Origin of the sequence: Pseudomonas sp. MWU16-30323 (assembly GCF_020515595.1) — a bacterium.
Lineage (GTDB): Bacteria > Pseudomonadota > Gammaproteobacteria > Pseudomonadales > Pseudomonadaceae > Aquipseudomonas > Aquipseudomonas yamanorum.
In genome coordinates this window covers 282,737-340,407 of record NZ_JAIWYM010000001.1, presented here as the reverse complement: position 1 = coordinate 340,407, position 57,671 = coordinate 282,737, and the positions used below count along the sequence as shown (strand labels likewise).

The following is a 57,671-nucleotide window of genomic DNA, read 5'->3' as shown; positions in this document are numbered from 1 at the left end:
ACAGGCTGGCTTCATCACCCAGACGCTCGCCGTAAGGCGGGTTGCAGATCACCAGGCCTTTCTGGTTCTGGTCCGGGCGCGGCTCGAAGGTGCCGAGTTCGCCCTGGTAGATCTTGATCCAGTGGCTCAGGCCGGCGCGTTCGATGTTGTTACGCGCGGGTTGGATCAGGCGTGGGTCAGCTTCGTAACCCCGAATCCACAGCGGTGGCTTGGCCATGCCGATGGCCGCGCGTTCGCTGGCCTCGGTGTGAAGTTTCTTCCACAGCGCCGGAACGTGGCCGAGCCAGGCGGTGAAACCCCACAGCTCACGGTTCAGGTTGGGCGCCATGTCGGCGGCAATCATCGCGCCTTCCACCAGGAAGGTACCGACGCCGCACATCGGGTCCGTCAGCGCGCCGCCTTCGGCAGCGATGCGCGGCCAGCCGGAGCGAATCAGGATCGCCGCCGCCAGGTTCTCTTTCAACGGTGCGGCGCCCTGCTGCAGGCGGTAGCCGCGCTGGTGCAGGCTGTGGCCGGACAGGTCGAGGGAAAGAATCGCTTCGCCACGGTCCAAGCGCAGGTGAATGCGCAGGTCCGGGTTGATCTTGTCGATGGACGGACGTTCGCCGGTCGGGGTGCGCAGTTTATCGACAATCGCATCCTTGACCTTCAGCGCGCCGAAGTGGGTGTTGTCGATGCCCGAGCCGTGGCCGCTGAATTCAACGGCCAGGGTGCCGTCGGCGAGCATGTGGTCTTCCCACTCGATGTCCAGCACGCCGTGGTAGAGGTCTTCGGCGTCCTTCATCGGGAAGCGCTTGAGCACCAGCAACACGCGGTTGGCCAGGCGCGACCAGAGGCACAGGCGGTAGGCGGTCTCCATGTCGGCCATGCCGCGCACGGCCGAGGTGTGCTCGCGGGCTTCCTCAAGGCCAAGCCCGACGGCTTCCTCGATCAGCAGGCCTTCGAGGCCCTTGGGGCAAGTGAGGAAGAGTTCAAAACGGTCCGACATGGGGCATTCCAGGCTTTTCAGCAATAAGTGAACGGGCGACGCATCGCGCGTTCGGTTTTCAATCAAGCGCTTTTCTTGAAGAGCGCTCGTGTGGCACGAATGTGCCGTTCCACCCCGGCTACCAGCCTTTTGGGCCTTTATCGACGGGGCAGTTCAAGTATTTGATGCAACAAAAAGAAATATTCTGACCCTTCGTCGAATAATAACCGACTGCAACGGGAGGGTTTTCTCACTAAAGGATTAAACCCATCCTCTTTGAAGGGCACATCATAGCTGGGTTTGCCCAATAAAAGGGGCGAAAAGCCATCCCAGCTTATGGCTATAGCATCACAATCGTTACGTGCTTATGACAAAACGATCATTGAATCCATGTGACCTATTGGTTAGAACTCAACACAGGTTGGCGCCGTAACGACGCCGACACATTGGCTCGCCACGCCGGCAGCGAGCCCACCAACGGCAGAAAAACTCTGCCCGGCCTCGGACGAGGCCGAAGGATATCAAGACAGTCAACAAGTGAGGGAAACACCCTATGAGAAGACTTAAGCGTGATCCGTTGGAAAGAGCATTTTTACGCGGATATCAATATGGCGTTCATGGCAAATCCCGTGAGCTTTGCCCATTTACTCTACCGTCGGTACGCCAAGCCTGGATCAACGGCTGGCGAGAAGGACGCGGCGACAACTGGGACGGTATGACTGGCACTGCGGGAATCCACAGACTCAACGAACTTCACGCCGTCGGCTAATCAAGGGCATTTAATTCCGACACCAGCACGAATAAGCAACCACTTAACCACGCACGCCCCATCCGGGCGGCGGGCTTCGGCCCAGGGGCTCCTTCGAGGAGCCCTTTTTATTGCCCGCTATCAGCTTCGTGGCAGTGCCGCGATCGCGTCCACCGACTGGCGAATCAATGCCGGCCCCTTGTAGATAAAGCCGGAATACAACTGCACCAGGCTCGCCCCAGCGGCGATTTTCTCGGCCGCGTGCTTGCCTTCCGTGATGCCGCCCACGGCAATGATCGGCAAGCGCCCAGCCAGCTCGGCCGCCAGCACCTTGACGATGTGGGTGCTCTGGTCGCGCACCGGCGCACCGGACAGGCCACCCGCCTCGTCACCAAAGGCCAGGCCTTCGACACCGACGCGGCTCAGGGTAGTGTTGGTGGCAATCACCGCGTCCATTCCCGAATCCACCAGAGCCTGGGCCACCAGTACAGTCTCTTCGTCGCTCATGTCCGGGGCAATCTTGATTGCCAGGGGCACACGCTTGCCGTGGCGCACTGCCAGGTCTTCCTGGCGCTGGCGCAGGGCTTCGAGCAGTTGCTTGAGGGAGTCGCCAAACTGCAGGCTGCGCAGGCCCGGGGTGTTCGGCGAGCTGACGTTGACGGTGACGTAGCTGGCGTGGGCGTAGACCTTGTCCAGGCAAATCAGGTAGTCATCCACCGCACGCTCCACCGGCGTGTCGAAGTTCTTGCCGATGTTGATCCCCAGGATGCCGGTGTACTTCGCCGCCTGAACCCGCGACAGCAAGTTATCCACACCCAGGTTGTTGAAGCCCATGCGATTGATGATCGCCTCGGCTTCCGGCAGGCGGAAGATCCGCGGCTTCGGGTTGCCCGGCTGCGGCCGTGGGGTCACGGTGCCGATTTCGACAAAGCCGAAACCCAACTGCGCAAAACCGTCGATGGCCGCGCCGTTCTTGTCCAGGCCGGCAGCCAGGCCCACCGGGTTGGGGAAATCGAGCCCCATCACCGACACCGGCATTTTCGCCGGAGCCTTGCATACCAGACCATTGAGCCCCAGGCGGCCACCAGCACCGATCAAGTCCAAGGACAGATCGTGGGAGGTTTCCGGAGAGAGTTTGAACAACAGCTGGCGGGCCAGGGTATACATGGGCGGGATTGACTCGGATGGCGGCGAAAGGTGGCGGCGATTATAGCCGGGGTGAAGGGCTGCATGCGAGGCGTGCCGTCCAATCGTCAGTTACGGTGCGTCATCAGCTCCTCATAGCGAACCCAGACTTTTTGCGCATAGCGAAGACGCAGGGCCTCACGCTGAGGCCCGGGGCCGCCGCCGACATTGTAGGAACCGATCGCCGTCCAGTTGTAGCCGAACTGTTTGACAAAGTCGGCGAGGATCGACGCCCCCACCTCCACCGACAGGCAAGGCTCATCCAGCAAGCGTTGTTCGGTAATGCCCTCCTTGAGCAGGCGTGGCAGGTGGATGCTGTTGATCTGCATCAGCCCGATATCACGAGTGCCGTTGTTGTTGGCGTAATTCATGGCCTCGGCGCGATAGCCCGACTCCACTGCAGCGATGGCTTGCAGCAGCTCCGGTTCGATGTCATAGCGGCTGGCCGCCTCGGCCCAGCAATACGCCCGGGCTTCATTGCCGAAGCCGAGCGTGAGCATCAGCAGCAGCGCCCCCTTGCACCGGGCGCTGCTCATGCCTGCCTCCGACCGCAGGTGGAACAGACAGCGCCCACCGTCAGGCTGGTCATCCTGACCGCACAGGTCACCCGGTACCCCTTGCCGTATACCGTCTTGATCAGGCCCTTGCCGCCCTTCAAATATTTGCGCAGCGAACAGATGCAACGGGTCAGGGACTCTTCCGTGGCCTCGTTATGGGGCCATGCCTGTTCCAGCAAGTGGTCCTTGGTCACCAGCACTCCGGCCGAGGACAGCAACAGGCGCAACACCTGCCACTCCTTGGGCGGGAGTTGAATATCCGAGTCTTCACTGGTCAATCTGCCGTCGCCGTGCAACGTCCAGCGCTCAAAGACCATGGGGGCAGCCAGTACCCCATCGTTCACCACGGCCATTCGTACCTCCGCACCCGACTCACCTTCATTTCCAACACTGGTTTCCTGAAAGGTCGCGACTATAAAAAGCCCACTCGCTGTATAGGAGAGGAAAAAACCCCATAGGCACGGATTTTTTCAGACTGGGCACGTAGGACTTTTCGGCAGCGCCCCATCAAGGGGCACGACCAACATGCTTATCCGTCGGTCACGCGGGTAAATGCCTGCCTTACCTGCTCATACTGGGAGGGCGTCAACGGCGGCGCCTGCCCCGGCTCGGCAGCGGTATGCAGCACATTTCCGACAGCCGTCGCCTGAATCACAAACAGCCGCACACTATTGGCCATGGGCCCGTAGTAGCGTCCGAGCAAGGCTGTGCCGGTATCGCGCTGAAAATTCCCCACCAGCAATCGCCTGCCCGGAGCCACACGCACTACCGTGTTGATCCCCATCCGCTCCACCCCCGCCGAGGGCTTGTCGCCACTGGCAGCCTTGCCCATCTGGCGGCCATCCTCGACGGTAAGCAGCATCTCGATTTCATTCGCCTCGGCGAAGCGCGGTAGAACACTGACCTGCGTACCAAAGACCACCGGTTGCCATTCGCCGTGGTCTTCACCCGGCCGGGGCAGATAGAACGTCTGGTTGTCGTTGAAAACCGCGGGCACATTCTCCTGCGTGAGAATCACCGGCAACGTCGTGACCCTCGCTCGCCTGCGCAACTCCAATGCGGTGATCCGCTTCATGAATGCTTCGTCCTCGATGGGTGCCATGACCCGGGTAGCTGAAGGCTTGTCCGCCCCCTTGTGCATGGCCGAGCCGATCTTCTTGAGCTCATCGCGGTCCACATCCACCAGCCACATCGACACCTCCACCGCGCGCTTCGGTACGTCCAGTTCTGCCACCAGACCTTCGATAAAGCTCACCTGCGCGGGCTTGCCCTTGATCAGCAGGCTGTTGGTGTCCGGGTACGCCAGCACCGAGATATTCTTGTCGGCCAGTAATCCGGGTTGCCGCGGGGACGCACTCTCCTGCTCGACGGCCAGCAGTTTTTCGATCAGGGATGCCATGCCCGGCACCGTGACGGTTCTGTCGCCCATCTCGTACTCGCGGTCTGCAACGTGGGTGTTGAGCACCTGCACCACCCCGATCCGCTGCGCCCCCAGACGCAGTTCCGCACGCTGGCGGTCCATCAGTTGGGCCAGGCGCAGCACATGGTCGACATAGTTCGGCGGCCCGGACACATAGAACACCCGCGCCCCACTCGCACGCAGCGGGAAGCGCGCCTCTTCGAGCCCCGAACGACGCATGAACCCGCGCAGGAGGTCGACCGAGATATGCCGCAGGGTCACCACCGAGCTTTTCGCCTCGTCGGCGTCATAGAGGTAAAGCACCTGGCCATCGGTGTACCAGATCAGGCCTTGCTGCTGGGCGACCGACTCCAGCAGCGGTTGGGGCGAATCGAAATCGAACGCTCCGCTGATGCGCTTGCGAGCCGCCGCCTGACTGACAACGATCGGCTGCCCCAGCGGCAGGGACAGCGCGGTAAAAAAAGTGTGCAGGCTTTCATCACGGGCCTGGTACGACTCCCCGAACGCGCAGGGGCTGCCCAACAGCACCAGGCCGAAAAGCAGCGTCGAAAAACGGGAAAGGTTGATGAACATGCCTGCAAGGCCCGGGCTGAAAGAGCGGCCATACTGCGAGGCAGGCCAGTTTCAATCCTGATGGAAAGCTGATGCCCCGCCCATCCTGTGCGCTTCGTGGCATGTGCCTTGCTTTGCCTTGTCTATCGCAGCCCGCGCCAACGGCGGAACGGGCTCAAGGACACAGACGTCGTTACCCCGGGCCCTCACTGTGAGTGGCCCGACGGAACGGCGTTTTTTTATGAAAGGTACCTATTGATGAGTGATCCCCTGGCTTGGGTCAACGGCAGCGATGCCCCGGAAAAGAGCAGCCTCAACCTGGGCTTCATGGCCCTGAGCGATTGCGCCTCGGTGGTGGTCGCCGCCACCCAGGGCTTCGCGCAGCCCTATGGCCTGACGTTGAACCTCAAGCGTCAGTCGTCATGGGCCAGCCTGCGCGACAACCTGGTCAGCGGCGAACTGGACGCCGCCCACAGCCTGTACGGCCTGATCTACGCGGTGCACCTGGGCATCGGCGGCGTGGCGCCCGCCGACATGGCCGTGCTGATGGGCCTGAACCAGAATGGCCAGAGCATCAACCTCTCCCGTGGCCTGCAACAGTTGGGGGTGACCAGTCCTGAGGCGCTGGATCGTCGCGTGCACCAAAGCCGAACAAAACTCACCTTCGCCCAGACCTTTCCCACAGGCACTCACGCCATGTGGCTGTATTACTGGCTGGCGAGCCAAGGCATTCATCCACTGCAGGACCTGGACAGTGTGGTGGTGCCTCCGCCACAAATGGTTGCGCACCTGCAAGCCGGGCGTATCGATGGGTTCTGCGTTGGCGAGCCCTGGTGCGCGAGTGCGGTGAAGCAAAATCAAGGCTTCACCCTGGCGACAACCCAGGCGATCTGGCCAGACCATCCGGAGAAGGTCCTCGGTTGCACCCAGGCGTTTGTCGAGCAATACCCTAATACCGCCCGGGTGCTGGTGATGGCCATTCTGCAAGCCAGCCGATTTATCGAGGAGAGCGTTGAAAACCGCCGCTCCACCGCGCAACTGCTGAGCGCCCCGCAATACCTCGACGCGCCGCTGGACTGCATCGAACCGCGGCTGCTGGGCAACTACGACGACGGCCTCGGCAATCACTGGCAGGATCCCCACGCGCTGCGCTTTTATGGCCACGGCGAGGTCAACCTGCCCTACCTGTCTGATGGCATGTGGTTCATGACCCAGTTCCGCCGCTGGGGGTTGCTGCGGGAAGACCCGGATTACCTCGGTACTGCACGCCGCGTACAGCAACTGGATATCTATCGCCAGGCGGCCAGCGCCGTGGGGGTGCCTGCCGGTGGCGAGGCCATGCGCAGCAGCCAGTTGATCGACGGCAAGGTCTGGGACGGTTCGGACCCCGCCGGGTATGCCCGCAGCTTTCGCCTGCACGCCATGGCAGACGTTTCCAGTCGCCAGGCCTTGCGCTGACAGGAGGATCTTATGTTGCGAATCCTGTTGATCAACGACACGCCGCGCAAGGTTGGGCGGCTCAAGGCCGCGTTGACCGAGGCCGGGTTTGAAGTCATTGATGAGTCCGGGCTGACGATTGACCTGCCGGCGCGCGTAGAGGCGGTGCGTCCGGATGTGATTTTGATCGATACCGAGTCACCGGGGCGGGATGTGATGGAGCAGGTGGTGCTGGTCAGCCGGGACCAGCCGCGGCCGATTGTGATGTTTACCGATGAGCATGATCCGGGGGTGATGCGTCAGGCGATCAAGTCTGGGGTCAGTGCCTACATTGTCGAGGGGATTCAGGCACAGCGGTTGCAGCCGATTCTGGACGTGGCGATGGCACGGTTCGAGAGTGACCAAGCGCTGCGCGCGCAGTTGCAGGCGCGGGATCAGCAGTTGGCGGAGCGTAAGCGGATTGAGACGGCCAAGGGACTGTTGATGAAAATGAAGGGGTGTAATGAGGAAGAGGCCTACACGCTGATGCGGCGTCAGGCGATGAGTCGGCAGCAGAAGCTGATTCAGGTGGCGGAGCAGATTATTGCGATGAGTGAGTTGTTGGGGTGAGGGGTGGGTCGGGGTGTATATCCGTTATTTAGGTAACGGCTGCTATTGGTTCCGCCCTTACGGCGGCTCACTTTTGAAAAGCGCAAAAGTAAGCAAAACGCTCTTGCCCCACCACTCGGCACCTCGCCTAGGCTCGGTGTGCCCTCACTCCGGCTTTGGACCGTGGGCCGCCGCGATGGGCCATCCTTGGCCCAGCGCGGCTAACCCGGCGTCCTGCCGGGTTACCCACGCTCCAAAGCCTGCGTTCGGCCAGCGTGGTTTAACGGGGCGCCTAAGATCAAGATCAAGATCAAAAGCAAGAGCACAGCGGCCTCCCGGCCGGCTTGAGTGTTGAAGAGCAAAAGCCAAATCAAAATCTAAAGCGGGCACGGTCAAATGTGGGAGCTGGCTTGCCTGCGATAGCATCGACTCGGTGTGTCTGATGTACCGAGTTGTCTGCATCGCAGGCAAGCCAGCTCCCACAGAAAAGCAGCTTTGTGTTCGCTCTGGATCTTGCCTCTGCTTTTAACACTCAAGCCGGCCTGTAGGCCGCTGTGCTCTGCTTTTGATCTGCTTTTGATTTTGATCTGCGGGCCCCGTTAACCACGATGGCCGCAAGTAGGCACGGTGGAGCGGGTAAATCGGCAGGGATGCCGATTTAGCCGCGCCGGGCCATGGATGGCCCGTCGCGGCGGCCCGCGGAGCCGTGCCGGAGTGCGGGCATGCCGAGCCTAAGCGAGGCACCGAGTGGTGGGGCAAAGACCTTTTGGTTACTTTTGGGGCGTTTGCCAAAAGTGACCCGCTGTAAGAGCGGAACCCTAAGCGGCCGTTACCGCAGCAACGGATATGTACACAGTCAAAAACCACCCCAATGCCTGTTGGCCCACCTCTTGCTAAAGAATCCCCACAGGTAGCCAACGGCGGTTGCCCCTCCACGACAAAGACGTCGCACACCCGGTTTGCCCCAGCGAACCCGGTGGCGGCGTTTTTTCGTTTTGGCCCCATAGCCCGGGGCCGGTGGGGCGGCCACAGCCGCTCCATCACCAGGCCTTCTCATAAGACCCCTTTACCGCTGAGGTGCGTGATGAAATCAAGCTTCTGGAAATCCGGCCACACCCCAACCCTGTTTGCCGCATTCCTGTATTTCGACCTGAGTTTCATGGTCTGGTACCTGTTAGGCCCTCTGGCGGTGCAAATCGCCGCCGACCTGCACCTCACCACCCAACAACGCGGCCTGGTGGTCGCCACACCGATCCTCGCCGGCGCAGTGTTGCGCTTCCTGATGGGCATGCTGGCCGACAAGCTCTCGCCCAAGACCGCCGGCCTGATCGGCCAGGTGATTGTCATCGGTGCCTTGTTCGTCGCCTGGAAACTGGGGATTCACAGCTACGAGCAAGCCTTGCTGCTGGGCATGTTCCTCGGCATGGCCGGCGCCTCGTTCGCCGTCGCACTGCCCCTGGCGTCCCAGTGGTACCCCGCCGAACACCAGGGCAAGGCTATGGGCATCGCCGGCGCTGGCAACTCCGGGACGGTGTTCGCTGCCTTGCTGGCCCCCGTGCTGGCCGCCGCGTTTGGCTGGAGCAATGTGTTCGGCTTTGCGCTGATCCCCCTGATCCTGACCCTGATCGTCTTCGCCTGGCTCGCCCGCAATGCCCCACAACGGCCCAAAGCCAAGTCCATGGCCGATTACTTCAAGGCCCTGGGCGACCGCGACAGTTGGTGGTTCATGTTCTTCTACAGCGTGACCTTCGGCGGCTTTATCGGCCTGGCCAGCGCCCTGCCCGGCTACTTCAACGACCAATACGGCTTGAGCCCGGTCACCGCCGGTTACTACACCGCTGCCTGTGTGTTCGGCGGCAGCCTGATGCGGCCTTTGGGCGGCGCCCTGGCCGACCGTTTTGGCGGGATTCGCACCCTGCTCGGCATGTACGGCGTGGCCGCGATCTGCATCGCGGTGGTGGGGTTCAACCTGCCAAGTTCCTACGCCGCCCTGGCGCTTTTCGTCTGCACCATGCTCGGCTTGGGGGCCGGTAACGGCGCAGTGTTCCAACTGGTACCCCAGCGTTTCCATCGGGAGATCGGTGTCATGACCGGCCTGATCGGCATGGCCGGCGGCATCGGCGGTTTCGCCCTCGCGGCGGGCATGGGTGCGATCAAGCAAAGCACCGGCAGCTATCAGTTGGCGCTGTGGTTGTTCGCCAGCCTGGGCGTGCTGGCCTGGTTCGGCCTGTATGGCGTCAAGCGTCGCTGGAGAACCACGTGGGGCTCGGCAGCGGTGACGGCTGCCCGGGTCTGATGAGCCTGCAACTGAGCTTCGCCCAGGCCAGCGCCACCGGCCCACGGCAGGAAAACCAGGACGCCTTGCGCCTGGTCACGCCGGCCCCGGAGCTGGCCGCCAGCAAAGGCTACCTGTGCGCCATCGCCGACGGCGTCAGCCAATGCGCCGATGGCGGACTGGCCGCGCGCTCGACCTTGCAGGCCCTGGCCCTGGACTACTACGCCACGCCGCAAACCTGGGGCGTGGCCCAGGCGCTGGAACGCTTGCTGGTGGCACAGAATCGCTGGCTGCAAGCCAACGGTGGCGGCCAACCGTTGCTGACCACTCTCAGCGCCCTGGTGTTTCGCGGCCAGCGTTTCACCCTGGCCCATGTAGGTGATTGCCGGGTGTATCGCTGGCTCGATGGCAAGCTGCAACGCCTCAGCGAGGAACACGTGTGGGAGCAACCGGGCATGCAGCATGTGCTCAAGCGCGCCATGGGCCTGGATCAGCATCTGGTACTGGATTTCCTCGACGGCGAATTACGGGCAGGTGAGTGTTTTCTCCTGCTCAGCGACGGTGTGTGGGCGACCCTGGATGACAACCGCATCAGCGCAATCCTGCGGGAACAGTCGGACCTGAACCTCGCGGTCAACACCTTGGTCAGCACCGCGCATCTGGCGGGCAGCCAGGACAATGCCAGTGCCCTGCTGGTGCGCGTCGACCAGCTCGGCGCTGCCACCCTGGGTGATGCACTGGTGCAATTGCAGCAATGGCCGCTGCCGCCGCCCCTGAAAGTCGGGCAGCGCTTCGAAGGCTGGCAGGTGGAAGCCCTGCTGGGGCAAAGTCGCCAATCCCTGCTCTACCGGGTGCGCGATGCCCAGCAACAGGCGTGGCTGCTGAAGACCTTGCCGGTCAGCCATGACGATGACGTGTTCGCCGCCCAGGCATTGCTGTCGGAAGAGTGGTTCCTGCGTCGGGTCGCCGGCCGCGCGTTTCCTGAAGTCCATCCCGCCAGTGGTCGTCAGCATTTGTACTACGTGATGCGTGAATACGCCGGGCACACCCTGGCTGAACTGTTCAAGCACCAGGGCCCATTGCCCCTGGCGCAGTGGCAATCCCTGGCCGAGCGCCTGTTGCGTGCTATCGGGATGCTGCACCGCCGGCAGATCCTGCACCGCGACATCAAGCCGGAAAACCTGCTGCTGGGCGAGGACGGCGAATTGCGCGTGCTGGACTTCGGCCTGGCCTACTGCCCCGGGCTTTCCGAGGATCGCGCACACCTGCTGCCTGGCACGCCGAGCTTTATCGCCCCGGAAGCCTTCAACGGCGAACGCCCTACCCCGCAGCAGGATTTGTATAGCGTCGGGGTGACCTTGTATTACCTGCTCACCGGGCATTATCCCTACGGCGAAATCGAAGCATTCCAACGCCCCCGGTTCACCGCGCCGGTCAGCGCCAGCCGTTACCGCCCCGACCTCCCCGACTGGCTGCAACAAACCCTGGAGCGCGCCGTCGCCGCGCAACCCGAGCAACGTTATGAAACCGCCGAGGAGTGGCTGCTGGTAATGGAACAGGCGGATCGCCGCGAGTTGAGCATTCGGCCAAAACCGCTGCTGGAGCGCCAACCGTTGAAGGTCTGGCAGACGTTGGCCGTGCTGTCGTTGCTGATCAATCTGGTGCTGTTGTACTGGCTGTTGCACCATTAAGAGGCGAAATATCTCGAGACATAGGCGCCAGACCGAACACATCCGGCCAAACCGCCACTTGGCACAACCACTGCATTAGCTTTTCCATCAACACACATAGAGCCGCACCTTCAACGTCGAAGGTCGAGCTTCCCGAGAGAACGGGACCAGGACAAAGGCGTCCTCGCTACTTACCTAGCGGGGACGCCTTTTTTTGTTGCGCACGATTTGTCGAGCCACTGCGGAGAACGACATGAAGAAACTCAAACTGGTGATGATCGGCAACGGCATGGCCGGGGTTCGCACCCTTGAAGAATTGCTCAAGCTGAGCAGCGACCTGTACGACATCACCGTGTTCGGCGCCGAGCCCCACACCAATTACAACCGCATCCTGCTCTCGCCGGTGCTGGCGGGTGAGCAGACCTTCGAAGAGATCGTGCTCAACGATTTGAGCTGGTACCTCGATAACAACATCAAGTTGCTGCTCAATCGCAAAGTGGTGCAGATCGACCGGGTCAAACGCAAAGTCATCGCCGAAGACGGCAGCGAGGCCGAGTACGATCGCCTGCTGATCGCCACCGGGTCCACGCCGTTTATCCTGCCGATCCCCGGCAATACGTTGCAGGGTGTGATCGGCTACCGCGACATCGCCGACACCCAGGCCATGATCGACACCGCCAAGACCCACAAGCACGCCGTGGTGATCGGTGGCGGGCTGCTGGGGCTGGAGGCGGCCAACGGCCTGATGCTGCGCGGCATGCACGTGACCGTGGTGCATATCGGCGAGTGGCTGTTGGAGCGGCAACTGGACAAGACCAGCGGCCAGTTGCTGCAAACCGAACTGGAAAGCCGCGGCCTGGTGTTCCGCCTGCAGGAACAGACCCAGGCCTTGCATGATGCCGGCAACGGTCGCGTCGGCTCGGTGCAATTCAAGAATGGCGATGTAATCCCTGCCGACCTGGTGGTGATGGCTGCGGGCATCCGCCCCAACACTGAGCTGGCAGAAAAATCCGGCATCCCGTGCAACCGTGGGATTCTGGTCAACGATACCCTGCAAACCTACGACCCGCGCATCTATGCCATCGGCGAATGCGCCAGCCATCGCGGGATCGCCTATGGCCTGGTGGCACCGCTGTTCGAGCAGGCCAAGGTCTGCGCCAATCACCTCGCCCAGTTGGGTTTTGCGCGTTATCAGGGTTCGGTGACCTCCACCAAATTGAAAGTCACCGGCATCGACCTGTTCTCCGCCGGGGATTTCATGGGCGGCGAAGGCACGGAAACCATCACCCTTTCCGACCCGATTGGCGGCGTCTACAAGAAGCTGGTGATCAAGGACGACATCCTCGTCGGCGCCTGCCTGTACGGCGACACCGCTGACGGCGGTTGGTATTTCCGGCAGATCCGTGAGAACCACGCCATTGGCGAGATTCGTGATCACCTGATGTTCGGCGAAAACGCCATTGGCGATGTAGGTCATCAGGGCCAGGACAAGGCAATGAGCATGGCCGACAGCGCTGAAGTCTGCGGCTGCAACGGCGTGTGCAAGGGCACCATCGTCAAGGCCATTCAGGAACACGGGCTGTTCAGCGTCGACGACGTGAAGAAACACACCAAGGCCGCCAGCTCCTGCGGCTCCTGCGCCGGGCTGGTGGAACAGATCCTGATCAACACCGTAGGCGGCGCGGCCGACGTCAAACCGAAAAGCGAAAAAGCCATCTGCGGCTGCAGCGACCTCAACCACGGGCAAATCCGCCAGGCCATCCGCGACCAGCACCTGCTGACCATCGCCGGCACCATGAGCTACCTGAACTGGCGCACCCCGAACGGCTGCGCCACCTGCCGCCCGGCACTCAACTATTACCTGATTTCCACCTGGCCCGGCGAGGCGAAAGACGACCCGCAATCGCGCCTGATCAACGAGCGGGCCCACGCCAACATTCAGAAAGACGGCACCTACTCGGTAGTCCCGAGGATGTGGGGCGGTGTGACCAATCCGTCAGAACTGCGGCGCATCGCCGATGTGGCCGACAAGTACAACGTGCCGATGGTCAAGGTCACCGGCGGGCAGCGTATCGATTTGCTGGGCATCAAGAAGCAGGACTTGCCTGGCGTATGGAAGGATCTCGACATGCCGTCCGGCCATGCCTACGGCAAATCCATCCGCACCGTGAAGACCTGCGTCGGCAGCGAGTTCTGCCGCTTTGGTACACAGAACTCCACACAGCTGGGGATCGAGCTGGAGCATGACCTGTTCAATATGTGGTCGCCCCACAAGGTGAAACTGGCAGTGTCCGGCTGCCCACGCAACTGCTCGGAAGCGGGAATCAAGGACGTGGGAATTATCGGCGTCGACTCCGGCTGGGAGATGTACATCGGCGGTAACGGCGGGATCAAGACCGAGGTGGCCGAGTTCTTCGTGAAGCTGAAAACCGCCGAAGAAGTGCGCGAATACAACGGCGCTTTCCTACAGCTCTACCGGGAAGAAGCCTTCTACCTGGAGCGTACCGTGCACTACCTGCAACGGGTGGGCATGGAGCACATCAAGAAGGCCGTACTGGAAGACCCGGCGCGGCGCCAGGCGCTCAACGAACGCCTGCAATTCTCCCTGTCGTTCGAACAGGACCCGTGGAAAGAACGCCTGGAACAGCCACTGCTGAAAAAGGAATTCGACACCATCCCCGTCAAACTGCTGGAGGTGCCGGCATGAACTGGCTGGATATCTGCGCCCTCGAAGAAATCAATGCCCTGGGTTCGCGCATCATCACCGGGCCCAAAGGCGACATCGCGATTTTTCGTACCAGTGACGACGAAGTGTTCGCCCTCGACGACCGCTGCCCCCACAAGGGCGGCCCACTGTCCCAGGGTTTGATCTACGGCAAGCGCGTCGCCTGCCCGCTGCATAACTGGCAGATCGACCTGGAATCCGGTGAAGCCCAGGCACCAGACGTCGGCTGCGCCCACCACCACCCGGTCCGCGTGGAAAACGGCCGGGTGATGTTGGCGCTGCGGGACGCCGGTTGATGAACCGCCAGACCACCGCGTCCACCTGCTGCTACTGCGGAGTCGGCTGCGGCGTGCTGATCGAGCATGATGGCTCGCAGATCCTCGGCGTCAGTGGCGATCCGACCCATCCGGCCAACTTCGGCAAGCTGTGCAGCAAGGGTGCAAGCCTGCACCTTACTGGCGATCTTGCTGCCCGTGCGTTGTACCCGGAACTGCGGCTCGGCAAAGGCCTGGCCCGTACCCGCACCGACTGGGAAACCGCCCTGGAACACGCGGCCAATGTGTTCGCCGAAACCCTCGCCGAACACGGGCCGGACAGCGTAGCGTTCTATATCTCCGGTCAATTGCTGACCGAGGATTACTACAGCTTCAACAAGCTGGCGCGGGCGCTGGTGGGCACCAACAACATCGACAGCAACTCGCGGCTATGCATGTCGTCAGCAGTGGTTGGCTACAAGCGCAGCCTGGGGGCCGATGCGCCACCCTGCAGTTATGAGGACCTGGAGTCGAGCGACTGCGTGATGATCGTCGGCAGTAACATGGCCTACGCGCATCCGGTGTTGTTCCGACGCCTGGAGGAAGCCAAGGCCCGTCGGCCACAGATGAAGGTGGTGGTGATTGACCCCCGGCGCACCGATACCTGCGACTTGGCTGACCTGCATTTGGCGATTCTGCCGGGTACGGATGTCGCGCTGTTCCATGGGATCTTGCACCTGCTGTTGTGGGAGGACTGGATCGATCGCGACTTTATCCAGGCCCATACCGACGGTTTGGTGGAGCTCAAACGCCTGGTGCACGACTACACACCGCAAATGGTCACGCAGCTGTGCGGGATCAGTGTCGAGCAACTGCGCCAGTGCGCGGAATGGGTCGGCACCTCGACGAGCTTCCTGTCGTTGTGGTGCATGGGGCTGAATCAGTCCACCGCAGGCAGCGCAAAGAACAGTGCGCTGATTAACCTGCATTTGGCGACCGGCACCATCGGCCGTCCCGGCTGTGGACCTTTCTCCCTGACGGGTCAGCCGAATGCCATGGGCGGTCGGGAAACCGGCAGTTTGTCGAATTTGCTGCCAGGCCATCGTGAGGCAGCCAACCCTGAACATCGGGCAGAAGTGGCTGCGTATTGGGGTGTTGACCAACTGCCGGCCAACACCGGACTGACCGCTATCGAATTGTTTGAGCAAATACAGGCCGGCAAGATCAAGGCCCTGTGGATCGCCTGCACCAATCCCGCCCAATCCCTGCCCGACCAGAACACTGTGCGCCAGGCCCTGGAGGCGTGTCCGTTCGTGGTGCTACAGGAAGCCTTTCGTACAACCGAGACAGCGCGTTTCGCCGACCTGTTGTTGCCCGCAGCGAGCTGGGGCGAGAAAGAAGGCACGGTCACTAACTCTGAACGGCGCATTTCCCACGTCCGGCAGGCCATCGTCCCACCAGGAGAGGCACGGCCGGACTGGGCAATCACCGTGGATTTTGCCCAGCGCCTGGAGCGACGTCTTTGTCCCGGAAAACCGGGGCTTTTTGCCTTTGAGCAACCCGCGCAGATCTTTGATGAATACAAACTGCTGACCCGTGGGCGTGACTTGGACCTGTCGGGTATCAGTCACGCCCTGCTGGACCGGATGGGCCCGCAGCAATGGCCCTTCCCGGCCGATGCGGTGAGCGGAACACCACGGCTGTACACCGACGGAATTTTCCCTACGGAGACTGGCCGAGCGCACTTTGTCGCCGACCCTTATCGCGCCGCCAAGGAGCAGCGTGACGCGCGCTTCCCTCTGACCCTGATCACCGGACGCCTGCGGGACCAATGGCATGGGATGAGCCGCACCGGCACCGCTGCGCAACTATTCGGGCATGTCAGTGAAGCGTTGCTCAGCCTGCACCCGGACGAGCTGCGCCGGCATCGTTTGAAGGAAGGCGACCTGATCAGCCTGAAAAGTCGGCGCGGCAGCGTGATTGTCGCCGTCGGCAGTGATGACAGCGTGCGTCCCGGCCAGGCGTTCCTGCCGATGCACTGGGGCGACCGCTTTCTCAAAGGCGGCGTGAATGCACTCACCCAGCCGGCGTTCGATCCGTTGTCCAAGCAGCCGGAACTCAAACATAGCGGCGTGCGCCTGGAGGCGGTGCAACTGCCCTGGCACTTGTTTGCGCTGATCGAAGGCGATGTGCAGCAACACTTTGAAGCGTTGCGACCGCTGTGTGAGGGCTTTGCCTACGTCAGCCTGAGCCTGACCGGGCGCGAGCGGCCTGCCCTGCTGATTCGTGGGGCGCATCACGAGGCGCCGGCACTTGAACTGCTCAAGCAGATTGACCAGTTGCTGGGGCTGAATGACGGTCCGGTCATGGCCTACGACGACCCGCGGCGCTCCATTGGCAAGCGGGTAAAAATTGAAAAGGGCCGTATCACCGCAATCCGCCTGGCCGGCGAAACCCTGGCTCGCCACTGGTTGCAAAGCCTGTGGCTGGAAGGCCGCACCGATGACACGTTACGACGTTGGCTGCTGGCGCCATTGAGTGCGCCACCGGGGGGTGGTTCCACCAGCAACAAGACGTTGTGCAACTGCAAGAACGTCAGCGAAAACGCGGTCTGCGCCGGCATTGCCCGGGGCCTGGACCTGAATGGGCTGAAGCAGGAACTGGGTTGCGGCACGCAATGCGGCTCCTGTGTGCCGGAAATCAAACGGCTATTAGCGAGCGGCACGCAGCCAATCGCGATCACAGTGTGAGGGAAGCATATGAGCGCAAAAGTCTGGCTGGTGGGCGCAGGTCCCGGCGATCCGGAGCTGCTGACACTCAAGGCAGTGAGAGCCCTGCGGGAAGCCGATGTGGTGCTGATCGATGACCTGGTCAACCCGGCGCTACTGGAGCATTGCCCCACTGCACGGCTGATCACCGTGGGTAAGCGCGGCGGCTGTCGTTCCACGCCGCAGGCGTTTATCCATCGCCTGATGTTGCGCTATGCCCGACAAGGCAAATGCGTGGTGCGGCTCAAGGGCGGCGATCCGTGCATTTTCGGTCGCGGCGGCGAAGAAGCGGCGTGGCTCAGGCAGCAAGGGGTGGAAGTGGAGTTGGTCAACGGCATTACGGCGGGGCTGGCCGGGGCGACGAACTGTGATATCCCACTGACGTTGCGGGGTGTCAGCCGAGGCGTCACGCTGGTTACGGCCCACACTCAGGACGACAGCAGCCTCAATTGGCGGGCACTGGCCGAGGGCGGCACAACGCTGGTGATCTATATGGGCGTGGCGAAGCTGGGGGAGATTCGCCAGCAGTTGCTGGAAGGTGGCATGAGCGATGACATGCCGGTGGCGATGATTGAAAACGCCTCGTTGCCACATCAGCGTGAGTGCCGCAGCAGTCTTGCCTGGATGCAGGAAGATGCGCACGAATTTGCGCTCAAGAGCCCGGCAATCCTGGTGATTGGCCGGGTTGCCCAGGCGACACAAGCGGTTGAGGCCCTGGCCAGCGCCACCGCCTGAGGCAAATTGCAGGCGAAAAAAAGCCCGGCCTAAGCCGGGCTTTTTTCTACAACTCAGTAATTACTGAGCTGCTTGTGCTTCTACCGAGGCTTCTACGCGACGGTTGATAGCACGGCCAGCTTCAGTTGCGTTGTCAGCAACTGGGCGGGATTTGCCATAACCAACCGAGCTTACACGGTTAGGAGCAATACCGTCTTTGACCAGGACTTGCTTAACAGCGTCAGCACGACGCTGGGACAGCTTCTGGTTGTAAGCGTCAGGACCGACGGAGTCAGTGTGACCTTCAACAACGGTGGTGGTTTGTGGGTACTGTTTCATGAAGTCAGCGAGGTTTTTCACGTCGCCGTAGCTGTTAGGCTTAACAACCGACTTGTCGAAGTCGAACTTCACGTCCAGCTCAACACGAACAACCTGAGCAACCGGAGCTTCTGGCTCTGGAGTTGGCTCTGGAGCTGGTGCTGGGGTAGGAGCTGGAGCAGTTTTACCAGCGTTGCCGCCGAAGTTTACGCCCAGGCCAACCAGTGCGGAGTAGTCCCACTTGCCGTTGTCCAGTGCGTAGTCAGCTTCAACACCTGCACGTGCGAACAGGTTGTCGGTGAAGTAGTACTTCACACCAGCGCCAGCGATAGCCAGAGTCGACTGATCGCGACCGCTGTGACCATCAGCCTGTACGTTGGTACGGCTCTGGTGGCCGAAACCGCCCTCTACGTATGGACGCAGGGAGTCAACACCAGCTTGACCGAAGTGGTACTGGGCAGTAACGCTGCCGGTATCACCTTTGATCTTCTGGTTGCCAGTACCGTCGTTCGAACGGGTGTGGTTGGTGGTGTCGTAGTTCAGGTTGATCGACACGTCGTCGGTCAGGAAGTAACCGATGCTTGCGCCAGGATTGTAGCCGTCTTCGATGTGCTTGACGCTATCGTTGAACTGCTTTTTGTAGAACAGCTGGCCTTCAACTGCGCCTTGACCTTGTGCCAGAGCGCCGAAGGAAGTAGCAGCAATAAGAGTACCAATGGCCAAGCCCAAGGTGTTTTTCAGTTTCATCCGTTAAATCCCCATCTGGTGATTGTAAAGCAGTCCCACATACCGGGGGACAACTCGGCGACAAGTCTAACAGAACTTGCCTACACGTAAGAGATATTTGCCACGCACTAAGTTTCAGTACTGCCCGCAAATTTCTCACGTAATTTATCAAGAGCGCGTTTGTAACGCATTTTTGTAGCACTCAAACCCATATGCATGATGTCAGCGATTTCCTGAAATTCCAGCTCTGCGACAAATCGTAGCACCAGAATTTCCCGGTCAATCGGATTCACATGCACCAACCAGCGATCGAGCCCGCCCTTTTCTTCCGAGGTTGGCGTCTTCTCTTCAGACGCTTCCTCAAGGGGGTCCAGACTCAAAGCATCCATCAAGCGACGCTTTCGCCGTTCCTTCCGATACTGCGTGATGCACTCGTTGTACGTGATGCTGTAGAGCCATGTCTTGAACTTCGATTTGCCCTCGAAGTTCTTCAGGCCGTATAGCACCTTGAGCATCACTTCCTGACAGACATCATCCGCATCTCTATCGTTCCCTAAATACCTTGAACAAACGTTGAACAGAGTGCGTTGATACCTGCGCATCAATTCTTCATACGCGCGTGTTACGTGAAACAGCTCCGTGTGCGAGCGCGCGACCAACTCCTCATCAGAGAGCTCACGGGGGTCATAGCGCGTGGACAGCGTTTGGGCTTTATTCAAAACAAATCGTGCCGACAGTCAGGTCAATGTCCGCCACAGCCTGGATACCCAGGTTCGCGGCGGCGTACATTAGCAGGATTCGCCGGGTTAGCGGCTAGTCACATGCTGTTCCAGCAAGATCCGGTTTGAAAGCGACACCAGTTCGCCATCATCCGTCAGCACTGTCGTCTTGACCGTGCCGATCTCCTCGATCTGCCCTTCGACCTCGCCCACACGCACTTGTTGCCCAACCTGATATAGCTCACGCACATAGATTCCCGCAAGAATCTGCCCGGCAATTTCCCGGCTTCCCAACCCCATGGCCAGCGCAACGGCCAGACCAACGGTAATCAAAACAATCACAATCACGTGGTTCAGCAGGTCAGTTTTGACCTCCAACTGGCTGATCGCGACCGAAATACTGATGATAATTACCAGGCCCTGGGCAATTCGACCCAAGCCACTGGCGTAATCCAGCCCTACGCCTTCAGCCGCACCGCGCACCAGGCCGTTGGCCAGTTGTGCCAGCAAAACCCCTACCAGCAACACCAGCGCGCCACCGAATACCTTCGGCAAATACAGCGCCAGCATGTCGAGCGTAGCTGAAACTCGCTCAAGTCCAAGGGATTCAGCCGCAGAAACCAGAAAAATCAGCAAAACAAACCAATAAACGATCTTGCCGATCAATGTCGAGATCGGTACTTGCAACCCGGCACGCCCCAGAATCTTGGTCAGGCCGGTCCCCCCCATCAATCGATCAAGGCCCAGTTTAGCCAGCAATTTGGAGAGCAGGGTGTCGAGCAGCTTGGCCACGACGAAACCCAGCAGCACCACCACCAGTGCACCAAACAGGTTGGGAATGAAATTCGCCACCTTGGTCCACAATGCAGTCATTGCAGTTACCAGACTCTGAGTCCAGAGATCGAGTTCCATATTCATTCAGCCTTATCAGCAGTGCGAGCAAGAGGTTTACGACGGGAAACCGGTGAAACATGGGCCGAACCATTGTTCAAGGCCATCATCAACGCCGGCAACCAGCGACCAAGCAGACCGAACAGGTCCCCCGCCCCGACCTGGCGGTTGGCGGTTTTCAAAACGCGACCCAGGCAAGCATCGTCGTCCCGGTTGGACGGCGAGGCATTCAGCATGTCACGCAAAGACTGTTCGAACGGATCGTGCATAAAAGACCTCTCGCAAGTGATTTAAAAGACGAGGGTAAAATTCTTCGGGTCACATGACCTCTTTCCATGTTCAGGTCACATTCAGCTCAAACCCAACGTAACCGTCGAAACAACCACCACTGCCCAAGCGCCACCGAGACCATCATCAGGCAGGCAATCAGGAATCCGTAAGGGTTGGAAGCGAACGGAATCCCCCCCACATTGATCCCCAGCAAACCGGTGAGAAAACTCATCGGCAGGAAGATCCCGGTGATGATTCCGAAACGGTACATGGTGCGGTTCATGCGCAGGCTCAAACGCCGGTCTTCGGTCTCAAGCACAAGCCCCACGCGCTCCCGAGCCAATTCCAGCTCTTCCAGGTAACGGGTCAGGCTGTTGTTCAATTCGTTCCAGTAGTCAGCATCGTCGTCACAGAACCAGGGCAACTTGATCCGGGTCAACTGCGCAAAAATATCCCGCTGCGGCGACAGGAAACGTTTCAGCCCGGCGGCGCGCCGACGGATCTGCAAAACGCTGCCATGCTCCGGGGTATACCGTTCGTCGGCATCCAGTTTTTCTTCTTCGATATCGACGATTTCGGACAAGTCGCTGACCAGATCCTGAACCTTGTTGGTCAGGTACTGCGCCATATACAGGACCAGTTCCGAGGACGTCTTCGGCCCCTTACCGTCCGCCAGTTGCACCAGTAACTCGTCGGTGGCGCGCAACGGGCGCAAACGCAGGGAAATCACCCGCGCCGCCGAGGCAAAGATCCGCACCGAGACCATGTCTTCCGGTTCGGCGCCGGGATTGAGGTTCACCCCGCGTAAAAACAGCAGCAGCTCAGCGTCCGGCAGTGGCAACAGGCGCGGGCGGGTGTTCTCCTCCAGCAGCAGGTCACAGGCAAACTCGCTCAAGCCACTGGATTTGCGCAACCACGTCTGGGTCTGCGGGTGACTACGGTCCCAATGCAGCCACAGGCTTTCCTGAGGCTGCAGTTGCAGTTCATCAAGCTCTGTCCGGGCAATCGAACGCGCACCACCTTTACCGTCCAGCACCAGGGCATGCACCAGCCCCCACTGCGCGTTTTCTTCCTCGAACATCCTCACCCCTGTCGGCTACTGCTGTTTATTCAGGCATTTTCAGCGGGCTGGGGGAGACGATCACGCCGTTATTGTCGGCATACACGTACTCGCCCGGGCGGAAGGTCACGCCGGCGAAGGTCACCGCCACGTTCAAATCGCCGATACCGCGCTTGTCAGTCTTCATCGGATGGCTGGCCAGGGCCTGCACGCCCAGGTCGGTTTGGGCGATCACGTCGACATCACGGATGCAGCCGTAGATCACCAGCCCTTCCCAGCCGTTTTTCGCGGCTTTCTCGGCGATCATGTCGCCCAGCAACGCGCGGCGCAGGGAACCACCGCCATCGACCACCAGCACCTTGCCGGTGCCGTCGAGTTCGGCTTGTTCCTTGACCAGGGAATTGTCTTCAAAGCACTTGATGGTCACGATCTCGCCACCAAAGGAGTCTCGGCCGCCGAAATTGCTGAACATCGGCTCAACCACCTGCACCAGCTCCGGGTAGGCATCGCACAGGTCGGGGGTAAGGTAATGGTTCATCGAGAAACTCCTGTAGGTGAAAGAAGGTGTCAAACATCCCACTGTTTACTTACATCTGGAAACGCTTTGCCGTGAAGGTTCTTTAATCCGGGTCGAATAGTCGGGCCCATCGGACAGCAACGCAAGACCCACTGCGCGACTGAATATGACCAGAACCATCCAGCGCGTCATATCTTAGCCGCTACGGCAAACAAGCGAAACGCCCCTGATAGAGCCTTGCGCTCAAACTGCTGCGAGTTCCTGAGACTGCGCCTCCATCAAAGGTGTGAGCGGATCTTTCAACCAACGCCTCACTAACGGCCACACCTCAGCCTGGGCGGCCTTGCTGACAAGCATCTCGACATGCCCGAAATCCCCGCTGAACCCGTGCTGGCGCCCCAGGCACAAGTACTGGCGATGCTCGGAGCCCATCTGTTCGAAGAGCTTGCGACAGGCCCAGTCCGGGTCTTGGTGATCGCCGGCAGCGCTCACCACCAATAGCGGCACGTCGACGTCTGCCAGGCCTTTCCACCAGTCCTGCTTCCCTTCGCCAAAACGGCCGAACAGACCATTCCAGCGCATGGCTTCAATCAAAACCCCTGCCGGCTCGTCCTCTGGGCCGCGTTTCAGCCGGGAACCAGACAACTCGCCAAAACGTTTCAAGAGCAGGCGACCGGTCCATTCCACTGGTGGCAGTTTCAACGGCCAATGGGTGCGGCTGACCTGGCAGCCAAACAGCGCCACCGAGGCCACCGCCGGCGCGCCCAGATGCTGTCCACCCAGGGCGGCAGCCAAGGTCGTGCCACCCAGGGAATGCCCGATCCAATGGGGAATCTGCCCGCTTTGCTCACGCACAAACGCCGCAATGGCCGGCAAATCGTAGCGCGCATAGTCGGCGACGCGATTTTTGGCATAGGCCTGATTACGCCGGGACAGCCCATGGCCGCGCATTTCCGGGATCCAGACGTCGAACCCCTCGCGCGCCAGGTAGGCACCCAGGCCAATGCCCTTGGGCGAATACCAGAAGCGTCGGTTGGAGAAACTGCCGTGCAACAAAACCACCGGCACGCCCCGGTTTTCCGGGACATCAGCCAGGCCCAGGCGGGTCACGGCCAGCTCGACGGTGCCGTCGGGGCTGTTGCCGGGTTTGAGCCGATACACGTCTTCACTCAGGTCGCCACGACGCTCAGCGCTGATCAAGGCGACGGGAAACAGGTTGCTGCTGCTTTGCATAATGCTCTTGCACAAAAAAGGGCGGCGTCCGGAAGGAGTTCCGCCCTGTACAGAATGAGAAATGCCGGCCAACCGCAAGGTTGACCGGCACTTTGGGGTGCTGCGTTTTACGCCGGCGCTTGACCTTCAGCCAGGAAGAACCAGGTTTCCAGTACGGAATCAGGGTTCAGCGAGACGCTTTCGATGCCCTGTTCCATCAGCCATTTGGCCAGGTCCGGGTGATCGGAAGGGCCTTGGCCGCAGATCCCGATGTACTTGCCAGCCTTGTTGCACGCCTGGATGGCGTTGGCCAGCAGCTTCTTGACCGCAGGGTTACGCTCGTCGAACAGGTGAGCGATGATCCCCGAGTCGCGGTCCAGGCCCAGGGTCAGCTGGGTCAGGTCGTTGGAGCCGATGGAGAAGCCGTCGAAGAACTCCAGGAACTCTTCGGCCAGGATGGCGTTGGACGGCAGCTCGCACATCATGATGACGCGCAGGCCATTCTCGCCACGGGACAGGCCGTTCTCTGCCAGCAGGTCCACCACCTGGCTCGCTTCACCCAAGGTGCGCACGAATGGCACCATGATTTCGACGTTGGTCAGGCCCATCTCGTTGCGCACGCGCTTGAGGGCGCGGCATTCCAGCTCGAAGCAGTCGCGGAAGGCTTCGCTGATGTAGCGCGAGGCGCCACGGAAGCCCAGCATCGGGTTTTCTTCTTCCGGCTCGTAGAGCTTGCCGCCGATCAGGTTGGCGTATTCGTTGGACTTGAAGTCCGACAGCCGCACAATGACCTTTTTCGGGTAGAACGCCGCCGCCAGGGTACTGATGCCTTCCACCAGCTTCTCGACATAGAAGCCCACCGGGTCGTTGTAGCCGGCGATGCGCTTGTCGACGCTTTCCTTGATGTCCGGCGGCAGGCCGTCGTAGTTCAACAGCGCCTTGGGGTGCACGCCGATCATGCGGTTGATGATGAACTCCAGGCGGGCCAGGCCCACACCGGCGTTCGGCAATTGCGCGAAGTCGAAGGCGCGGTCCGGGTTGCCGACGTTCATCATGATCTTGAACGGCAGGTCCGGCATGGCGTCGATGGAGTTTTGCTTGATGTCGAAGCCCAGCTCACCTTCGAAGATAAAGCCGGTGTCGCCTTCCGCGCAGGATACCGTCACGCCCTGGCCGTCTTTCAACAGTTGGGTCGCGTTGCCGCAGCCCACCACTGCCGGAATCCCCAGCTCACGGGCGATGATCGCCGCGTGGCAGGTGCGCCCGCCACGGTTGGTGACGATGGCGCTGGCGCGTTTCATCACAGGTTCCCAGTCCGGGTCGGTCATGTCGGAGACCAGTACGTCGCCAGGCTGGACCTTGTCCATCTCGGACACGTCCTTGATGATCCGCACCTTGCCGGCGCCGATGCGCTGGCCGATGGCACGGCCTTCCACCAGCACGGTGCCGGTTTCTTTCAACAGGTAGCGTTCCATGACGTTGGCCGAAGTGCGGCTCTTCACGGTTTCAGGACGGGCCTGAACGATGTACAGCTTGCCGTCGTCGCCGTCTTTGGCCCATTCGATGTCCATCGGGCACTTGTAGTGCTTCTCGATGATCATCGCCTGCTTGGCCAGTTCGCTGACTTCGGCGTCAGTCAGGCAGAAACGCGCGCGTTCGGCCTTGTCGACATCAACGGTTTTCACCGAGCGACCGGCCTTGGCCTCGTCGCCGTAGATCATCTTGATCGCCTTGCTGCCCAGGTTGCGGCGCAGGATGGCCGGGCGGCCGGCTTCAAGGGTGTGTTTGTGGACGTAGAATTCGTCCGGGTTCACCGCGCCTTGTACGACGGTTTCGCCGAGGCCGTAGGCGCCGGTGATGAACACCACGTCGCGGAAGCCCGACTCAGTGTCCAGGGTGAACATCACGCCGGCCGTACCGGTTTCCGAACGCACCATGCGCTGCACACCGGCAGACAGGGCCACCAGCTTGTGGTCGAAACCCTGGTGTACGCGGTAGGAAATGGCGCGATCGTTAAAGAGGGAGGCGAACACTTCCTTGGCCGCGCGGATCACGTTTTCCACGCCGCGGATATTCAGGAAGGTTTCCTGCTGGCCGGCAAAGGAAGCGTCTGGCAGGTCTTCGGCGGTGGCCGAGGAGCGTACGGCGACGGCCATGTCCGGGTTACCGGCCGACAGCGTGGCAAACGCGGTGCGGATCTCGGCGTTGAGCTTCTCGGGGAACTCGGCTTCCATGATCCATTGACGGATCTGGGCGCCGGTCTTGGCCAGGGCGTTGACGTCATCGACGTCCAACGCATCGAGGGCGGCGTGGATCTGATCGTTGAGGCCGCTCAACTCGAGGAAATCACGGTAAGCCTGGGCGGTGGTGGCAAAACCACCTGGCACCGATACACCGGCGCCCGCAAGATTACTGATCATCTCGCCCAGGGATGCGTTCTTGCCCCCTACGTGCTCTACATCATGGACGCCGAGCTTATCGAGGGAAACTACGTACTCTACCAAGGTGATCTCTCCACTTTCTGTGTTGGAAAAGCTCAGGACGCCGGCGGCTCAGTAGGAGCAGTTACCGGCGTTTGTGGCCTGGACCTGGAAAATAAGTGAGAATGCGGCCCACTGCGGGACGGCAAAATCGCGCCTATCATATCCAAGATTCGTCATCAGCTTAAGGCCCAAGGCTCAAATGAAACGATCTGCTTTCTTTATCTCCGACGGCACCGGCATTACAGCCGAAACCCTGGGTCAAAGCCTGCTGGCGCAGTTCGAAAACATTACCTTCAGCAAATTCACGCGACCCTATATCGATAGCGTGGATAAAGCGCGGGCCATGGTACAACAAATCAATCTGGCCGCCGAAAAAGACGGATTTCGTCCGATCATTTTCGACACCATCGTCAATCAGGACATTCGTGAGATCCTTGCCACCTCCAATGGTTTCATGATCGACATCTTCTCTACCTTCCTGGCGCCGCTGGAACAAGAGTTAAGTGAACATTCGTCATACTCCGTCGGAAAATCTCACTCCATTGGCCATAACTCCAACTATATGGAGCGGATCGAAGCGGTGAACTTTGCCCTCGACAACGACGACGGCGCCCGCACCCACTACTACGACAAGGCTGATTTGATCCTGGTGGGCGTGTCCCGCTGCGGCAAGACGCCGACCTGCCTTTATATGGCCATGCAATTCGGGATTCGCGCGGCCAACTACCCGCTGACCGAAGACGACATGGAGCACCTGACACTGCCAAGCGCCCTGCGCGCGCACCAGCACAAGCTGTTCGGGCTGACCATTGACCCGGACCGGCTGACGGCGATCCGCAATGAGCGCAAGCCCAACAGCCGTTACTCCAGCTATGCGCAATGCGAATTTGAAGTGCGGGAAGTGGAAAACCTGTTCCGCCGGGAGAATATTGCGCACATCAATTCCACGCATTTTTCGGTGGAAGAGATTTCGGCGAAGATTCTGGTGGAGAAAGGGGTGGAGCGGCGGTTCAAGTAACTCCGCTCTCTGGCCAAGGTGCCTGTGTGGCGAAGGAGCTTCTGTGGCGAGGGAGCTTGCTCCCGCTCGACTGCGCAGCAGTTGCAAACCAGACGACGGGTATTTAGTGAATGGCCTTGGGGCTGCTTCGCAGCCCAGCGGGAGCAAGCTCCCTCGCCACGGGGGCCATGTTCACCACAAGTTGTTGGGTTCACAGGTGAAACCGCCCTCCCCCCTGCCCCAGCGCTGTCGCCAGCGCATCAAACCCATCCAGCAACAACTGATCATCCCCCGAGGTGTTGCAGATACTCGCCCGGATAAACTGCGGCACCGCCGTCTGCCCCACGGCAAACGCTTCGGCGGTCGCAATCAGGTAATTATTCTGCTTCAACTCCGCCTCGATTTCCGACGCGCGCCAAGGCTCCGGGACTTCGATCCAGAAGTGCGGGCTGTTCAGGTGAGTGCGGTACTCCAGCCCGATCAACAGCCCTTCAACCAACGCCTTGCGGCGGCTGATTTCCTGAATCTGCTGGTGCAGCAGGTGTTCTGCCGTGCCGTTCTCGATCCACTGCGTGGCCAGTTCCAGGGTGACCGGCGTGGCCATCCAGCAGGTGGAACGCAAGGCCGCAGAAATCCGGCTGACCAGCGCCGGCGGTGCGTGCACGTACCCAACGCGCAACCCCGCCGACACCGCCTTGCTCAGGCTGCTGATCAGAATCGTACGCTCCGGGGCGAAATGGCTCAGGGGTGGCGGGCGGTCTTCCACCAGCACACCGTGGGCCTCGTCCTCAAGAATCAGCAGGTTGTGTTCACGGCACACCTTGACCAATGCCTCACGGCGCGCGACCGACAGCACCGCTGTCGTGGGATTCTGGATGGTCGGCGTGCAGTACAACGCCGAAACCCGGTGATTGCGACAGACTTCATCCAGCGCCCCTGGCAGCAGCCCTTCTTCATCCATTTCCAGGCCGATCAGGCGTATCCCCAGCATGCGCGCGGCGGTGATCAGCCCCGGGTAGGTCAACTGTTCGGTGACCACCGTGTCGCCCGCCCGTAACAGTGCCATCAGTGCACACAGCAGCCCATGCTGGCCACCGTTCACGCAGATCACTTGCTCGGGAATCGGGTGGAAATCCCGCTGCACCAGCCATTGCGCACCCGCCGCCCGATAACGCGGCAGCCCGGCATCCGGGGTGTAGGCACTGATGTCCTGCAGGAACTTGGCGTTGTTCGCCAGCGTCTGGAAGCTCTGGGCCAGGAACGTGGTTTCCTGCCCCGGGATATGCATGTTGCGGCTCATATCAAAGTACTGCCGCGGCTCGTCGCTGAAGTTGCGAAAGCCTTCATCCCGTTGGCGCTCCATCCCACGCTTGCGCACGAAGGTGCCGTCACCCACCCGCGCCACCACCAGCCCCAGCCGTTCCAGCTCGCCGTAGGCGCGGCTGATGGTGCCGATGGTGACCCCCAGATTGTCGGAAAGCACCCGATGAGGCGGTAGCTTTCTTCCCGGTTCAATCAAGCCTTCAAGAATGCCCCGCTCCATGACATCGGACAGGCGCTTGTACTTCACGCCCTGCCCGTTGGAGAGTCCTTCTCGCATAATTGACACCATGTCAATATTTGTTTTGACAGCCATCTTTCGCCCTAATAGTGTGCTTTTACGGGTTCAATCACCGAATCAAGGCACTCAATATAGAGGTCAATTCGGTCTCATGGAAGCAATGTCACGATGCCAATGTCCGCCGTTCTCGAAAATGCTGAAAAAACAAAAACTCACAAGCAGTGGTTGGCTGGGCTGATTACCAGCGTCATGTTTCTGATCGTGTGTCTGAGCTGGGGCACCACCTGGCTGGGCATCAAGATCGCCGTGGAAAGCGTGCCGCCGCTGACCTCTGCCGGGCTGCGGTTCTTGATCGCGTTTCCGCTGTTCCTGTGTTTCGCCTGGGTGCGCCGCGAGCCGATTCTGTTTCCCCGGGAAAGCCGCTGGTTCTTCGTGTTTGTGACGCTGTCCTACTTCAGTGTTCCGTATTACCTGCTCAATTACGGCGAGATGCATGTCTCGTCCGGCCTCACCGCACTGCTGTTCAGTTGCATGCCGGTGTTTATCCTGATTTTCTCCGCGCTGTTCCTGCGTGAGCGCATCTACTTTTCACAGGTGGTCGGTATCGCCATCGGTTTCGGCAGCCTGTACATGATCATCAAGAGCCAGGGCCTGCACCTGGACCATGCCGAGTTCTTCGGGGTGCTGGCGATCCTGGCCGCCGCGATCATGCATGCCTTGTGCTACGTGATTACCAAGAAACAAGGCAGCGCCATCAGCGTGATCACCTACAACACCCTGCCCATCGGCATCGCCGGGCTGATGCTGTTTGTTGCCGGGCTTTTCTTTGAAACCCCGACCTTTGAAAACATCACCCTGCGCTCCTGGAGTGCGCTGTTCTACCTTGGCCTGGTGGCGTCGGTGGGCGGGTTTATCGTGTATTTCATGCTGCTCAAGCGCCTGAGCCCGATCATTCTGTCCTTCGTGTTCATCATCTTCCCGGTGTTCGCGGTGATCATCGGTGCCTGGTACGAAGGCGTGCAGATCTCCAAGGACCTGATGATGTATTCGGCGATCCTGCTGGCCGGTTTTGCCATTACCAAGCTGCCCATCGAAAAGCTCCTGGCGAAGAAAAACTGAGATGAAGGTCCTGAGCCCAACCGCCCTGGAGCAGATTTACGCCCACGCCGACCGCAGCTACCCCGAGGAATGCTGCGGTTTCGTTTTCGCCGATGGCAGCGTGCACCTGGGCAACAACATCCAGAACGAGCTGCACCGCAAGAACCCCGAGATGTATTCACGCAGCGCCGCCAACGGCTACACCTTTTCGGTGGCCGACACGCTGATGATGAACAAGGCGTTTCGCAGTGATAACCCGGTGGTGGTGATCTACCACTCCCACCCTGACGTCGGCGCATATTTCAGCGACGAAGACCAGGACAAGGCCCTCTTCATGGGCGAACCGATCTACTCCGTAAGTTACCTGGTGGTCGATGTTCGCCAGGGCAAGACCCAAGGCTCCAAGCTGTTTGCCTGGGATGGCAAGCGCTTCGCCCAAAACCCCTTCAACGACCTGCAAACGGAGTTGTGCATGAACGCTGTCTCTTTCCCCGACATCCTGGTCCGCGTGGCCAAGCTGCCAGCATCGACCCTCGAGGGTGCCGGATCGACATTGCGCGAAGTCATTGAAAACCTCTGCATTGAGCACCCGCAATTGCGGGCGCACCTGCTCTACGAGAATAACCAGCTCAAGGAACACTTCCTGTTCACCGCCGAAGAGGCACTGATCGACGCCAACGACCGGTTGCCCGAAAAGGCCAAAATCGAAGTGCTGCTGGCCACGTCCGGCGGCATGGACGTCGACCAACTGAGCAACGAGGAAGTGCAGCGGTACGTGCGCCACATCACCCTGCCCGGCGTCGGCCGCGAAGGCCAACTGAACCTGAAGAAAGCCAAGGTGCTGATCATCGGCACCGGCGGCCTCGGTTCGCCCATCAGCCTGTACCTGGCGGCGGCCGGCATCGGCACCCTGGGGCTGGTGGATTTCGACGTGGTGGAAAGCAGCAACCTGCAACGCCAGGTCGTCCATGGCAACAGCACCCTGGGCCTGCCCAAGGTGGAGTCGGCCAAGCAGCGTTTGCAGGACCTGAACAGCCACATCCAGATCAACACCTACGACACCGCCTTCAACACCGACAACGCCCTGGAACTGGTGGGCGCCTATGACCTGGTGATCGACGGCACCGACAATTTCGAAACCCGCTACCTGGTCAACGACGCTTGCGTGCAGTTGGGCAAGCCGTTGGTGTACGGCGCCATCTACCGCTTCGACGGGCAGATCAGCGTGCTCAACTACAAAGGCGGGCCGTGCTACCGCTGCCTGTTTCCCCAGGCCCCGCCGGCGGAACTGGCACCCAACTGCAGCGCCGGCGGCGTCATCGGCGTCTTGCCCGGGGTGGTCGGGATGATCCAGGCCACCGAGGCGATCAAGCTGTTGATCGGCATTGGCGACCCCCTGTCGGGCCGGCTGATGCGCTTTGATGCGCTGGCAATGAAGTTCAGCGAGATCCGCTTCAAGCGCCGCGCCGACTGCCCTTGCTGTTCCGAACTGCGCCACACCCAAACCCTCGCACCCGCTGCCTGCGCCGACGCCATGCCAAGCCAACCGTCCCTGGCCGAAGAGCGCTACATCAAGCCGCGGGTGCTCAAGCAACTGCTCGAACGACACAGCAAGGCCGACGTGCTGCTGGATGTGCGTGACGCCAGTGAGCTGGAAGTATGCAAATTGCCGGGGGTGGTGCACATCCCGCTGGCCGAGCTCGACAGCCAACTCGCCAACCTCAGCCGCGACAACACCCACTACCTCATCTGCTACGCCGGAACCCGCGCGGAGCAAGCCGCCAGCACGTTGCTGGCGGCCGGATTCGCCAACACCAAAGTACTGCAAGGCGGCATGAAACACTGGGTTCGCGACGTCGAACCCGACATGCCTTTGTACTGATCAGCGGCCATGGGCTCTTACTTGATGTTGCATAACTCGATACTCGACGCCATTGGCCAAACGCCCATCGTGCGCCTGGAACAGTTTTCCGAAGACCTTGGCATTGAGGTCTACGCCAAGCTGGAATCCCTCAACCCCGGTGGCAGCCACAAGGCGCGCATCGCCCTGGGGATGATCCTCGACGCCGAGCGCCGGGGCATTCTGATTCGCGGCTCCGGGCAAACCATCATCGAACCCAGCGGCGGCAACACCGGCATCGGTTTGGTGATGGCCGGCAACGTGCTGGGCTACAAGGTGGTGCTGGTGATCCCCGACAACTACAGCCCCGAGAAGCAGAAACTGCTGCGCCTGTACGGCGCCAAGGTGGTGCTGTCGGACAGCCGCCAGGGCAACAATTCCCACGGCGAAAAGTGCATGGAGCTGCAGTTGGAAAACCCCAGCTACGTGATGCTCAACCAGCAGCGCAACGGCGCCAACCCGCAGACCCACCGTGACACCACCGCCCGGGAAATCATCCGCGCCTTCGGCGAGCTGCGGGTGGACTACTTCGTCAGCGGCATCGGCACCGGCGGCCATATCACCGGCATCGGCGAAACCCTCAAGAGCACCTGGCCGGCAATCCGCGTCATGGGGGTGGAGCCGGAAGAATGTGACCTGCTCAGCGACCGCCACGCGCCGCACCATATCCAGGGCCTGTCCATCGGGTTGATCCCGAGCATTCTCAACGTCGCGATCATTGACGCAATGCTCAAGGTGTCGCGCCAGGAATGCCTCGACATGATCAAACGCATCATGCGCACCGATGCCATCAGCCTCGGGCTGTCGTCGGCCGCCAACATGGTAGCCATCGCCAAGCTGGCGCCGGAGCTGCCCACCGACACCGTTGTGCTGACCATGGTCTACGACAGTGCCGACAGCTATTTGCCCTGTTTTGAATAACAACTATTGCGGGGGTGCCTCCATGGGGGGCTTTATCGACATGCAACAGCTGCACGATGAGTTGCTCACCCACCTCATCACCACGCTTACGCCTGCGCAGTTGAAGCAGCTGGAGGCCCATCTCGCGCCGCTGATCCAGGCAGCGGCCCAGGCGGTGGCCGAAGACCTGATCGCCTACGCCTGGCGCGACCCGGCCTCCCGTGGCCGCGGTGAGCTGATCCTGGAGTCCTACGCCTCGTTCAAGGCCGTGCTGTACTACCGCCTGGCGCACCTGGTGTGGAATTTCCCGGACAAAAACAATGGCGTGTTTTCCACCATCGCCCTGAAGCTGAGCAACCAGGGCAAGATTCTGTCCGGCGCCGAAATTCACCCCGCCGCGCGGATCGGCCGGCGCTTTGTGCTGGACCACGGTTACGGCACGGTCATCGGCGAAACCTGCGAGATCGGCAACGACTGCTACATCCTCTGCGGCGTGACCCTCGGCGCCCGGGGCATCGCCAACAACCCGGACGGCAAGCGCCACCCGCGGCTGGGCAACAACGTGGAAGTCGGTTCCGGCGCGCGGGTACTCGGTTATGTGCTGATCGGCGACAACGTGTTTATCAGCCCTTCCTGCGTGATTACCCAGGACGTGCCGGCCGGTACCAAGGTCAAGGTGGTCAACCAGATCCAGCTCCAGAAAAACGACGAGTCGGACCACAGCAATTACCTCGGCGCATTTGCCCTCGATGAACGCCTGCATGTGGTGGGCGAGGTCGATGCGAGCCATAAAGTGACGGTGCTGGACGCCGACTTCCATCCCCTGCCCGGCCTGCTGCTGGAGCCGACGGTCAAGGAACGCCATCACCTGCAGTTCCGCCTGCGCCATATCGACACAACGGCCTACCCGCCGCGCCTGCCGCTGAACCTGAAAGTGACCGGGCCCGAATTTGAGATCACCCTGCTATCTCCCCCTGGTTTGAGCGCGATGGTTCGTCGCCTGCTGCAAGCCAGCCCACTGATCGTCGGAGGTTGAACATGTCTGTGCACACCATGGAAACCCTCGCGCTGTTCGACAGCGCGCCTTACCAGAATGCCTTCAGTGCGCGGGTGATTGCCGTCAGTGAGCAAGGAATCGCCCTGGAACACACGCTGTTCTACCCGACCGGCGGCGGGCAGCCGGGGGACACCGGCCACTTCATCCTGCCCGATGGCAGCCGTGTCGACATCACCGGCACCGTGCGCGACCCGGTGCTGCGCTCGATCATCTGGCACCAGGTGGAACACTGCCCCGAACAACTGGCGGCCGGGATGCAAGTGGACGCCAGCCTGGATTGGGAGCGCCGCTACCAGCACATGAAAATGCACACCTGCCTGCACCTCCTGTGCTCGATCATCGATGCCCCGGTGACCGGTTGCAGCATCGGCTCTGATAAAGGCCGCCTGGATTTCGACCTGCCGGAAATGACCCTCGACAAAGAGACCATCACCCGCGACCTCAATGCCTTGATCGAACAGGCTCACGCGGTAAAAACCCTGTCGATGCCCGCCTCGGAGTATTCCACCCTGCTGCAGATCACCCGCACCCAGGCGGTGGCGCCACCGGTGATCCAGGGCTCGGTACGGGTGATCGAGATTCCCGGTATCGACATCCAGCCCTGTGGCGGCACCCATGTGACCAATACCGAGGAAATCGGCCGGGTGTTCTGCGAAAAAATCGAGAAGAAGAGCAAGCACAACCGCCGGGTGATCCTGCGGTTCGAATAACGGCCGTGCGGCGGCTAGGGTGCCAACGCCCTAGACGCCGTTCGTACAGGAAACTGACAGCAAATTTATGTGCTTGTAACATTCAGAAACGTACAATCCCGCCAGCAACGCCTCGTTGCCCCTGACTCGCGAAAACAGCGCCCTTCCTTCTCGGTGGGTCATTCGTGCAGCAGCTAAGCTCACTCCCATCACGCCCCTGAACCTGAACGCTGCAGGACTGACTGCCTATGAACAGAGTGTTCCGCCACTATATCCCTGCGTCCACGTTGCGCTTGCTGCCCAACCGCTGGGACTTGGTCGCCCTGCCCCTGGTGATCGGCTTTTTACTGTTTTTCTCCATCACGGCCCGGGAAACCTGGGCGCCCATCGCCACCTTGCAAAGTGAAGTCATCTCCCTCGACCCGGCCAACCTGCCGGAATACGCGATGCGCACCACGATGCGCATGCTGGCGGCGATGGTTGCAGCGCTGGTGTTCACCCTGTTGTACGGCACCCTGGCCGCCAAAAGCCGGCGCGCCGAGAAACTGCTGGTGCCCGTGCTCGACATCCTGCAATCGGTACCGGTACTGGGCTACATCTCGTTTACGGTAACGTTCTTCCTGCTGCTGTTCCCCGGGCGCGTGCTCGGTGCGGAGTTCGCCGCAATCTTTGCGATTTTCACCAGCCAGGCCTGGAACATGACGTTCAGCTTCTACCAGTCGCTGCGCATGCTGCCCCATGACCTGGTGGAAGTGTCGACCAACCTGCGGCTGTCCGGTTGGCAGCGGTTCTGGAAGCTCGACGTGCCCTTCGCCATGCCGGGGCTGGTGTGGAACATGATGATGAGCATGTCCGGCGGCTGGTTTTTCGTGGTCGCCTCCGAGGCCATTACCGTCGGCGACAAGACCATCACCTTGCCGGGCGTAGGTTCGTACCTGGCCCTGGCGATTGCCCAGAAAGACCTGCACGCCGTGGGTTACGTGATCCTGGCGATGATTGTCGTCATCCTGATCTACGACCAGTTCCTGTTCCGCCCGCTGGTGGCCTGGGCCGATAAATTCCGCATGGAAACCACCGCCTCCCAGGGCGCCGCGCCGCAATCCTGGCTGCTGAACCTGATCCAGCGCACGCGCATCGTCCAGCGCATTCTGCGGCCTGTCACCCGCGCCATCAGCCGCATTGGCAACAAACGCTTCAGCCTGGCGGGCGGTGCACTCAAGGCATTGCCGGCAGAAACACCAAGGGCGTCAAAAGTGATCGACTGGGTGTGGGGCGCACTCATCGCCCTGCTGGCCGCCTATGCGCTGTATCACATCGTGCAGTACGTCGGCACCGAAGTGACCCTCGCCGAAGTCGGCCATGTATTTGTGCTGGGCCTGATCACTCTGTTGCGGGTGGCTGGCCTGATCCTGATCGCCTCGCTGATCTGGGTGCCGCTGGGCGTGATGATCGGCTTGCGCCCGGCCCTGGCGGAAAAAATCCAGCCGCTGGCGCAGTTTCTCGCGGCCTTCCCGGCGAACCTGCTGTTCCCGGTGTTCGTCATCGTGATCCTGCACTACAACCTCAACCCGGATATCTGGCTGAGCCCGCTGATTGTGCTGGGCACCCAGTGGTACATCCTGTTCAACGTGATCGCCGGCGCCAGCGCCTTCCCGAATGACTTCAAGGAAGCCGCCGCCAACTTCCGCATTCGCGGCTGGTTGTGGTGGCGCAAAGTGATGCTGCCGGGGATTTTCCCGTACTACGTCACCGGGGCCATTACCGCCTCGGGCGGTGCCTGGAACGCCAGTATCGTGTCCGAGTACGTGTCCTGGGGCCAGGACAATGTGGTCGCCCACGGGCTGGGCGCCTACATCGCACAGACCACCGCAGCCGGCGACTTCCCGAAGATCGCCCTGGGCGTGGTGGTGATGTCGATCTTCGTGGTGGCGTTCAACCGTGCGGTGTGGCGGCCGATGTACGCCATGGCTGAAAACAAACTTCGTCTGAATTGATGGGATTCGCTGTGATGACTACCTATACCGAGCACGCCGCCGACACCCCGGAAATCTACTCGTTGAAAAACGTGAACCGGGTGTTCGGCAAAGGTAAAGACGAGCTGCAAGTCCTCAGCGGCGTGGACTTGAGCCTGCACGAGGGCGAGATTGTCGGCATGCTTGGTCGCTCCGGCTCGGGCAAGTCGACCTTGCTGCGCATCATCGCGGGGCTGATCCAGCCGTCGTCGGGCGAAGTCCGCTACAACGGCGCGCCGCTCAACGGCCCGGCCGAAGGCGTGGCCATGGTGTTCCAGACCTTTGCACTGTTCCCGTGGCTGACCGTGCTGGAAAACGTCGAGGCCGGCCTGCAAGCCTTGCAGGTCGAGCGCAAGGAGTCCCGCAGGCGCGCCCTGGCGGCGATCGACCTGATCGGCCTGGACGGTTTTGAAAACGCCTACCCCCGTGAACTGTCCGGTGGCATGCGCCAGCGCGTGGGTTTCGCCCGCGGGCTGGTGGTGAACCCGACCCTGCTGCTGATGGACGAACCGTTCTCGGCGCTGGACGTGCTCACCGCTGAGACCTTGCGCACCGACCTGCTGGATCTGTGGAGCGGCAAGCAACTGCCGATCAAATCGATCCTGATCGTGACCCACAACATCGAAGAAGCAGTGCTGATGTGCGACCGCATCCTGGTGCTGTCGTCCAACCCTGGACGGGTGGTGGCCGAGATCAAGGTGCCGTTTGCCCACCCGCGCAACCGCCTGGACCCGACCTTCCGGCAAATGGTTGACGACATCTACGCCCTGATGACCGACCGCCGCAGCGCCGACGCGAGCAGAGGTTTGCCTGAGCTGAAAATGGGCAGCCTGCTGCCGGAAGTCTCCACCAACCTCATGGCCGGCTTGATCGAAACCCTGGCCGCCGAGCCCTACAACGGCCACGCCGGCCTGCCGACCGTCGCCGAGCGGCGCTTGCTGGAAGTCGACGATCTGTTCCCGGTGGCAGAGATGCTTGAGCATTTGGGTTTTGCCGAACTCAAGGGTGCCGACATCACCCTCACCGACGCCGGCAAACTGTTCGCCGACTACGGCACCCAGGAGCGTAAAACCCTGTTCGCCGAACATTTGATCCGCCACGTGCCATTGGCCGCGCGCATTCACCAGGTGTTGCTGGAGCGCAGCGGCCATCGGGCACCGCGGGTGCGCTTCGAGCAGGAACTGGAAGACTCGATGACGGAAGCCTTTGTGGAGAAAACCCTGGAAAGCGTGGTGGCGTGGGGGCGGTATGCAGAGATTTTCTCCTATGACGACCATACCGAGACGTTCAGCCTGGATGACGTCGAGGGCAGCATGTAGAAGCAATGCTGCCCTGACGGGTGGCTCAACTGTCTTGGGCTGCCCTGCCGCGGGCCTATGCTTTTTGCTCACCCAGCTTGTTTGTCAGTTCCTTTATCTGCTGTTGAAGCTGTGCGATCACCGTTTTGAATTCAGTCATCATCTGCTCAAACGCGGCGCGCAGTTGTTCATTTTCGCGGGTCAAGGTTTCAATGGTCGTTGGAGCTTTGGGCTGGGTCGACGCTACGGAAGAGTTATTGTCGGCCCCATGATTGCCCTCTTTCGGCGCCGTGTTGACGTTTTGAGCCGAGGAAGCATTGCGGTTTTCAGGCTTGCCGGTGTTGCTCAGCTTTCGAGTCAGATCGTTGATTTGCTGTTGAAGTTGATCAACCAGCGTATCGAACTGTTTGGTCAACGTGTCGATCTCCTGCCTAAGCTCTTTGTTGTCCTTGGCCAACGTTTCAGGAGTAGGAGAAGTATAGGGCGCAGGTGCTCGTGTATTTGCATTGGTCGGTGATGTTTGCGGCGGCGCTGCGCTGCGGCTTTCGCCCTTTGACGGCGCCTGAGTAGAGACGCGGGGGCTGGTGCCAGTCCCGGACTGAGTTGAAGCGTTGTATTGCTGAGTCAGGTGGGCTACTTCTTTTTGTAGTCGCTGGATGACCGGGGTAAACTTATCGACCAACTGTTTGATTTCACCTCGAAGCTTATCGTTTTCGCGGGCGAGCCGTGCCAGCTGCTCGGTGTCACCTTGCTTGGGTGTAGAGGGCGGTGTCGTATTGACCAACTGGCGATGTGCTGAAAACTCCCCACGCTCCTGCGAAGTGATTGGCTTGCGGGGCGTCGATGGGGGGTGGTCAGGTTGCGCCTCAGCGCTCTCCTCACGACGAATAGGCACCGGGGTTGGCGTCATTTCATAGCCGCGGGTATAAGGTGCAGTTTGCGGGTGGTTTACGCTACTCATAAAAGTACCTACTCAGGTTCAGGGTTCAAATGCACAGGTGCAACCCTGATTGGCACTGATAGGAAAAACGGTTCCTGAACAGTAGGATGCATCACCAGCAAAATGTTTCAGGATAAAAGGCGCCCCCGTGGGAGCGCCTTTTTCAGACTACGAACAGATCCACAAACCGCTGCACCGGTGTCGTCTCAAGCCGCGCCAGATCCTTGCATAAGGCAAAGATCTGGCCACTGCGCTGGGCAGTAAAGCGGGTCGCCAGGTTGGCCTTGAACTTGTCCTCCAGCAACGGAATGCCATCCGCCCGGCGGCGGCGATGGCCAATCGGGTATTCCACAGCCACCTGTTCGGTGCTGGACCCATCCTTGAAGAACACCTGCACCGCATTGGCGATGGAGCGTTTGTCAGCCTCCAGGTATTCGCGGCTGTAGCGCGGGTCTTCGACGATGACCATCTTCTCCCGCAACTCATCGATGATCGGATGGGCCGCGTGGAACTCATCTTCGTATTGCTCGGCCACCAGATTGCCAAACGCCAGCGGCACGGCGGTCATGTATTGCAGGCAATGGTCGCGGTCAGCCGCATTGGCCAGTGGTCCGACCTTGGAAATGATCCGGATCGCCGACTCGTGAGTGGTGATGACAATCCTGTCGATCTCATGCAGGCGATTCTTCACGTGCGGGTGCAAGGTGACCGCCGCTTCACAGGCGGTTTGTGCGTGGAACTCGGCGGGGAAGCTGATCTTGAACAGCACGTTCTCCATCACATACGTGCCGTAGGGCTGGGACAGGCTGAAGGCGCGCTTGTCCTCGGGCTTGAGCGCCAGGTCCTTGTTGGTGTGGCTGAACAGCACGTCATAAAAGCCCCACTGCGGCGCGCTCAACACGCCGGGAATGCCCATCTCGCCGCGCATGGCGATATCCGCCAGGCGCACCCCGCGACTCGACGCATCCCCCGCCGCCCACGACTTGCGCGAACCGGCGTTCGGCGCATGGCGATAAGCACGCAACGCCTGGCCATCGACAAACGCCTGGGACAAGGCCGACAGCAGTTGCTCACGGTTGGCGCCCATCAGTTTGGCGGTGACGGCAGTGGAGGCGACTTTCACCAGCAGCACATGGTCGAGGCCGACGCGGTTGAAGGAGTTTTCCAGAGCGATCACGCCCTGGATTTCGTGGGCCATGATCATCGCCTCCAGCACGGCCCGCACGGTCAGCGGCGCTTCGCCATTGGCCACGTGTTTTTGCGAGAGGTGATCGGCGACCGCGAGAATACCGCCGAGGTTATCCGAGGGATGCCCCCACTCGGCGGCGAGCCAGGTGTCGTTGTAGTCGAGCCAGCGCACGATGCAGCCGATGTCCCACGCGGCCTTGACCGGGTCCAGGCGGAACGAGGTGCCCGGCACCCGCGCGCCGAACGGCACCACCGTGCCTTCCACGATCGGCCCCAGGTGCTTGGTGCACTCCGGGAAACGCAGGGCCAGCAGGCCGCAACCGAGGGTGTCCATCAGGCAGTTGCGGGCGGTGTCCAGGGCATCGCGGGACTCGATCCTGAAGTCCAGGACGTAGTCGGCGATGTCCTGCAGGACCTGGTCGTAGTCGGGGCGGTTGTTCTGGTCGACGTTGGCGCTCATGGCAGTACTCCAAAGTGGGTTAGGTGTGGTCCATCCTCTGGGAACGATCGGTTAGAAAGCGTCGCCGGGGACGCGTACGAAACCTTCCATCAGCACCCGCGCACTGCGACTCATGATGGCCTTTTTCACCACCCATTCACCGTCGACCTGGCTGGCCTCGGCGCCTACCCGCAGCGTCCCGGACGGATGCCCGAACCGCACCGCATTGCGCTCCACGCCGCCTGCCGCCAAGTTCACCAGCGTGCCGGAAATCGCCGCCGCCGTGCCAATCGCCACCGCCGCCGTGCCCATCATTGCGTGGTGCAACTTGCCCATGGACAACGCCCGCACCAGCAGGTCCACATCACCCGCCTTGATCGCCTTGCCACTGGACGCTACGTAATCCGCGGGCCGGGCCACAAACGCCACCTTCGGCGTGTGCTGGCGCTGGGCCGCTTCGTCCAGGTGTTTGATCAAGCCCATGCGCAACGCGCCGTGAGCACGAATGGTTTCAAACATCGCCAGCGCTTTGGGGTCGCCATTGATCGCGCCCTGCAGCTCGGTGCCGGTGTACCCCAGGTCCTGGGCGTTGATGAAGATGGTGGGAATCCCGGCATTGATCAGCGTCGCCTTGAACGTGCCGACACCCGGCACTTCCAGGTCATCCACCAGGTTGCCGGTAGGGAACATCGAGCCACCGCCGCCCTCTTCTTCCGCCGCCGGGTCCATGAATTCCAGTTGCACCTCGGCGGCCGGGAAGGTCACGCCGTCGAGTTCAAAGTCACCGGTTTCCTGCACCGCACCGTCAGTGATCGGTACGTGAGCGATGATGGTCTTGCCGATATTCGCCTGCCACACCCGCACCACGGCCACGCCGTTGTGCGGAATGCGCGCGGCATCTACCAGGCCGGCGCTGATGGCGAACGAACCCACCGCCGCCGACAGGTTGCCGCAATTGCCGCTCCAGTCCACGAACGGTTTGTCGATGGACACCTGCCCGAACAGGTAGTCGACGTCGTGATCGGCGCGGGTGCTTTTGGCGAGGATCACGGTTTTGCTGGTGCTGGACGTCGCGCCGCCCATGCCGTCGATCTGCTTGTCGTACGGGTCGGGGCTGCCGATCACCCGCAACAACAACGCATCTCGCGCCGCACCCGGCGCCTGGGCGGACTCGGGCAAATCCTTGAGGTTGAAAAACACACCCTTGCTGGTACCGCCACGCATGTAGGTGGCGGGAATCTTGATCTGCGGTACGTGTGCCATGGTGGTCCTCATGGGCCGGGGCGCAAACCCCGGCCACAGTTGTCAGGCAGTAACAGCCGATTCCAGGAAGTCCTGGGCAAAGCGTTGCAACACGCCGCCCGCCTCGTAGATCGACACTTCTTCAGCCGTGTCCAGGCGGCAGGTCACCGGCACCTCGACACGCTCGCCATTCTTGCGGTTGATCAACAAGGTCAGCTGCGCACGCGGGGTGCGTTCGCCGATCACGTCGTAGGTTTCCGTGCCGTCGATCTTCAGGGTCTTGCGGTCGGTGCCCGGCAGAAACTCCAGCGGCAACACGCCCATGCCCACCAGGTTGGTACGGTGGATGCGCTCGAAACCTTCGGCGGCGATCGCTTCCACACCCGCCAGGCGTACGCCCTTGGCCGCCCAGTCCCGGGACGAACCCTGGCCGTAGTCGGCGCCGGCAATGATGATCAGCGGCTGCTTGCGCTCCATGTAGGTTTCGATGGCCTCCCACATGCGCGTGACCTTGCCTTCCGGCTCCAGGCGCGCCAGCGAACCCTGCTTGACCTTGCCGTCTTCAACCACCATTTCATTGAACAGTTTCGGGTTGGCGAAGGTGGCGCGCTGCGCGGTCAAGTGGTCGCCGCGGTGGGTCGCGTAGGAGTTGAAGTCGACTTCCGGCAGGCCCATTTTCGCCAGGTATTCACCGGCGGCGCTGTCGAGCATGATCGCGTTGGACGGCGACAGGTGATCGGTGGTGATGTTGTCCGGCAGCACCGCCAGCGGGCGCATGCCCTTGAGCGGACGCGCGCCGGCCAGGGCGCCTTCCCAGTACGGCGGACGGCGGATATAGGTGCTCTGCGGGCGCCAGTCGTACAGCGGCGTGACCTTCGGGCCGGTGTCTTCGTGGATCGCGAACATCGGGATGTAGACCTGGCGGAACTGCTCCGGCTTGACCGATGTCTTGACCACTGCATCGATTTCTTCGTCGCTCGGCCAGATGTCCTTCAGGCGGATTTCCTTGCCGTTGGCATCCAGGCCCAGCACGTCCTTCTCGATATCAAAACGGATGGTGCCGGCAATCGCATAGGCCACCACCAGCGGCGGCGAAGCGAGGAATGCTTGCTTGGCATACGGGTGGATACGGCCATCGAAGTTGCGGTTACCCGACAGCACGGCGGTGGCGTACAGGTCGCGGTCGATGATCTCTTGCTGGATCACCGGGTCGAGTGCGCCGGACATGCCGTTGCAGGTGGTGCACGCAAACGCCACCACGCCGAAACCCAACTGCTCCAGTTCGGTGGTCAGCCCGGCTTCGTCGAGGTACATGGCGACGGTTTTCGAACCCGGCGCCAGGGACGACTTGACCCACGGCTTGCGGGCCAGCCCGAGTTTGTTGGCATTGCGCGCCAGCAGGCCGGCGGCAATCACGTTGCGCGGGTTGCTGGTGTTGGTGCAACTGGTGATGGCAGCGATGATCACCGCGCCGTCGGGCATTTGCCCCGGCACGTCATCCCACTGGCCAGAGATGCCCTTGGCCGCCAGGTCGCTGGTGGCGACGCGGGCGTGGGGGTTGCTCGGGCCGGCCATGTTGCGCACCACCGAGGACAAATCGAAGCTCAGGCCACGCTCGTATTGCGCGCCCTTGAGGTCGTCCGCCCACAGGCCGGTGTGGCGAGCGTATTGCTCCACCAGGGTGACTTGTTCGTCTTCACGGCCAGTGAGCTTGAGGTAGGCGATGGTCTGTTGGTCGATGTAGAACATCGCCGCCGTGGCGCCGTATTCCGGGGCCATGTTGGAGATGGTGGCGCGGTCGCCCAGGGTCAGCGCCGAAGCGCCTTCGCCGAAGAACTCCAGCCACGCCCCCACGACCTTTTGCTTGCGCAGGAACTCGGTCAACGCCAGCACCATGTCGGTGGCGGTGATGCCCGGTTGCAGCTTGCCCGTCAGCTCCACACCGACGCTTTCCGGCAGGCGCATCCACGAGGCGCGGCCGAGCATCACGCTCTCCGCTTCGAGGCCGCCAACGCCGATGGCGATCACCCCCAGCGCGTCCACATGAGGCGTGTGGCTGTCGGTGCCGACGCAGGTATCCGGGAAGGCCACGCCGTCGCGCACCTGGATCACCGGGGACATTTTCTCCAGGTTGATCTGGTGCATGATGCCGTTGCCCGGCGGGATCACGTCGACGTTCTTGAAGGCCTTTTTGGTCCACTCGATAAAGTGGAAGCGGTCTTCGTTGCGACGGTCTTCAATGGCGCGGTTTTTCTCGAATGCCTGCGGGTCAGAACCACCCGCTTCGACGGCCAGGGAGTGGTCGACGATCAGTTGAGTGGGCACCACCGGGTTGACCTGGGCCGGGTCGCCGCCTTGCAGGGCGATGGCATCGCGCAGGCCGGCGAGGTCCACCAGGGCGGTCTGGCCGAGAATGTCGTGGCACACCACACGGGCCGGGAACCACGGGAAGTCGAGGTCGCGTTTGCGTTCGATCAGTTGGCTGAGGGAGGCGTTGAGGGTTGCGGGGTCGCAGCGACGCACCAGGTTTTCGGCGAGCACGCGGGAGGTGTACGGCAGTGTGGCGTAGGCGCCGGGGGTGATTGCATCGACCGCCGCGCGGGCATCAAAGAAATCGAGGCGGCTGCCGGGGAGCGGTTTGCGGTGTTCAGTGTTCATAGGCTCGGACTCGGTCACGGTAAGGTGTACAGCAAAAACCTGTGGCATGGGCCTGGATGAACACGGTCCCTGTGGGAGCCGGGCTTGCCCGCGATGCAGGCACCTCGGTGTGTCAGTTACACCGAGGTGATGCTATCGCAGGCAAGCCAGCTCCCACATTGAACCGGTTCCGATCCTGAAAACCGGCGCCTCAGATTCCCACCACTCAGCGACGTTCGATTGGCACGAACTTGCGCTGCGGGACGCCGATGTACTCGGCGCTCGGACGGATGATGCGATTGTTGGCACGCTGTTCAAATACATGCGCGGCCCATCCTGTCAGCCGCGAGCAGACGAAAATCGGCGTGAACAGCTTGGTCGGGATGCCCATGAAGTGGTACGCCGAGGCATGGTAGAAGTCGGCGTTGGGGAACAGTTTCTTCTGCTCCCACATGGTCTTGTCGATGGCTTCGGAAACCGGGAACAACACGGTGTCGCCCACCTCCTGCGCGAGTTTTTTCGACCAGCCTTTGATCACCTCGTTACGCGGGTCGCTGTCTTTATAGATCGCGTGACCGAAGCCCATGATCTTGTCCTTGCGCGCCAGCATGCCGAGGGTGCCTTCCACCGCTTCCTGGGCGGACGAGAAACGCTCGATCATCTCCATCGCCGCTTCGTTGGCCCCGCCGTGCAGCGGGCCGCGCAGGGAGCCGATGGCAGCGGTGACGCAGGAATACAGGTCCGACAGGGTCGACGCACACACGCGGGCGGTGAACGTCGAGGCGTTGAACTCGTGCTCGGCGTAGAGGATCAACGAGACGTTCATCACCTTGACGTGCAAGTCGCTGGGCTTCTTGTCGTGCAGCAGGTGCAGGAAGTGACCGCCGATGGACGGCTCGTCGGTCACGCAATTGATGCGCAGGCCATCGTGGCTGAAGCGGTACCAGTAGCACATGATCGCCGGGAACGCCGCCAGCAGGCGGTCGGTCACGTCGCGCTGCACAGAGAAGTCTTTCTCCGGCTCGATATTGCCCAGGAACGAACAACCGGTGCGCATCACGTCCATCGGGTGGGCGTCGGCGGGGATGCGTTCCAGCACTTCTTTCAGCGCCTGGGGCAGGTCACGCAGTTTGCCGAGCTTGGCGGTGTAGGCGGCCAGCTCGGCCTTGGTCGGCAGTTCGCCGTAGAGCAGCAGGTAGGCGACTTCTTCAAACTGCGCGTCGGCGGCGAGTTCGCGCACGTCGTAGCCGCGGTAGGTCAAGCCGGCACCGGCCTGGCCTACGGTGGACAGTGCGGTCTGCCCGGCAACCTGGCCACGCAGGCCGGCTCCACTGAGTACTTTTGCTTCGGCCATGGTTATCTCCAATCTTGTAGTTATTAGTGAGCGCTCGCGTTACTTCTTGGCGGCGAACAGCGCGTCGAGCTTCTGCTCGAAGGTGTGGTAGTCGATGCGATCGTAAAGCTCCATGCGGGTTTGCATGGTGTCGATCACGTTCTGCTGGGTGCCGTCGCGACGGATCGCGGTGTAGACGTTTTCGGCGGCCTTGTTCATGGCGCGGAAGGCCGAGAGCGGGTACAGGACGATGGAAACATCCGCAGATTTCAGTTGATCGACTGTGTAGAGAGGTGTCGCACCGAATTCGGTGATGTTAGCCAGGATCGGCGCCTTCACCCGGGAGGCGAACAGTTTGTACATTTCAAGCTCAGTGATGGCCTCCGGGAACACCATGTCGGCGCCGGCCTCGATGCAGGCGGCGGCACGTTCCAGGGCGGATTCCAGACCTTCCACGGCCAGTGCGTCGGTGCGGGCCATGATCACGAAGCTGTCATCGGTGCGCGCATCCACGGCGGCCTTGATGCGGTCGACCATCTCCTGCTGGGACACGATTTCTTTATTCGGACGATGACCGCAACGCTTGGCGCCCACCTGGTCTTCAATATGGATCGCCGCCGCGCCGAACTTGATCATCGACTTGACGGTGCGCGCGACGTTGAATGCGGAGGAGCCAAAACCGGTGTCCACGTCCACCAACAGCGGCAGGTCGCACACGTCAGTGATGCGGCGCACGTCGGTCAGCACGTCATCCAGGCCGGTGATGCCCAGGTCCGGTACGCCGAGGGAGCCGGCCGCCACCCCGCCACCCGACAGGTAGATCGCCTTGAAACCGGCACGCTTGGCCAGCAGCGCGTGGTTGGCGTTGATCGCGCCGACCACCTGCAATGGGTGTTCGCTGGCCACGGCGTCACGGAAACGCTGGCCTGGAGTAGTGTTGTTATTGGAACTCATGACTCACCTCGTGATTGGGGAGCGCCGTCCGGGAAGTGACGGGCAATGTTGCGTTTGGAAGCGCCGATATGACGGCGCATCAACAACTCGGCCAGTTCACCGTCGCGATCGGCAATCGCGTCAAGAATGCGGTGATGCTCGGCAAAGGCCTGGCGTGGACGATTGGGGGTGGCGGAGAACTGGATGCGGTACATGCGCACCAGCTGATACAGCTCGCCGCACAACATTTGGGTCAGGGTGCGGTTACCGGCGCCTTGAATTATCCGGTAATGAAAGTCGAAGTCGCCTTCCTGCTGGTAATAGCCGACACCGGCCTGGAAGGCCGCATCGCGTTCGTGGGTGTGCAGCACCTGGCGCAACTCTTCGATCTCGGCGTCGGTCATGCGCTCGGCGGCCAGGCGACAGGCCATGCCTTCCAGGGATTCGCGGATTTCGTAGAGTTCGATCAGCTCTTCATGGCTCAAGGACACCACTCGTGCGCCCACGTGGGGGATGCGCACCAGCAGGCGCTGGCCTTCCAAACGGTGGATCGCCTCGCGCAGCGGGCCACGGCTGATGCCATAGGTGCGTGCCAGTTCCGGCTCGGAGATCTTGCTGCCGGGGGCGATCTCGCCCTTGACGATGGCGGCCTGGATACGCCGGAAGACGTTCTCGGACATGGTCTGGGAATCGTCTTGGGCCATCACTGGGGTCTCCAGTTGATCCAGCATATTGTCGACACCTTTAAAAGCAATGCGGCAAAAACTAGCCAATCAGCCCAAGATAGTCAAAGAATAAATACACATTGTCGACAATCGTCTAATAACCCGCCTTGCACTCTATCAGGGCATGGCCGGCTGCCAGCGCTGGCGCAAGAAAACCTTCATGTTAGAATGCCGGCCACTTTTGCCTCACATCCCTGGATGAAAAGGCGCACGAGGGAGCTTGCGCAGCAATGCCAGTCGCCTTGAATTGAACATCGCACTGCACCGCGTCAGGATTTATGAGACTCAAGCCCTTCCCCCTTTTGCTTCTACTGCTTATGCCGGGCCTTGGCGTTGCTGCCGAGAAGACCGTGTATGGGCTCAATGAATACGCCAAGTTGGCCGGCATCGACCTGGAAGTGGCCGCCAAACTCGACACCGGCGCCAAGACTGCGTCCTTGAGCGCCCGCGACATCAAGCGTTTCAAGCGCAACGGTGAATCCTGGGTGCGCTTCTACCTGGCCATCGACACCGCACATTCCCACCCCATCGAGCGTCCCCTGGCCCGCGTGAGCAAGATCAAGCGCCGCGCCGGTGACTACGACCCCGATGAGGACAAGAACTACACCGCCCGTCCAGTGATTGCCCTGGACATCTGCATGGGCACCGCTTTACGCAGTATCGAAGTGAACTTGACTGACCGCAGCGCCTTCCAATACCCGCTGCTGATCGGCTCCGAAGCGCTGAAACGCTTTGATGCGCTGGTCGACCCCAGTCTTAAATACGCGGCGGGCAAACCTGCCTGCGCCACCGACGCTCATACCGCTGAGTAATTTGAATGCGCTCTCTTAATCTGCACCTGAAAATCCTGATCGCCGTTTTGGTGGTATTGGGCATTTCGGTCACCGCCTATCAGATTTTCGTGCTGGGGATACCCGTCACCGAGGACGCCACCGACGACCTGTGGAACATCGACGCCAAGGTCGAGTTCGTCGCCAACGCCAAGGACCCGGTGAAAATCCAGATGTTCGTGCCGCCCCTGAGCCGCGACTTCGTCAGCCTGAATGAAAGCTTCATCTCGAATAACTACGGCGTCAGCGTCAATCGCCTCGACGGCAACCGCAAGGTCACCTGGTCGGCCCGCCGGGCCAAGGGCAACCAGACCCTCTACTACCGCCTGGTGCTGACCAAGCGCTACAGCGGTGAAAAGGTCAAGATCAAGGGCCCGACCTTCCGCGACAGCATCGCCGTCGAAGGCCCGGAAAAGATCGCCGCCGAAGCCCTGCTGGCGCCGATCCGCCAGCACTCGGCCGACGTCGAGACCTTTATCAGCGAAGCCATCAAGCGCACCAACAACCTCAACGACGACAACGTGAAGCTGCTGCTGGCGGGCGACCCGTCGACGCCGCACAAGGCCAAGATCGTCGAGCTGCTGCTGTCCATCGCCCACGTGCCGGTGGAAAAGGTCCACACCATCCGCCTGGTGGCCGACCAGCCGCAAACCCCGGAACTCTGGCTACGCAGCTTCAATGGCAATGACTGGCTGTACTTCAACCCCGACACCGGCGAGCAAGGCCTGCCAGCCGACCGCCTGCTGTGGTGGACCGGCGATGAAAACCTGATCACCGTCGATGGCGGCAAAAAGGCCATGGTGACCTTCAGCCTCAACAACAGCGAAATGAACGCGATTCGCCTGGCCAAGCTGACGGACGAAAACACCGACGCCAACTTCCTCGAATACTCGCTGTACGGCCTGCCGCTGCAAACCCAACAGACCTTCATGATCATGGTGATGATCCCGATTGGCGTGCTGGTGATCCTGATCCTGCGCAACCTGATCGGCCTGCAGACCCTCGGCACCTTTACCCCGGTACTGATTGCCCTGGCGTTCCGCGAGACACAACTGGGCTTCGGGATTGTGTTGTTCACCATTATTACGGCGCTGGGGCTGTCGCTGCGGTCTTACCTGGAACACTTGAAGCTGCAGATGCTGCCGAGGCTCTCGGTGGTGCTGACCTTCGTGGTGGTGCTGATCGCGGCCATCAGCCTGTTCAGCCACAAGCTGGGCCTGGAGCGCGGGCTGTCGGTGGCGCTGTTCCCGATGGTGATCCTGACCATGACCATCGAACGCCTGTCGATCACCTGGGAAGAACGTGGCGGCGGCCATGCGATGAAAGTCGCGATCGGCACGCTGTTCGCCGCATCCCTGGCCCACATCATCATGAGCGTGCCGGAGCTGATCTACTTCGTGTTCACCTTCCCGGCGATCCTGTTGATCCTGGTGGGCTTCATGCTGGCCATGGGTCGTTATCGCGGCTACCGCCTGACCGAACTGGTACGTTTCAAGGCCTTCCTCAAGGCTGATTCGTAATGTTCGGCTTCTGGAAGACCTGGAAGGCCCTGGAAGCGCGGGGGATCATGGGCATCAACCGGCGTAATGCCGACTACGTGCTCAAGTACAACAAGCGCAGCCTGTACCCGATCGTCGATGACAAGATCATCACCAAGGAACGGGCCATGGCCGCCGGCATCCACGTGCCGGAAATGTACGGGGTCATTTCCACCGAGAAGGAAATCGACAAGCTCGACGAGATCATCGGCGGGCGCAGCGACTTCGTGATCAAACCGGCCCAGGGTGCCGGCGGTGACGGCATCCTGGTGATCGCCGACCGTTTTGAAGGGCGCTATCGCACGGTCTCCGGCAAGATCATCAGCCATGAAGAGATCGAGCATCAGATTTCCAGCATCCTCACCGGCCTGTATTCCCTCGGTGGCCACCGTGACCGGGCGCTGATCGAATACCGGGTGGTGCCCGACCAGATCTTCAAAAGCATCAGCTACGAAGGTGTGCCGGACATCCGCATCATTGTGCTGATGGGCTACCCGGTGATGGCCATGCTGCGCTTGCCGACCCGTCAGTCCGGCGGCAAGGCCAACCTGCACCAGGGCGCGATTGGCGTGGGTGTCGACCTGGCCACCGGCCTGACCCTGCGCGGCACCTGGCTGAACAGCATCATTACCAAGCACCCGGACACCACCAACGCGGTGGATGGCGTGCAACTGCCCAACTGGGACGGCTTCATGAAGCTCGCCGCCGGCTGCTACGAGCTGTGTGGGTTGGGTTACATCGGCGTGGACATGGTGCTGGACCAGGAAAAGGGTCCATTGATCCTGGAGCTTAACGCTCGCCCGGGGCTGAACATACAGATCGCCAACGACTGCGGCCTGACCTTGCGCACCCATGCGGTGGAGGCCCGATTGGAAGAGCTGAAGGCCGCAGGCGTGACGGAAACGCCGGAAGAGCGGGTGAAGTTTGTGCAGGAGATGTTTGGGCATATTCCGGCGGTCGAGGGATAAACCCAGTGACCTGTTCCGTACACCCGCTGCCCTACCGGGCCAACCCTGCCGAATACTTTGCAGCCATCCGCCATGCCCCCGGCGCGGTGCTGCTGGACAGCGGCCGACCGGCTGCCGAGCGCGGCCGTTATGACCTGCTGAGCGCCTGGCCCGAGACGACACTGACGGTACTGCCGGACGAAAGCGGCAGCGATTTCCTGCACCGCTTGCGAGAAAACCTGAGGTTGCTGGGTGAAGCCACGATTCCCGCGCCCTACGCACTGCCGTTTGCCGGTGGCCTGATCGGTTACCTGAGCTATGACTTCGGTCGCCATCTTGAACAACTGCCGCACCTGGCCGTGGACGACCTGCACCTGCCGGATGCGCGCTTTGGCCTGTACGCCTGGGCCTTGATCAGCGATCACCAGGCGCAGACCAGCCAACTGGTGTTCCACCCCAACCTGGCGGAAAGCGAACGGCAACGCCTGATCACCTTGTTCGGCGAGCCGGCCATCAGCCCATCGGCCACGTTCAAGCTGCAAGGCCCGATGGCCCCGGACGTGACAGCCGACACCTACAAACACGCCCTCGCCCGCATCCAGGACTACATCCAGGCCGGTGACTGCTACCAGGTCAACTTTGCCCAACGCTTCCGCGCCCCGTGCGTCGGCGATCCGTGGGTGGCCTACTGCGCTTTGCGGGACGCCTGCCCGACGCCGTTTTCCGGGTTCCAGAGCCTGCCGGACGAGGGCGCAGTGCTCAGTTTGTCACCGGAGCGCTTCGTCAAAATCAGCCAGCGCCAAGTGGAAACCCGCCCGATCAAGGGCACCCGGCCACGGGGTGCGACGCCTGCGGAAGATGCAGCCAACGCCGCCGAACTGCTGGCCAGCCCCAAGGATCGTGCCGAGAACCTGATGATCGTCGACCTGCTGCGCAACGACCTGGGCCGCACCTGCCGTACCGGCTCGGTGAAAGTCCCGGAGTTGTTCAGCCTGGAAAGCTATCCCAACGTGCATCATCTGGTCAGCAGCGTGACCGGCGAATTGGCCGACGATAAAGACGCCCTGGACCTGATCGCCGGCAGCTTCCCCGGTGGCTCCATCACCGGCGCACCGAAGATCCGCGCGATGCAGATCATCGACGAGCTGGAGCCAACCCGGCGCGGGTTGTACTGCGGTTCGTTGTTATACCTGGACGTGCGCGGCGAGATGGACAGCTCTATCGCGATCCGCAGCCTGTTGGTCAAGGATGGGCAGGTGTGCTGCTGGGGCGGCGGCGGGATTGTCGCGGACTCGGAGTGGCAGGCGGAGTACCAGGAGTCGATGACCAAGGTGCGGGTGTTGTTACAAACCTTGGAAAGCCTGTAGCACGCAGCCCCTCCCTGGCTCTGCGACGCGGAGCCAAGCAGCAGAAAAAACCTGAATCAGTACTGAAGTGGACGGAGCTGAAGTCGGACGATAGCGTCCGGCTTCAACCGTCCACCAGCCGTCTGTGAAGGATCACATGAAACGACTGCCTACTTGTCAGGAAAGATTTCCGAGATTGCATCTGCCCTTAACCGCACCTATCAGCTCCCAAATTGGGAGGTTGCAGCGATGCGGATAATCGCTCTGTCTGCCTTGCGAATATTCTGGGAAAGCCAACCCGGTTACAGGGATGCCAAAACGCCGCTGGTCGAGCTGTATCGCCATAATGCGGAGACCGTGTGATGAACATCAAACCTATTCATTCCCAGGAAGACCTGACGGCTGCGCTCGCGCGCGTCGAGCAGCTTTGGGAAGCGGAAATCGGCTCGCCTGAGGGTGACGAGCTGGAAATTCTCGCAATACTTATCGAAAAGTACGAAGCAGAGCATTACCCAATGCCGCCTTCGGATCCCGTAGAAGCAATTAAATTTCGAATGGAGCAACTAGGCCTGACCGCCCGTGACCTGGAGCCTTTCATAGGTCCGAGCGGGCGGGTTTCTGAAGTGCTGAACCACAAGCGCAAACTGAGCTTGTCGATGATCAAACGCCTGCATGAAGGCTTGCGCATTCCTTATGAGAGTCTGCTGGCAGGGGCCTAGGCTGTGCAGTGGCCACACCGGCCCCATCGCGGGCAAGCCCGGCTCCCACAGGGGAGCGCGGTCAACATGTGGGAGCTGGCTTGCCTGCGATGAGGCGTCAGCCACGCCAAATAACTTACAGGCTCAACTGCCGATTCGACGCCTTGATGAACTCTTTCTTCAAGTCCTCAAACGAATGCACCGCCGGGAACTGCGGGAACTCGCGGATCACGTTCTCCGGCGCGTGGAACAGAATCCCGCGGTCGGCTTCACCCAGCATGGTGGTGTCGTTGTAGGAATCACCGGCGGCAATCACTCGGTAGTACAAGGTCTTGAAGGCCAGCACCGACTGACGCTTCGGATCTTTCTGGCGCAGTTGGTAGCTCACCACCCGGTCGTTCTCGTCGGTGATCAACCGATGGCACAGTAAGGTCGGGAAGCCCAGTTGACGCATCAGTGGCTGGGAGAACTCATAGAAGGTGTCCGACAGGATCACCACCTGGAAGCGCTCGCGCAGCCAGTTGACGAACTCGATGGCGCCGTCCAGGGGCTTGAGGGTGGCGATCACTTCCTGGATGTCCGAGAGCTTCAGCCCGTGTTCATCAAGAATACGCAGGCGCTGTTTCATCAGCACGTCGTAGTCGGGAATGTCCCGGGTGGTGGCCCGCAAGGATTCAATACCGGTTTTTTCGGCGAAGGCGATCCAGATTTCCGGGACCAGTACGCCTTCCAGGTCGAGACAGGCAATTTCCACAAGACACTCCCATTTAACGTTATTGAGTTGAGCGAGCAAAAGGACTGCCGAACTCTAGCGATTCATGCTGGCCGCCGCAACGCAGCCGGGATTTTGTTACCATCGCCCCCCTATAGAGCGCTAAGCGCCATTGACCTGTAGGAACCGTCCTGATGAACCAAGCCTTCGACGTCGCTGAACTCGCCGCGACTTATGCCAACAAATCCGCCCAGGACATTCTCAAGCTGGCGTTCAGCCAGTTTGGCGACGACCTGTGGATCTCTTTCAGCGGTGCCGAGGACGTGGTGCTGGTCGACATGGCCTGGAAGCTGAACAAGAACGTCAAGGTGTTCAGCCTCGACACCGGCCGCCTGCACCCGGAGACCTACCGGTTTATCGAGCAGGTGCGTGAGTTCTACAAGATCGAAATCGAACTGATCTCGCCGGACCAGAGCAAGCTGGAACCCTTCGTCAAGGAAAAGGGCCTGTTCAGTTTCTATAAGGACGGCCATGGCGAGTGCTGTGGCGTACGCAAGATCGAACCGCTGCGCCGCAAGCTTTCCGGCGTAAGCGCCTGGGCCACCGGCCAGCGCCGCGACCAGAGCCCCGGCACCCGCAGCCAGGTGGCTGCGCTGGAAATTGATACGGCCTTCTCCACCCCGGAACGCACCCTGTACAAGTTCAACCCGCTGGCGCAGATGACCAGCGAGGAAGTCTGGGGTTACATCCGCATGCTCGAGCTGCCGTACAACAGCCTGCACGAGCGCGGCTTTATCAGCATCGGCTGTGAGCCCTGCACCCGCCCGGTATTGCCGAACCAGCACGAACGCGAAGGCCGTTGGTGGTGGGAAGAAGCAACCCAGAAAGAATGCGGGTTGCACGCCGGGAACATCATCAGCAAGGCGTAACACCTGGGTCGAAAAACCTGTACACAGAAATGTCACCATCGGTGCCATTTTTGTGTGCACTTATAAAATCCTGCACCGAAAAGTTACATCCTCCCGCGTCACACCTTTTCTTAAATCCCCGCCCCTCTCTGCGCTACAAAATAAATAGCTGTTCAAGCGGTCAATTTATATCGCTTTAAATTCAGCGATTTATTTCCAATCGCTCTGAAAACCAACTTATCCGATAATTTTTCCGGCGAAAATCTGGCACGCATGTGGCTTAAGGCAAAACACACTTTGTATACAATCAACAAAAAAGATACATACACTTTGACATCAGCCGCTCCCCTGCTGATGTCCAGGAGCCTGCCGGAATGCGTACAAGCCTCTCCAATAACATCGCACTGGATCTGCCCTCCTCCCCCCTGAACCCCGAGGCCGTGAGCCCCGGCCCGCTGGTCCTCAGCCCGCGCCTGCACAACAAGGACCTGGCGCCCACCAAGGCCGAAGGCCGGCGCTGGGGCCGCTACAGCATCTTTGCCTTGTGGACCAACGATGTGCACAACATCGCCAACTATTCCTTCGCCATCGGCCTGTATGCGCTGGGCCTGGGCGGCTGGCAGATTCTACTGTCCCTGGGGATCGGCGCGGCGCTGGTGTACTTCTTCATGAACCTGTCCGGCTATATGGGGCAGAAGACAGGCGTGCCGTTTCCGGTGATCAGTCGCATCAGTTTCGGCATCCATGGCGCGCAGATTCCGGCACTGATTCGTGCGGTGATCGCGATTGCCTGGTTCGGGATTCAGACCTACCTGGCCTCGGTGGTTTTCCGCGTGCTGCTGACGGCGGTTCATCCCGGTTTTGCCGACTACGACCACAACTCGATCCTCGGCCTGTCGACCCTCGGCTGGGCGTGTTTTGTGACGATCTGGTTTGTGCAGCTCGCGATCCTCGCCTATGGCATGGAGATGGTGCGCCGCTATGAAGCCTTCGCCGGGCCGGTGATTTTGCTGACGGTGGCATCACTCGCCGGCTGGATGTATTTCCAGGCCGGCGGCCAGATCGCCTGGTCGATTCGCGAGCCACTCACCGGCGGCGAGATGTGGCGCAATATCTTCGCCGGCGGCGCGCTGTGGCTGGCGATCTACGGCACACTGATCCTGAATTTCTGCGACTTCGCCCGCTCCTCGCCCTGCCGCAAGACCATCATGGTCGGCAACTTCTGGGGCCTGCCGGTGAATATCCTGGTGTTCGCCGCCATCACCGTGCTGCTGTGCGGCGGGCAGTTCCACCTCAATGGCCGGGTGATCGAGAGCCCCACCGAAATCATCGCGGCGATTCCGAATACGTTCTTTCTGGTGCTGGGCTGCCTGGCGTTCCTGATTGTGACCGTGGCGGTGAACATCATGGCCAACTTCGTCGCTCCCGCCTTTGTGCTGAGCAACCTGGCGCCCAAGTACCTGAACTTCCGCCGTGCCGGGCTGATCAGCGCGACCGTAGCGGTGTTGATCCTGCCGTGGAACCTCTACAACAGCCCACTGGTGATCGTGTATTTCCTCTCAGGGCTCGGCGCTCTGCTGGGGCCGTTGTACGGGGTGATCATGGTCGACTACTGGTTGATCCGCAAAAGCCAGGTGGACGTGCCGCAGTTGTATAGCGAAGACCCGAAGGGCGCTTATTACTACAGCCGCGGGGTCAATTTGCGGGCGGTGGCGGCGTTTATTCCTGCGGCGGTGATCGCCATTCTCCTCGCCCTGCTGCCCGGTTTCGCCCACGTCTCGCCCTTCTCCTGGCTGATTGGCGCCGGTATTGCAGGGCTGCTGTACCTGCTGTTCGCCAAGCGCCAGCCGTATTACGCCGATGTGAGCGGCGAAAGCATTGCAGTCGATAACGTCAGTCATTAAGTAAGGACATTCCATGCGCATCCTTGTGGTCAACGTCAACACCACCGAGTCCATCACCGAAGCCATCGCCAAGCAGGCACGGGCGGTGGCGTCCCCCGGCACCGAGATCGTCGGGCTGACCCCGTTTTTCGGCGCCGAATCGGTGGAAGGCAATTTCGAAAGCTACCTGGCAGCCATCGCGGTGATGGACCGGGTGATGGCCTACGACCAGCCGTTCGATGCGGTGATCCAGGCCGGCTACGGCGAACATGGCCGCGAAGGCTTGCAGGAGTTACTCAACGTGCCGGTGGTGGACATCACTGAAGCGGCGGCCAGCACCGCGATGTTCCTCGGGCATGCCTATTCGGTGGTGACCACCCTGGACCGCACGGTGCCGCTGATCGAGGACCGGCTGAAACTGGCGGGTTTGTATCAGCGCTGTGCGTCGGTGCGGGCCAGCGGCATGGCAGTGCTGGAGCTGGAAGAAGACCCGCTGAAGGCCATGGAGGCCATCGTGCGCCAGGCTGAATTGGCGATCAGCGAAGACAAGGCCGAGGTGATCTGCCTGGGCTGCGGCGGCATGGCCGGGCTGGATGAGCAGATTCGCTACCGCACGGGTGTGCCGGTGGTGGACGGTGTGACCTCGGCGGTCACCATTGCTGAAGGGCTGGTGCGGTTGGGGCTGTCGACCTCGAAAATCCGCACGTATGCGACGCCAAGGCCGAAAAAAGTGATTGGCTGGCCCGGAAAGTTCGGACACTGAAGCTCCCACACTTTGATTCCCACAAGGATCAAATGGCACTGAACCGCCGCCCCAGCTCGCGTTCGACAAACTGCTCCAGAATGAAATCCACAAACGCCCGGGTCTTGCCGGGCAGCAGCTTGTGTTCGGGGTAGTACAGCGAGATGTTGCCGTCGTCGACGTACCAGTCGGGCAGCACGCGCACCAACTGGCCACTGTCGAGGAACGGCACCGCCATCGGCATGCTGACCAGCGCGATCCCCAGGCCCTGGGCGCTGGCGCAGCAAGCGGCGCCGGAGTCGCTCATGGTCATGCGCGGCTTGAGCACCAGCGGGCGCTGCTCGCGGTTGCGATGGGTGAGTTGCCAGGAGCGCACGCGCCCGGTTTGCGGTGAACGGATCAGAATGCCGTTGCAGAGCGACAAATCCTCGGGCGCGAGCACCGGCTTGCGTTTGGCGAGGTACTCGGGTGAGGCCAGCAGGATCCGATGCGCCGGGGCCAACTTGCGCGCGACCACGCCCTGGGGCAGCTCAAAACCACCGCCGATCGCGGCATCGAAGCCTTGGCCTATCAGGTCCACCTGGCGGTTATCAAAATGCCAGTCGGGGCTGATATCCGGAAAACGCTGCAAAAACTCACTCAGCAACGGCACCACATAGCGGGTACCGAACACAGTGCCCATGCTCACTTTAAGCGTGCCTACGGGCCGCCCTTCGGCGCTGGCCAGGTTGGCCACGGCGTTTTGAATAGTGGTGAGGCTGCCGCTGACCTCTTCCAGAAATAGCTTGCCTGCTTCGGTCAGGGTCAGGCGCCGGGTGCTGCGCTGAAAAAGCCGCACACCCAGGCGCGCTTCCAGCTTGGCCACGCTTTTACCCACGGCCGCCGGGGTCAGGCTCAGGTGCCGGGCGGCTTCGGCAAAGCTGCCACCCTCGGCGCTGCGCACAAAGCATTCGATACTGCCAAAGCTTTCCATATCGACCACTCTAAACTTTTGGTTTACACAGACTATAGCAATCACGGTCTACCGAGGACGCCATACGAGGTCGATACTCGACTCCAACC

At 61.0% G+C, this 57,671-nt stretch carries 48 protein-coding genes and 1 pseudogene (1 of these 49 cut by a window edge); 26 read left to right on the top strand and 23 right to left on the bottom strand.

Annotation, left to right across the window (positions count from 1 at the left end; genetic code table 11):
- Positions 1-988: the start of a bifunctional 23S rRNA (guanine(2069)-N(7))-methyltransferase RlmK/23S rRNA (guanine(2445)-N(2))-methyltransferase RlmL gene (rlmKL, locus tag LIY45_RS01615; protein WP_226475093.1), read on the bottom strand. 1,277 nt of this gene lie to the left of the window's left edge; only the first 988 of its 2,265 coding nucleotides appear in the window; its start codon is at positions 986-988; its stop codon lies beyond the left edge, outside the window.
- 532 nt (positions 989-1,520) lie between these two features.
- Here rlmKL and LIY45_RS01610 point away from each other — a divergent pair.
- The gene (locus tag LIY45_RS01610) at positions 1,521-1,736 is read left to right on the top strand and encodes a ribosome modulation factor (protein ID WP_002553055.1); all 216 of its coding nucleotides are present in this window, start codon (positions 1,521-1,523) and stop codon (positions 1,734-1,736) included.
- A 120-nt stretch (positions 1,737-1,856) separates the two neighbouring features.
- Here LIY45_RS01610 and LIY45_RS01605 read toward each other — a convergent pair whose 3' ends face one another.
- From LIY45_RS01605 to sctC, 4 genes are all read right to left on the bottom strand, one after another.
- Positions 1,857-2,882 carry a quinone-dependent dihydroorotate dehydrogenase gene (locus LIY45_RS01605; protein WP_226475092.1) on the bottom strand — a complete coding sequence of 342 codons (1,026 nt, stop codon included), beginning with the start codon at positions 2,880-2,882 and terminating at the stop codon, positions 1,857-1,859.
- Between the two features lie 86 nt (positions 2,883-2,968).
- Positions 2,969-3,436 carry a transglycosylase SLT domain-containing protein gene (locus LIY45_RS01600; RefSeq protein WP_226475091.1) on the bottom strand — a complete coding sequence of 156 codons (468 nt, stop codon included), beginning with the start codon at positions 3,434-3,436 and terminating at the stop codon, positions 2,969-2,971.
- Complete coding sequence (locus LIY45_RS01595; RefSeq protein WP_226475090.1) at positions 3,433-3,810, bottom strand: winged helix-turn-helix domain-containing protein; 378 nt, start codon at positions 3,808-3,810, stop codon at positions 3,433-3,435. The genes LIY45_RS01600 and LIY45_RS01595 overlap by 4 nt, the downstream gene beginning before the upstream one ends.
- 176 nt (positions 3,811-3,986) lie before the next feature.
- A complete protein-coding gene (sctC, locus tag LIY45_RS01590; protein ID WP_226475089.1) occupies positions 3,987-5,450 on the bottom strand; it encodes a type III secretion system outer membrane ring subunit SctC in 1,464 nt (487 codons plus the stop codon).
- Positions 5,451-5,687: 237 nt separating this feature from the next.
- Between sctC and LIY45_RS01585 the strand changes: the two genes are divergently transcribed.
- The 8 genes from LIY45_RS01585 (at position 5,688) to cobA (ending at position 17,881) form a co-directional block, all read left to right on the top strand.
- Entirely contained in the window at positions 5,688-6,887 is a 1,200-nt protein-coding gene (locus LIY45_RS01585) for a CmpA/NrtA family ABC transporter substrate-binding protein (RefSeq protein WP_226475088.1), read from the top strand.
- Between the two features lie 12 nt (positions 6,888-6,899).
- Positions 6,900-7,475 (top strand): ANTAR domain-containing response regulator, encoded by a 576-nt coding sequence (locus LIY45_RS01580; RefSeq protein ID WP_003219125.1) that lies wholly within the window; start codon positions 6,900-6,902, stop codon positions 7,473-7,475.
- 1,063 nt (positions 7,476-8,538) lie between these two features.
- Positions 8,539-9,750 carry a nitrate/nitrite transporter gene (locus LIY45_RS01575; RefSeq protein ID WP_226475087.1) on the top strand — a complete coding sequence of 404 codons (1,212 nt, stop codon included), beginning with the start codon at positions 8,539-8,541 and terminating at the stop codon, positions 9,748-9,750.
- Complete coding sequence (locus LIY45_RS01570) at positions 9,750-11,420, top strand: bifunctional protein-serine/threonine kinase/phosphatase (RefSeq protein ID WP_226475263.1); 1,671 nt, start codon at positions 9,750-9,752, stop codon at positions 11,418-11,420. Before LIY45_RS01575 ends, LIY45_RS01570 begins: the two co-directional genes overlap by 1 nt.
- Before the next feature lie 232 nt (positions 11,421-11,652).
- Positions 11,653-14,106: a nitrite reductase large subunit NirB gene (nirB, locus tag LIY45_RS01565; RefSeq protein ID WP_010176417.1), complete on the top strand. Its 2,454-nt coding sequence runs from the start codon at positions 11,653-11,655 to the stop codon at positions 14,104-14,106.
- The gene (nirD, locus tag LIY45_RS01560; RefSeq protein WP_226475086.1) at positions 14,103-14,420 is read left to right on the top strand and encodes a nitrite reductase small subunit NirD; all 318 of its coding nucleotides are present in this window, start codon (positions 14,103-14,105) and stop codon (positions 14,418-14,420) included. Before nirB ends, nirD begins: the two co-directional genes overlap by 4 nt.
- Positions 14,420-17,128 carry a nitrate reductase gene (locus LIY45_RS01555; RefSeq protein ID WP_226475085.1) on the top strand — a complete coding sequence of 903 codons (2,709 nt, stop codon included), beginning with the start codon at positions 14,420-14,422 and terminating at the stop codon, positions 17,126-17,128. Before nirD ends, LIY45_RS01555 begins: the two co-directional genes overlap by 1 nt.
- A gap of 9 nt (positions 17,129-17,137) precedes the next feature.
- Complete coding sequence (gene cobA, locus LIY45_RS01550) at positions 17,138-17,881, top strand: uroporphyrinogen-III C-methyltransferase (RefSeq protein WP_226475084.1); 744 nt, start codon at positions 17,138-17,140, stop codon at positions 17,879-17,881.
- A gap of 60 nt (positions 17,882-17,941) precedes the next feature.
- Here cobA and LIY45_RS01545 read toward each other — a convergent pair whose 3' ends face one another.
- The 8 genes from LIY45_RS01545 to ppsA form a co-directional block, all read right to left on the bottom strand.
- Positions 17,942-18,925, bottom strand: coding sequence for an OmpA family protein (locus tag LIY45_RS01545; RefSeq protein WP_017479075.1), 984 nt, complete (start codon positions 18,923-18,925; stop codon positions 17,942-17,944).
- A gap of 107 nt (positions 18,926-19,032) precedes the next feature.
- Positions 19,033-19,623 (bottom strand): RNA polymerase sigma factor SigX, encoded by a 591-nt coding sequence (gene sigX, locus LIY45_RS01540; RefSeq protein WP_063032363.1) that lies wholly within the window; start codon positions 19,621-19,623, stop codon positions 19,033-19,035.
- 87 nt (positions 19,624-19,710) lie between these two features.
- On the bottom strand, positions 19,711-20,535 hold the full coding sequence (locus tag LIY45_RS01535) for a mechanosensitive ion channel domain-containing protein (RefSeq protein WP_008432650.1): 825 nt from the start codon (positions 20,533-20,535) through the stop codon (positions 19,711-19,713).
- Between the two features lie 2 nt (positions 20,536-20,537).
- Positions 20,538-20,783, bottom strand: coding sequence for a hypothetical protein (locus tag LIY45_RS01530; protein WP_003215011.1), 246 nt, complete (start codon positions 20,781-20,783; stop codon positions 20,538-20,540).
- 86 nt (positions 20,784-20,869) lie between these two features.
- A complete protein-coding gene (locus LIY45_RS01525) occupies positions 20,870-21,865 on the bottom strand; it encodes a zinc transporter ZntB (RefSeq protein WP_017479076.1) in 996 nt (331 codons plus the stop codon).
- Positions 21,866-21,890: 25 nt separating this feature from the next.
- Positions 21,891-22,382, bottom strand: coding sequence for a ribonuclease E activity regulator RraA (rraA, locus tag LIY45_RS01520; RefSeq protein ID WP_017479077.1), 492 nt, complete (start codon positions 22,380-22,382; stop codon positions 21,891-21,893).
- A 222-nt stretch (positions 22,383-22,604) separates the two neighbouring features.
- Positions 22,605-23,594, bottom strand: coding sequence for an alpha/beta fold hydrolase (locus LIY45_RS01515; protein ID WP_226475083.1), 990 nt, complete (start codon positions 23,592-23,594; stop codon positions 22,605-22,607).
- Positions 23,595-23,701: 107 nt separating this feature from the next.
- A complete protein-coding gene (gene ppsA, locus LIY45_RS01510) occupies positions 23,702-26,077 on the bottom strand; it encodes a phosphoenolpyruvate synthase (protein ID WP_026078182.1) in 2,376 nt (791 codons plus the stop codon).
- Between the two features lie 178 nt (positions 26,078-26,255).
- Here ppsA and LIY45_RS01505 point away from each other — a divergent pair, with 178 nt between their 5' ends.
- Positions 26,256-27,074, top strand: a complete 819-nt coding sequence (locus tag LIY45_RS01505; RefSeq protein ID WP_003215001.1) for a pyruvate, water dikinase regulatory protein — start codon at positions 26,256-26,258, stop codon at positions 27,072-27,074.
- A 190-nt stretch (positions 27,075-27,264) separates the two neighbouring features.
- Here the strand turns inward: LIY45_RS01505 and LIY45_RS01500 are convergent, their stop codons facing one another.
- Positions 27,265-28,653: a PLP-dependent aminotransferase family protein gene (locus LIY45_RS01500; protein ID WP_275948690.1), complete on the bottom strand. Its 1,389-nt coding sequence runs from the start codon at positions 28,651-28,653 to the stop codon at positions 27,265-27,267.
- Between the two features lie 186 nt (positions 28,654-28,839).
- Here LIY45_RS01500 and LIY45_RS01495 point away from each other — a divergent pair, with 186 nt between their 5' ends.
- From LIY45_RS01495 to LIY45_RS01465, 7 genes are all read left to right on the top strand, one after another.
- Positions 28,840-29,733, top strand: a complete 894-nt coding sequence (locus LIY45_RS01495) for an EamA family transporter (protein ID WP_226475261.1) — start codon at positions 28,840-28,842, stop codon at positions 29,731-29,733.
- Position 29,734: 1 nt separating this feature from the next.
- Positions 29,735-31,594, top strand: coding sequence for a molybdopterin-synthase adenylyltransferase MoeB (gene moeB, locus LIY45_RS01490; protein WP_226475081.1), 1,860 nt, complete (start codon positions 29,735-29,737; stop codon positions 31,592-31,594).
- Positions 31,595-31,618: 24 nt separating this feature from the next.
- A complete protein-coding gene (locus LIY45_RS01485; protein ID WP_026078183.1) occupies positions 31,619-32,533 on the top strand; it encodes a PLP-dependent cysteine synthase family protein in 915 nt (304 codons plus the stop codon).
- A 22-nt stretch (positions 32,534-32,555) separates the two neighbouring features.
- The gene (locus LIY45_RS01480) at positions 32,556-33,548 is read left to right on the top strand and encodes a serine O-acetyltransferase (protein ID WP_226475080.1); all 993 of its coding nucleotides are present in this window, start codon (positions 32,556-32,558) and stop codon (positions 33,546-33,548) included.
- 2 nt (positions 33,549-33,550) lie between these two features.
- The gene (locus tag LIY45_RS01475; protein WP_226475079.1) at positions 33,551-34,279 is read left to right on the top strand and encodes an alanyl-tRNA editing protein; all 729 of its coding nucleotides are present in this window, start codon (positions 33,551-33,553) and stop codon (positions 34,277-34,279) included.
- Between the two features lie 227 nt (positions 34,280-34,506).
- Entirely contained in the window at positions 34,507-36,252 is a 1,746-nt protein-coding gene (locus LIY45_RS01470; RefSeq protein WP_017479086.1) for an ABC transporter permease subunit, read from the top strand.
- Positions 36,253-36,266: 14 nt separating this feature from the next.
- Positions 36,267-37,589: a nitrate/sulfonate/bicarbonate ABC transporter ATP-binding protein gene (locus LIY45_RS01465; protein ID WP_087695197.1), complete on the top strand. Its 1,323-nt coding sequence runs from the start codon at positions 36,267-36,269 to the stop codon at positions 37,587-37,589.
- A 55-nt stretch (positions 37,590-37,644) separates the two neighbouring features.
- Here LIY45_RS01465 and LIY45_RS01460 read toward each other — a convergent pair whose 3' ends face one another.
- From LIY45_RS01460 to LIY45_RS01430, 7 genes are all read right to left on the bottom strand, one after another.
- Positions 37,645-38,529 (bottom strand): hypothetical protein, encoded by an 885-nt coding sequence (locus tag LIY45_RS01460; RefSeq protein ID WP_226475078.1) that lies wholly within the window; start codon positions 38,527-38,529, stop codon positions 37,645-37,647.
- Positions 38,530-38,671: 142 nt separating this feature from the next.
- Positions 38,672-40,156: a 2-methylcitrate dehydratase gene (gene prpD / locus LIY45_RS01455; RefSeq protein WP_226475077.1), complete on the bottom strand. Its 1,485-nt coding sequence runs from the start codon at positions 40,154-40,156 to the stop codon at positions 38,672-38,674.
- Positions 40,157-40,207: 51 nt separating this feature from the next.
- Positions 40,208-41,398: a 2-methylaconitate cis-trans isomerase PrpF gene (gene prpF / locus LIY45_RS01450; RefSeq protein WP_226475076.1), complete on the bottom strand. Its 1,191-nt coding sequence runs from the start codon at positions 41,396-41,398 to the stop codon at positions 40,208-40,210.
- A 42-nt stretch (positions 41,399-41,440) separates the two neighbouring features.
- Positions 41,441-44,035: a Fe/S-dependent 2-methylisocitrate dehydratase AcnD gene (gene acnD, locus LIY45_RS01445; protein ID WP_226475075.1), complete on the bottom strand. Its 2,595-nt coding sequence runs from the start codon at positions 44,033-44,035 to the stop codon at positions 41,441-41,443.
- A gap of 205 nt (positions 44,036-44,240) precedes the next feature.
- The gene (gene prpC, locus LIY45_RS01440; protein ID WP_226475074.1) at positions 44,241-45,368 is read right to left on the bottom strand and encodes a 2-methylcitrate synthase; all 1,128 of its coding nucleotides are present in this window, start codon (positions 45,366-45,368) and stop codon (positions 44,241-44,243) included.
- Between the two features lie 39 nt (positions 45,369-45,407).
- Complete coding sequence (prpB, locus tag LIY45_RS01435; protein ID WP_003214976.1) at positions 45,408-46,301, bottom strand: methylisocitrate lyase; 894 nt, start codon at positions 46,299-46,301, stop codon at positions 45,408-45,410.
- The gene (locus LIY45_RS01430; RefSeq protein ID WP_008432676.1) at positions 46,298-47,011 is read right to left on the bottom strand and encodes a GntR family transcriptional regulator; all 714 of its coding nucleotides are present in this window, start codon (positions 47,009-47,011) and stop codon (positions 46,298-46,300) included. Before LIY45_RS01430 ends, prpB begins: the two co-directional genes overlap by 4 nt.
- A gap of 272 nt (positions 47,012-47,283) precedes the next feature.
- Between LIY45_RS01430 and LIY45_RS01425 the strand changes: the two genes are divergently transcribed.
- The 6 genes and pseudogenes from LIY45_RS01425 (at position 47,284) to LIY45_RS01400 (ending at position 52,385) form a co-directional block, all read left to right on the top strand.
- A complete protein-coding gene (locus LIY45_RS01425; protein WP_063032391.1) occupies positions 47,284-47,817 on the top strand; it encodes an ATP-dependent zinc protease in 534 nt (177 codons plus the stop codon).
- Positions 47,818-47,822: 5 nt separating this feature from the next.
- The gene (locus tag LIY45_RS01420) at positions 47,823-49,355 is read left to right on the top strand and encodes an inactive transglutaminase family protein (RefSeq protein WP_017479094.1); all 1,533 of its coding nucleotides are present in this window, start codon (positions 47,823-47,825) and stop codon (positions 49,353-49,355) included.
- A complete protein-coding gene (locus tag LIY45_RS01415) occupies positions 49,355-50,341 on the top strand; it encodes an alpha-L-glutamate ligase-like protein (protein ID WP_226475073.1) in 987 nt (328 codons plus the stop codon). Before LIY45_RS01420 ends, LIY45_RS01415 begins: the two co-directional genes overlap by 1 nt.
- Positions 50,342-50,346: 5 nt before the next feature.
- The gene (pabB, locus tag LIY45_RS01410; protein ID WP_226475072.1) at positions 50,347-51,687 is read left to right on the top strand and encodes an aminodeoxychorismate synthase component I; all 1,341 of its coding nucleotides are present in this window, start codon (positions 50,347-50,349) and stop codon (positions 51,685-51,687) included.
- A gap of 228 nt (positions 51,688-51,915) precedes the next feature.
- A pseudogene (locus LIY45_RS01405) lies at positions 51,916-52,011 on the top strand (type II toxin-antitoxin system HigB family toxin); the annotation flags it as partial.
- Between the two features lie 17 nt (positions 52,012-52,028).
- Positions 52,029-52,385 (top strand): transcriptional regulator, encoded by a 357-nt coding sequence (locus LIY45_RS01400; RefSeq protein WP_226475071.1) that lies wholly within the window; start codon positions 52,029-52,031, stop codon positions 52,383-52,385.
- Between the two features lie 115 nt (positions 52,386-52,500).
- Here the strand turns inward: LIY45_RS01400 and thrH are convergent, their stop codons facing one another.
- Complete coding sequence (gene thrH / locus LIY45_RS01395) at positions 52,501-53,118, bottom strand: bifunctional phosphoserine phosphatase/homoserine phosphotransferase ThrH (protein ID WP_017479097.1); 618 nt, start codon at positions 53,116-53,118, stop codon at positions 52,501-52,503.
- Positions 53,119-53,270: 152 nt separating this feature from the next.
- Between thrH and LIY45_RS01390 the strand changes: the two genes are divergently transcribed.
- The 3 genes from LIY45_RS01390 (at position 53,271) to LIY45_RS01380 (ending at position 56,630) form a co-directional block, all read left to right on the top strand.
- Positions 53,271-54,005 carry a phosphoadenylyl-sulfate reductase gene (locus LIY45_RS01390; RefSeq protein WP_226475070.1) on the top strand — a complete coding sequence of 245 codons (735 nt, stop codon included), beginning with the start codon at positions 53,271-53,273 and terminating at the stop codon, positions 54,003-54,005.
- Between the two features lie 353 nt (positions 54,006-54,358).
- Positions 54,359-55,888, top strand: a complete 1,530-nt coding sequence (locus tag LIY45_RS01385; RefSeq protein WP_226475069.1) for an NCS1 family nucleobase:cation symporter-1 — start codon at positions 54,359-54,361, stop codon at positions 55,886-55,888.
- Positions 55,889-55,901: 13 nt separating this feature from the next.
- Entirely contained in the window at positions 55,902-56,630 is a 729-nt protein-coding gene (locus LIY45_RS01380; protein WP_017479099.1) for an aspartate/glutamate racemase family protein, read from the top strand.
- A 28-nt stretch (positions 56,631-56,658) separates the two neighbouring features.
- On the opposite strand, the gene LIY45_RS01375 is transcribed toward LIY45_RS01380, so the two are convergent.
- Complete coding sequence (locus LIY45_RS01375) at positions 56,659-57,582, bottom strand: LysR family transcriptional regulator (protein ID WP_226475068.1); 924 nt, start codon at positions 57,580-57,582, stop codon at positions 56,659-56,661.
- Positions 57,583-57,671 lie beyond the last annotated feature (89 nt).

What these genes read in the sequence shown, in the direction of transcription:
- LIY45_RS01415 (WP_226475073.1), top strand. Translation starts at nt 49,355, where the DNA reads ATGTTCGGCTTCTGGAAGACCTGGAAGGCCCTGGAAGCGCGGGGGATC.
- LIY45_RS01545 (WP_017479075.1), bottom strand. Translation starts at nt 18,925, where the DNA reads ATGAAACTGAAAAACACCTTGGGCTTGGCCATTGGTACTCTTATTGCT.
- prpD (WP_226475077.1), bottom strand. Translation starts at nt 40,156, where the DNA reads ATGAGCGCCAACGTCGACCAGAACAACCGCCCCGACTACGACCAGGTC.
- prpF (WP_226475076.1), bottom strand. Translation starts at nt 41,398, where the DNA reads ATGGCACACGTACCGCAGATCAAGATTCCCGCCACCTACATGCGTGGC.
- LIY45_RS01485 (WP_026078183.1), top strand. Translation starts at nt 31,619, where the DNA reads ATGTTGCATAACTCGATACTCGACGCCATTGGCCAAACGCCCATCGTG.
- LIY45_RS01380 (WP_017479099.1), top strand. Translation starts at nt 55,902, where the DNA reads ATGCGCATCCTTGTGGTCAACGTCAACACCACCGAGTCCATCACCGAA.
- LIY45_RS01425 (WP_063032391.1), top strand. Translation starts at nt 47,284, where the DNA reads ATGAGACTCAAGCCCTTCCCCCTTTTGCTTCTACTGCTTATGCCGGGC.
- LIY45_RS01605 (WP_226475092.1), bottom strand. Translation starts at nt 2,882, where the DNA reads ATGTATACCCTGGCCCGCCAGCTGTTGTTCAAACTCTCTCCGGAAACC.
- LIY45_RS01505 (WP_003215001.1), top strand. Translation starts at nt 26,256, where the DNA reads ATGAAACGATCTGCTTTCTTTATCTCCGACGGCACCGGCATTACAGCC.
- prpC (WP_226475074.1), bottom strand. Translation starts at nt 45,368, where the DNA reads ATGGCCGAAGCAAAAGTACTCAGTGGAGCCGGCCTGCGTGGCCAGGTT.
- acnD (WP_226475075.1), bottom strand. Translation starts at nt 44,035, where the DNA reads ATGAACACTGAACACCGCAAACCGCTCCCCGGCAGCCGCCTCGATTTC.
- LIY45_RS01400 (WP_226475071.1), top strand. Translation starts at nt 52,029, where the DNA reads ATGAACATCAAACCTATTCATTCCCAGGAAGACCTGACGGCTGCGCTC.
- LIY45_RS01470 (WP_017479086.1), top strand. Translation starts at nt 34,507, where the DNA reads ATGAACAGAGTGTTCCGCCACTATATCCCTGCGTCCACGTTGCGCTTG.
- moeB (WP_226475081.1), top strand. Translation starts at nt 29,735, where the DNA reads ATGAAGGTCCTGAGCCCAACCGCCCTGGAGCAGATTTACGCCCACGCC.
- LIY45_RS01595 (WP_226475090.1), bottom strand. Translation starts at nt 3,810, where the DNA reads ATGGCCGTGGTGAACGATGGGGTACTGGCTGCCCCCATGGTCTTTGAG.
- cobA (WP_226475084.1), top strand. Translation starts at nt 17,138, where the DNA reads ATGAGCGCAAAAGTCTGGCTGGTGGGCGCAGGTCCCGGCGATCCGGAG.
- LIY45_RS01475 (WP_226475079.1), top strand. Translation starts at nt 33,551, where the DNA reads ATGTCTGTGCACACCATGGAAACCCTCGCGCTGTTCGACAGCGCGCCT.
- LIY45_RS01480 (WP_226475080.1), top strand. Translation starts at nt 32,556, where the DNA reads ATGGGGGGCTTTATCGACATGCAACAGCTGCACGATGAGTTGCTCACC.
- LIY45_RS01600 (WP_226475091.1), bottom strand. Translation starts at nt 3,436, where the DNA reads ATGAGCAGCGCCCGGTGCAAGGGGGCGCTGCTGCTGATGCTCACGCTC.
- LIY45_RS01375 (WP_226475068.1), bottom strand. Translation starts at nt 57,582, where the DNA reads ATGGAAAGCTTTGGCAGTATCGAATGCTTTGTGCGCAGCGCCGAGGGT.
- LIY45_RS01570 (WP_226475263.1), top strand. Translation starts at nt 9,750, where the DNA reads ATGAGCCTGCAACTGAGCTTCGCCCAGGCCAGCGCCACCGGCCCACGG.
- LIY45_RS01575 (WP_226475087.1), top strand. Translation starts at nt 8,539, where the DNA reads ATGAAATCAAGCTTCTGGAAATCCGGCCACACCCCAACCCTGTTTGCC.
- LIY45_RS01585 (WP_226475088.1), top strand. Translation starts at nt 5,688, where the DNA reads ATGAGTGATCCCCTGGCTTGGGTCAACGGCAGCGATGCCCCGGAAAAG.
- LIY45_RS01580 (WP_003219125.1), top strand. Translation starts at nt 6,900, where the DNA reads ATGTTGCGAATCCTGTTGATCAACGACACGCCGCGCAAGGTTGGGCGG.
- LIY45_RS01460 (WP_226475078.1), bottom strand. Translation starts at nt 38,529, where the DNA reads ATGAGTAGCGTAAACCACCCGCAAACTGCACCTTATACCCGCGGCTAT.
- nirD (WP_226475086.1), top strand. Translation starts at nt 14,103, where the DNA reads ATGAACTGGCTGGATATCTGCGCCCTCGAAGAAATCAATGCCCTGGGT.
- LIY45_RS01390 (WP_226475070.1), top strand. Translation starts at nt 53,271, where the DNA reads ATGAACCAAGCCTTCGACGTCGCTGAACTCGCCGCGACTTATGCCAAC.
- LIY45_RS01515 (WP_226475083.1), bottom strand. Translation starts at nt 23,594, where the DNA reads ATGCAAAGCAGCAGCAACCTGTTTCCCGTCGCCTTGATCAGCGCTGAG.
- LIY45_RS01385 (WP_226475069.1), top strand. Translation starts at nt 54,359, where the DNA reads ATGCGTACAAGCCTCTCCAATAACATCGCACTGGATCTGCCCTCCTCC.
- LIY45_RS01420 (WP_017479094.1), top strand. Translation starts at nt 47,823, where the DNA reads ATGCGCTCTCTTAATCTGCACCTGAAAATCCTGATCGCCGTTTTGGTG.
- LIY45_RS01430 (WP_008432676.1), bottom strand. Translation starts at nt 47,011, where the DNA reads ATGCTGGATCAACTGGAGACCCCAGTGATGGCCCAAGACGATTCCCAG.
- nirB (WP_010176417.1), top strand. Translation starts at nt 11,653, where the DNA reads ATGAAGAAACTCAAACTGGTGATGATCGGCAACGGCATGGCCGGGGTT.
- rraA (WP_017479077.1), bottom strand. Translation starts at nt 22,382, where the DNA reads ATGAACCATTACCTTACCCCCGACCTGTGCGATGCCTACCCGGAGCTG.
- prpB (WP_003214976.1), bottom strand. Translation starts at nt 46,301, where the DNA reads ATGAGTTCCAATAACAACACTACTCCAGGCCAGCGTTTCCGTGACGCC.
- LIY45_RS01530 (WP_003215011.1), bottom strand. Translation starts at nt 20,783, where the DNA reads ATGCACGATCCGTTCGAACAGTCTTTGCGTGACATGCTGAATGCCTCG.
- LIY45_RS01465 (WP_087695197.1), top strand. Translation starts at nt 36,267, where the DNA reads ATGACTACCTATACCGAGCACGCCGCCGACACCCCGGAAATCTACTCG.
- sctC (WP_226475089.1), bottom strand. Translation starts at nt 5,450, where the DNA reads ATGTTCATCAACCTTTCCCGTTTTTCGACGCTGCTTTTCGGCCTGGTG.
- LIY45_RS01610 (WP_002553055.1), top strand. Translation starts at nt 1,521, where the DNA reads ATGAGAAGACTTAAGCGTGATCCGTTGGAAAGAGCATTTTTACGCGGA.
- LIY45_RS01535 (WP_008432650.1), bottom strand. Translation starts at nt 20,535, where the DNA reads ATGGAACTCGATCTCTGGACTCAGAGTCTGGTAACTGCAATGACTGCA.
- LIY45_RS01555 (WP_226475085.1), top strand. Translation starts at nt 14,420, where the DNA reads ATGAACCGCCAGACCACCGCGTCCACCTGCTGCTACTGCGGAGTCGGC.
- LIY45_RS01525 (WP_017479076.1), bottom strand. Translation starts at nt 21,865, where the DNA reads ATGTTCGAGGAAGAAAACGCGCAGTGGGGGCTGGTGCATGCCCTGGTG.
- LIY45_RS01500 (WP_275948690.1), bottom strand. Translation starts at nt 28,653, where the DNA reads ATGCGAGAAGGACTCTCCAACGGGCAGGGCGTGAAGTACAAGCGCCTG.